Annotated in this window: 44 protein-coding genes and 2 tRNA genes (2 of these 46 running past the window's edge); 23 read left to right on the forward strand and 23 right to left on the reverse strand. The window is 37.0% G+C overall.

The window, feature by feature from the left end; translation table 11 throughout:
- From htpG to LC419_RS05540, 6 genes are all read left to right on the forward strand, one after another.
- A protein-coding gene (htpG, locus tag LC419_RS05515; RefSeq protein ID WP_223606415.1) for a molecular chaperone HtpG crosses the window boundary here: on the forward strand, positions 1–301 show its final stretch. Its footprint begins 1,592 nt before the window's first position; only the last 301 of its 1,893 coding nucleotides appear in the window; its start codon lies beyond the left edge, outside the window; it ends in the stop codon at positions 299–301.
- Between the two features lie 220 nt (positions 302–521).
- Complete coding sequence (locus LC419_RS05520; RefSeq protein ID WP_223606416.1) at positions 522–1,607, forward strand: E3 ubiquitin ligase family protein; 1,086 nt, start codon at positions 522–524, stop codon at positions 1,605–1,607.
- Positions 1,608–1,620: 13 nt separating this feature from the next.
- On the forward strand, positions 1,621–2,172 hold the full coding sequence (locus LC419_RS05525) for a LemA family protein (protein ID WP_223606417.1): 552 nt from the start codon (positions 1,621–1,623) through the stop codon (positions 2,170–2,172).
- Between the two features lie 2 nt (positions 2,173–2,174).
- Positions 2,175–2,531, forward strand: a complete 357-nt coding sequence (locus tag LC419_RS05530) for a hypothetical protein (protein ID WP_223606418.1) — start codon at positions 2,175–2,177, stop codon at positions 2,529–2,531.
- A 9-nt stretch (positions 2,532–2,540) separates the two neighbouring features.
- Positions 2,541–3,326 carry a hypothetical protein gene (locus tag LC419_RS05535; RefSeq protein ID WP_223606419.1) on the forward strand — a complete coding sequence of 262 codons (786 nt, stop codon included), beginning with the start codon at positions 2,541–2,543 and terminating at the stop codon, positions 3,324–3,326.
- A gap of 146 nt (positions 3,327–3,472) precedes the next feature.
- Positions 3,473–3,853: a helix-turn-helix transcriptional regulator gene (locus tag LC419_RS05540; RefSeq protein WP_223606420.1), complete on the forward strand. Its 381-nt coding sequence runs from the start codon at positions 3,473–3,475 to the stop codon at positions 3,851–3,853.
- A 232-nt stretch (positions 3,854–4,085) separates the two neighbouring features.
- Here LC419_RS05540 and LC419_RS05545 read toward each other — a convergent pair whose 3' ends face one another.
- Both LC419_RS05545 and LC419_RS05550 read right to left on the reverse strand, forming a co-directional pair.
- Positions 4,086–4,880, reverse strand: a complete 795-nt coding sequence (locus LC419_RS05545; RefSeq protein ID WP_223606421.1) for an alpha/beta hydrolase — start codon at positions 4,878–4,880, stop codon at positions 4,086–4,088.
- A gap of 106 nt (positions 4,881–4,986) precedes the next feature.
- Positions 4,987–5,283, reverse strand: a complete 297-nt coding sequence (locus LC419_RS05550; RefSeq protein ID WP_072922467.1) for an MGMT family protein — start codon at positions 5,281–5,283, stop codon at positions 4,987–4,989.
- A 115-nt stretch (positions 5,284–5,398) separates the two neighbouring features.
- Between LC419_RS05550 and LC419_RS05555 the strand changes: the two genes are divergently transcribed.
- Entirely contained in the window at positions 5,399–5,545 is a 147-nt protein-coding gene (locus tag LC419_RS05555; RefSeq protein ID WP_165571856.1) for a hypothetical protein, read from the forward strand.
- A 232-nt stretch (positions 5,546–5,777) separates the two neighbouring features.
- Here LC419_RS05555 and LC419_RS05560 read toward each other — a convergent pair whose 3' ends face one another.
- The 4 genes from LC419_RS05560 to LC419_RS05575 all read right to left on the reverse strand — a co-directional run bounded on the left by LC419_RS05560 (position 5,778) and on the right by LC419_RS05575 (position 9,150).
- Positions 5,778–6,752 (reverse strand): deoxyhypusine synthase family protein, encoded by a 975-nt coding sequence (locus tag LC419_RS05560; RefSeq protein WP_034723588.1) that lies wholly within the window; start codon positions 6,750–6,752, stop codon positions 5,778–5,780.
- A gap of 177 nt (positions 6,753–6,929) precedes the next feature.
- Positions 6,930–7,310 carry a GreA/GreB family elongation factor gene (locus LC419_RS05565; protein ID WP_223606422.1) on the reverse strand — a complete coding sequence of 127 codons (381 nt, stop codon included), beginning with the start codon at positions 7,308–7,310 and terminating at the stop codon, positions 6,930–6,932.
- Between the two features lie 373 nt (positions 7,311–7,683).
- Positions 7,684–8,076 carry an alternative ribosome rescue aminoacyl-tRNA hydrolase ArfB gene (gene arfB / locus LC419_RS05570; protein ID WP_223606423.1) on the reverse strand — a complete coding sequence of 131 codons (393 nt, stop codon included), beginning with the start codon at positions 8,074–8,076 and terminating at the stop codon, positions 7,684–7,686.
- Positions 8,077–8,115: 39 nt separating this feature from the next.
- Entirely contained in the window at positions 8,116–9,150 is a 1,035-nt protein-coding gene (locus tag LC419_RS05575) for an AMP-binding protein (RefSeq protein ID WP_223606424.1), read from the reverse strand.
- 100 nt (positions 9,151–9,250) lie between these two features.
- Here LC419_RS05575 and LC419_RS05580 point away from each other — a divergent pair.
- A tRNA-Gln gene (locus LC419_RS05580) sits at positions 9,251–9,321 on the forward strand.
- 236 nt (positions 9,322–9,557) lie between these two features.
- Positions 9,558–9,628, forward strand: a tRNA-Gln gene (locus LC419_RS05585).
- Positions 9,629–9,782: 154 nt separating this feature from the next.
- On the opposite strand, the gene LC419_RS05590 is transcribed toward LC419_RS05585, so the two are convergent.
- The 5 genes from LC419_RS05590 to LC419_RS05610 all read right to left on the reverse strand — a co-directional run bounded on the left by LC419_RS05590 (position 9,783) and on the right by LC419_RS05610 (position 14,634).
- The gene (locus LC419_RS05590) at positions 9,783–10,886 is read right to left on the reverse strand and encodes an agmatine/peptidylarginine deiminase (RefSeq protein WP_223606425.1); all 1,104 of its coding nucleotides are present in this window, start codon (positions 10,884–10,886) and stop codon (positions 9,783–9,785) included.
- Between the two features lie 4 nt (positions 10,887–10,890).
- Positions 10,891–11,085, reverse strand: coding sequence for a hypothetical protein (locus LC419_RS05595; protein WP_223606426.1), 195 nt, complete (start codon positions 11,083–11,085; stop codon positions 10,891–10,893).
- A 69-nt stretch (positions 11,086–11,154) separates the two neighbouring features.
- On the reverse strand, positions 11,155–11,958 hold the full coding sequence (locus tag LC419_RS05600; protein WP_223606427.1) for an AraC family transcriptional regulator: 804 nt from the start codon (positions 11,956–11,958) through the stop codon (positions 11,155–11,157).
- A 127-nt stretch (positions 11,959–12,085) separates the two neighbouring features.
- Positions 12,086–12,886, reverse strand: coding sequence for a GLPGLI family protein (locus LC419_RS05605; RefSeq protein WP_223606428.1), 801 nt, complete (start codon positions 12,884–12,886; stop codon positions 12,086–12,088).
- Between the two features lie 320 nt (positions 12,887–13,206).
- Positions 13,207–14,634 carry an amino acid permease gene (locus LC419_RS05610; RefSeq protein ID WP_223606429.1) on the reverse strand — a complete coding sequence of 476 codons (1,428 nt, stop codon included), beginning with the start codon at positions 14,632–14,634 and terminating at the stop codon, positions 13,207–13,209.
- A gap of 178 nt (positions 14,635–14,812) precedes the next feature.
- Here LC419_RS05610 and LC419_RS05615 point away from each other — a divergent pair, with 178 nt between their 5' ends.
- Complete coding sequence (locus LC419_RS05615) at positions 14,813–15,619, forward strand: hypothetical protein (RefSeq protein ID WP_223606430.1); 807 nt, start codon at positions 14,813–14,815, stop codon at positions 15,617–15,619.
- Here the strand turns inward: LC419_RS05615 and LC419_RS05620 are convergent.
- Positions 15,614–15,907 (reverse strand): helix-turn-helix domain-containing protein, encoded by a 294-nt coding sequence (locus tag LC419_RS05620; protein WP_223606431.1) that lies wholly within the window; start codon positions 15,905–15,907, stop codon positions 15,614–15,616. The two genes, LC419_RS05615 and LC419_RS05620, sit on opposite strands and share 6 nt — an antisense overlap.
- Positions 15,908–16,092: 185 nt before the next feature.
- On the opposite strand from LC419_RS05620, the gene ccoN reads away from it, so the two are divergent.
- From ccoN to LC419_RS05645, 5 genes are all read left to right on the forward strand, one after another.
- Entirely contained in the window at positions 16,093–18,372 is a 2,280-nt protein-coding gene (ccoN, locus tag LC419_RS05625) for a cytochrome-c oxidase, cbb3-type subunit I (RefSeq protein ID WP_223606432.1), read from the forward strand.
- A 19-nt stretch (positions 18,373–18,391) separates the two neighbouring features.
- Complete coding sequence (locus LC419_RS05630) at positions 18,392–19,279, forward strand: cbb3-type cytochrome c oxidase N-terminal domain-containing protein (protein ID WP_223606433.1); 888 nt, start codon at positions 18,392–18,394, stop codon at positions 19,277–19,279.
- 474 nt (positions 19,280–19,753) lie between these two features.
- Positions 19,754–24,784, forward strand: a complete 5,031-nt coding sequence (locus LC419_RS05635) for a translocation/assembly module TamB (RefSeq protein ID WP_223606434.1) — start codon at positions 19,754–19,756, stop codon at positions 24,782–24,784.
- Complete coding sequence (locus LC419_RS05640; RefSeq protein WP_223606435.1) at positions 24,784–27,111, forward strand: BamA/TamA family outer membrane protein; 2,328 nt, start codon at positions 24,784–24,786, stop codon at positions 27,109–27,111. Before LC419_RS05635 ends, LC419_RS05640 begins: the two co-directional genes overlap by 1 nt.
- Before the next feature lies 1 nt (position 27,112).
- Entirely contained in the window at positions 27,113–28,045 is a 933-nt protein-coding gene (locus LC419_RS05645) for a YihY/virulence factor BrkB family protein (protein ID WP_223606436.1), read from the forward strand.
- A gap of 124 nt (positions 28,046–28,169) precedes the next feature.
- Here the strand turns inward: LC419_RS05645 and argS are convergent, their stop codons facing one another.
- The 7 genes from argS to LC419_RS05680 form a co-directional block, all read right to left on the reverse strand.
- On the reverse strand, positions 28,170–29,936 hold the full coding sequence (gene argS, locus LC419_RS05650; RefSeq protein WP_223606437.1) for an arginine--tRNA ligase: 1,767 nt from the start codon (positions 29,934–29,936) through the stop codon (positions 28,170–28,172).
- Between the two features lie 124 nt (positions 29,937–30,060).
- A complete protein-coding gene (locus LC419_RS05655) occupies positions 30,061–31,494 on the reverse strand; it encodes a SusD/RagB family nutrient-binding outer membrane lipoprotein (RefSeq protein WP_223606438.1) in 1,434 nt (477 codons plus the stop codon).
- Between the two features lie 6 nt (positions 31,495–31,500).
- Positions 31,501–34,527 carry a SusC/RagA family TonB-linked outer membrane protein gene (locus LC419_RS05660; protein WP_223606439.1) on the reverse strand — a complete coding sequence of 1,009 codons (3,027 nt, stop codon included), beginning with the start codon at positions 34,525–34,527 and terminating at the stop codon, positions 31,501–31,503.
- Between the two features lie 532 nt (positions 34,528–35,059).
- Positions 35,060–36,505, reverse strand: a complete 1,446-nt coding sequence (locus LC419_RS05665; RefSeq protein WP_223606440.1) for a SusD/RagB family nutrient-binding outer membrane lipoprotein — start codon at positions 36,503–36,505, stop codon at positions 35,060–35,062.
- Between the two features lie 11 nt (positions 36,506–36,516).
- Positions 36,517–39,513, reverse strand: a complete 2,997-nt coding sequence (locus tag LC419_RS05670) for a SusC/RagA family TonB-linked outer membrane protein (RefSeq protein WP_223606441.1) — start codon at positions 39,511–39,513, stop codon at positions 36,517–36,519.
- 378 nt (positions 39,514–39,891) lie between these two features.
- On the reverse strand, positions 39,892–41,520 hold the full coding sequence (locus tag LC419_RS05675; RefSeq protein WP_223606442.1) for a SusD/RagB family nutrient-binding outer membrane lipoprotein: 1,629 nt from the start codon (positions 41,518–41,520) through the stop codon (positions 39,892–39,894).
- A 10-nt stretch (positions 41,521–41,530) separates the two neighbouring features.
- Positions 41,531–44,494 (reverse strand): SusC/RagA family TonB-linked outer membrane protein, encoded by a 2,964-nt coding sequence (locus LC419_RS05680; RefSeq protein ID WP_223606443.1) that lies wholly within the window; start codon positions 44,492–44,494, stop codon positions 41,531–41,533.
- A gap of 368 nt (positions 44,495–44,862) precedes the next feature.
- On the opposite strand from LC419_RS05680, the gene LC419_RS05685 reads away from it, so the two are divergent.
- Entirely contained in the window at positions 44,863–45,447 is a 585-nt protein-coding gene (locus LC419_RS05685; RefSeq protein ID WP_223606444.1) for a ribonuclease HII, read from the forward strand.
- A 91-nt stretch (positions 45,448–45,538) separates the two neighbouring features.
- Here LC419_RS05685 and yidC read toward each other — a convergent pair whose 3' ends face one another.
- Both yidC and LC419_RS05695 read right to left on the reverse strand, forming a co-directional pair.
- A complete protein-coding gene (gene yidC / locus LC419_RS05690) occupies positions 45,539–47,335 on the reverse strand; it encodes a membrane protein insertase YidC (protein WP_223606445.1) in 1,797 nt (598 codons plus the stop codon).
- Positions 47,336–47,514: 179 nt separating this feature from the next.
- On the reverse strand, positions 47,515–49,122 hold the full coding sequence (locus LC419_RS05695; RefSeq protein ID WP_223606446.1) for a CTP synthase: 1,608 nt from the start codon (positions 49,120–49,122) through the stop codon (positions 47,515–47,517).
- Positions 49,123–49,274: 152 nt separating this feature from the next.
- Between LC419_RS05695 and LC419_RS05700 the strand changes: the two genes are divergently transcribed.
- The 6 genes from LC419_RS05700 to LC419_RS05725 all read left to right on the forward strand — a co-directional run bounded on the left by LC419_RS05700 (position 49,275) and on the right by LC419_RS05725 (position 55,703).
- Positions 49,275–49,877 (forward strand): CDP-alcohol phosphatidyltransferase family protein, encoded by a 603-nt coding sequence (locus tag LC419_RS05700; RefSeq protein ID WP_223606447.1) that lies wholly within the window; start codon positions 49,275–49,277, stop codon positions 49,875–49,877.
- Positions 49,867–50,670, forward strand: coding sequence for a phosphatidate cytidylyltransferase (locus tag LC419_RS05705; RefSeq protein WP_223606448.1), 804 nt, complete (start codon positions 49,867–49,869; stop codon positions 50,668–50,670). The genes LC419_RS05700 and LC419_RS05705 overlap by 11 nt, the downstream gene beginning before the upstream one ends.
- A 4-nt stretch (positions 50,671–50,674) precedes the next feature.
- Positions 50,675–51,712, forward strand: coding sequence for a patatin-like phospholipase family protein (locus tag LC419_RS05710; protein ID WP_223606449.1), 1,038 nt, complete (start codon positions 50,675–50,677; stop codon positions 51,710–51,712).
- A gap of 254 nt (positions 51,713–51,966) precedes the next feature.
- Positions 51,967–52,728: an SDR family oxidoreductase gene (locus LC419_RS05715; protein WP_223606450.1), complete on the forward strand. Its 762-nt coding sequence runs from the start codon at positions 51,967–51,969 to the stop codon at positions 52,726–52,728.
- Positions 52,704–54,005: a phosphatase PAP2 family protein gene (locus LC419_RS05720; RefSeq protein ID WP_223606451.1), complete on the forward strand. Its 1,302-nt coding sequence runs from the start codon at positions 52,704–52,706 to the stop codon at positions 54,003–54,005. Before LC419_RS05715 ends, LC419_RS05720 begins: the two co-directional genes overlap by 25 nt.
- A gap of 3 nt (positions 54,006–54,008) precedes the next feature.
- On the forward strand, positions 54,009–55,703 hold the full coding sequence (locus tag LC419_RS05725; protein WP_223606452.1) for a bifunctional alpha/beta hydrolase/class I SAM-dependent methyltransferase: 1,695 nt from the start codon (positions 54,009–54,011) through the stop codon (positions 55,701–55,703).
- Positions 55,704–55,843: 140 nt separating this feature from the next.
- Here LC419_RS05725 and LC419_RS05730 read toward each other — a convergent pair whose 3' ends face one another.
- Positions 55,844–56,413, reverse strand: a complete 570-nt coding sequence (locus LC419_RS05730) for a YceI family protein (protein WP_223606453.1) — start codon at positions 56,411–56,413, stop codon at positions 55,844–55,846.
- A 61-nt stretch (positions 56,414–56,474) separates the two neighbouring features.
- Positions 56,475–56,885 carry a hypothetical protein gene (locus LC419_RS05735; protein WP_223606454.1) on the reverse strand — a complete coding sequence of 137 codons (411 nt, stop codon included), beginning with the start codon at positions 56,883–56,885 and terminating at the stop codon, positions 56,475–56,477.
- Between the two features lie 55 nt (positions 56,886–56,940).
- On the opposite strand from LC419_RS05735, the gene radA reads away from it, so the two are divergent.
- Positions 56,941–57,671: the 5' portion of a DNA repair protein RadA gene (radA, locus tag LC419_RS05740; RefSeq protein ID WP_072921532.1), read on the forward strand. 619 nt of this gene lie beyond the right edge of the window; only the first 731 of its 1,350 coding nucleotides appear in the window; its start codon is at positions 56,941–56,943; its stop codon lies beyond the right edge, outside the window.

The following is a 57,671-nucleotide window of genomic DNA, read 5'->3' on the forward strand; positions in this document are numbered from 1 at the left end:
TCTTGACAGTAATGATGCTCCGTTTACCATTACGCAACCTGAATTCATGAGAAGAATGAAGGAAATGCAAGCCACAGGCGGAGGTGGAATGTTCGGAATGGGAGGTTTCCCAGAAATGTACAATCTGGTGGTGAACTCAAACAGTGAACTTTCCAGCCAGATTTTAAAGACAGAAAATCCTGAGGAAAAAGAAACGCTGATCAAATATGCTCTTGATCTTGCGAAACTTTCCCAGAATCTACTGAAAGGAAAAGACCTGACAGATTTCATCCAGAGAAGCTATAAGCAACTGGAAAAATAATATGACAAAGAAGGCCGTATCACACCCGTGACAACGGCCTTTTTTATTACTTAATCCTTGTCAAGATTTAAAACTTTGACAAGGATATCTTCCTGCCACCCTATTCCCTATTCCCTATTCCACCCGCCTAATTTAATCTTCTTAACCCAAGCTAACGTTAAATTATCCTACAGATTCTTTATTATCCTGAATATCATTACATTTGTTCAAAACGTAATCGATGTTCGAAATAACCTCTGAAATACTTCCTTTTCTTCTCCTGTTCTGTTTAGGGATTGCCTTGTTTCATACCTTTATTTTATCCGGAATTTTCAATGTCAACTTAAAACCCGGCTGGATAATGTTTGTCATAGATCCTGCTATTTTAGGAATTGCTTTTCTCTTTTTCCGAAAAGAATCAGGAATTGTTTTCATTGCGTTATTTCTTTCTGTTTTTGCCATGGCCATTATCGGGATGATCAAAAATGGTATTGAATCTACTGTCGATTCCTTTAAAGAACAGCGAAAAAATAAAACTCCAGTCTGGAAAATTATTGGCGGTGGATTGCTGGCTCTTTTAGGATATCTTGCTTTTTTCTACCTGGGCATCTATTCTTTCTTCCTCATCTTTTTTGTGATTATCTTAAGCTCCATGCTTCCGAATAATAAAAACAGGTTTTACTTCTATCAAAGAACGCTTCCTACTTCCACTATAAAAAGTGTAGCGATGGGTCTTGCAGAAATTTCGGGAAAGGCAAAAGCTATTCAGCCTGTTATTTCTCCGGATACGGATACGCCATGTGTAGGTTATATTTATACTGTTGATGAAATTCATACCACGAGAGATGATGACGGCAGAACTTCTACTTCCTATCACGAGATTTCAAGGAAAACAGATCTTAAAAACTTTTATATTGAAGATGAAACCGGAAAAATAGAAATAGTTCCTGCACAGCTTCAATGGATTAATTTTTCACCTGCCCATTCCCGGGAAGATGGCGGAAAACGGTATCAGGAATATATCCTCGATGAAAAAACTGATTTCCTTTTAATCGGACAGGCTTTTTATGAAGGGGCCAACTCTATTCTCCGTTTCGATGAAGGTAAGAAAGTATTTGGAATTGCTCCTTTGGATATCGTGAATTTTTCCAACAAATGGAGACCTTTAAAACTCAGGGCAATGACTGCATTGGCCTGCATCGCTGTATTGGCAGCCATTATTCTTTTTACACCTATTACAATTAATGGTACCAAGATCATTATTGAACAGAGAAACTGGAAAGAGGTCCTGAAGTCAAATCCTTTTGAAAGTATTTTTAACCGTTAATAACCATTAAACCATGATTTCGCTTTTACTTATCATTATTGTTGCTGTGGGTCTGATTACTTTTTTAATCAGCACCTATAACCGACTGGTGATGCTGGAAAACAATTCTCAAAAAGCTTTTGCCAACATCGATGTGGTACTGAAACAGCGGGCAGACGAAGTTCCCAATCTTGTAAGAACCGTAAAAGCAACCGCCCTGAACGAGAATACGATTCTGAAGGAACTTGTAGCCCTTCGCTCCCAATATCTTAACACCAAAGAAAACGATCAGAAAATGAAAATTGCTGACAACATCGACGGAAAGCTGAAATCATTTCTAATTACCGTGGAAAGCTATCCTGAAATAAAGGCCAGCCAGTCATTTCTTGAGCTTCAGAAACGATTGAGTGAACTGGAAGATATTATTGCTGACCGGAGAGAGTATTTCAACGATTCTATCAATCTGTACAATACCGGCATTGAAGTTTTCCCGGATTTTATTTTTGCGAAAATGATGAATTACAGAAAAAAGGAAATGCTCCAGTTTTCCGATACCGAAAAACAAAATAATCCCATAACAATTTAATAATGGAAATAGATTTAGGTACCCTTGGCAGTTTTATCAATTCTGAAAAATTTTTCGGAAGTCTGGCTATTGGTTTTCCGGTTCTTACCATCGGATTATTGATGCTGTACAGTGTTTTTAAGAAAATTTTCTTTGTCAAAAAAATTCTCAGATTCATCATTCTCACTTTCGGACTGTCCGTGATTGTATTTATCCCTTTTATTTTCTTCTCAGCTTTTATTGGTTTTGAAAAACTAAAGCTGACATTGATTTATTTGACCATTCTAATTTGCGTAACCGGTTTCACATTATTCAATACAGAGGAGACTGTTAACTTTCTCAAAGACGCGTCAAAATTGAAAAACGCACAAAAAAAATAAAACAGAACCATGGGAAAATTTATTTTATTTACACCTTTAATTTTTACGGCCTTCATTCTGCTCATGAATTACAGAAGGAAGAAATCCGGACAGGATGGTGCATCTATTTCTTTGACTTCTTTCATTTATCCGGGTCTTGTCGTTTTTGCTGTTTCCAGTTTATTTTTCGGCTTGGTCGCAATGATTTCTCACCCTGTAATTTCTCTTTTTTCATCCCCAAAGTATGAAGCCAAAGTTGTTGAATATGATCTCATGGAATCAGATACCGATGAAGCTAAAAGAGCCATAGTAGAATTCAGAGATCATAAAAATCAACTGATTAAAAAACCTTTAAACTATGGAAGCAGTCATCCCGTAGAAATAGGAAAAACAATAACCATTGGCTATGAAGACGGAGACCAAAGTGTGACCAACTTAAGTTTTGGAACACAAAAACTCATCGTTTTTATTGTTTCACTTTTCCTGTTTTTATTAGGGCTCGCGATGGCTTGGATCATCTTATATTCTTTGGGGAAAGACTACTCCATTATTTTCCGGATAGGGATTGGTTTTGTAATGTATCTGGTTTTTCCTGCAGCCATGCTGTTTTTTATCGGGGTGATGTCCTGGGTGATCTGGGAATATTTTCAAGGGAGAAGAAATGATATGCCGATTTGGGCATTAGGAATTTGCAGCCTTTTTGTAACCATTCTGATTCCAGCTTTCTTCGGATACCTAAAAATGCTTTTTACCAGAGAAAAAACAATCAAAAAAACAAGTAGATTTTCCGCCTTTAAAAACCGAATGCGTAAATAATTTTTTCTGTAATCCAGATAAAAGCTCAAATTTAACTATATTCTACGAATCCAGTATGACCGTAACATCCAATCTTATTGCACATTTTTTCTGTTTTCTATTGTACACATTGTGCTTTTTTTCCATTTTTGTATAAAATGTCGGATATGCAAAAAGAAAAATTACGCGTCATCAGAAAACAAAAAGGCTATACCCAGCAGCAGATAGCTGATATTATCGCGACTGATGTATCCAACTACAGCAGAAAAGAAAGTGGAGATGTAAGAATTGTAAAAGATGAATGGGACAAAATTGCCCGTTTTCTAGATGTGACTGTAGAAGATATTTATGAGGATGAGGAAGCTAAAGTAGTTGTTAATTATGATCATCCTGTATTTAATGACAGCTCTTCTGGAAATGGGACTATGACTCAATTTCATAACATCTCTGCATCTATTATTCAGAGTTTGCAAGATTATATTGCCTTGCTGAAAGAAGAAAATGAAAGATTGAAAGAAGAATTAAGAACTCCGAAAGGAAGAAAATAACAGTTGAATTTTAAAAATACCTGTTCATTTATAAATTTTAAAATCCCTGAATGCTTATCCGTATTCAGGGATTTTTTTCTTGTATTGTGTGTTTTTAACTACCGCGTCTTTTTGCTTCGCCAAAATCCACCCCTTCAAGGAAGGGGAATGATGCTCCTGCTTATGATTGCGAGGAATATCAGGTGATTATTTTGTGGTGTTTCCAGCGGCGAAGCCGCTGGAAACAATTCTATTATAGTTTATCAATTGCTTTCAGGATCTCTTCTTTATTATTGACCAACCCTTGCAGGTGATCCCCTTTTGATTTGATGAATACTTTTGGCCCAGAAGCATTATCAAAAACCAGTTTCCCCTGTTCGTAGGGAATGGTTTGATCTTCTCCTCCATGAATGACAAGCACAGGAAGCTTCCCTAACGCTTTTACATCTTCTTTAGCCGCATACGGTGAAACCATCGACTGCAGGATAAAATCTTTGTATTGAGGCGTAAAATGAGCAGCTATATCGGTGAAAGAGGACATTGGGCAGTCCAAAATCAGGCCTGATATTTTTGAAATATTATCTTTGGCAAGGTGAGCAGCGATCTGTGTTCCCAGGGAAGCTCCGTAGATATAGACTTTGGTACTTTTAATATCGGGTCTTTTCATCAGTTCATCAAAGAATTTCTGTCCGTCTTCCGAAACGTTTTTATGATTAGGTTTTCCTGTAGACAGTCCGTATCCTCTGAAATCAATCATCACTACCTGATAGCCTGCATCCACCAAAGGCTTGGTCATAAACTGATATGTTGTCACGTTTCCTGCTGCGCCATGAAAATAGAAAATCGTTTTTTTGATGTTTTTCGTGTTGGGTTTTACTATAAAAGCGGTGACTGTATCTTTATCAACCGACAAATTAATCTGTTCAGGTGTTTTAAATTCAAAAGGCTTCATCACTTTGCTTGGCTGATAAAATTTATCATCCATCTGCGCTTTTGAAAATACAGCGATAAAAAGGAATAATAATGAGAAGATTGAAATTGGTTTCATAAGTTTTAGTTTTATTATGAACCAAAGATATCCCGATTACCGGCAGTTAAAAAAAATAGGTGACTGAGCTGTAAATATCCTTATCTGAACGGTAAATTTTTTTAGACTAAATCTCCTCAAGTGGGTTCCAGAAAAGCTTTTTGAAATCTTTTATGCGGAGATTTTCTACGGTAATCCCTTCTGCTTCGAGTCTTTTCTGAAACTCAGGAACAGATAATACGCCTGAACTGGATATGACACGGTGCGCCGGAACATCTTCAGGACATCCACCCATCGCTTTTCCTACATGACGGGAATGATTGGGATACCCTACCGCTTTAGCTATCGCCCCATAAGAGGAAACTCTTCCTTTCGGAATAAGCCTTGTAATCTCATAAATCTGTTGTTTGAAAATTTCGTCCATAGCCAGGTGATCTGTTTATTGTATTGAAAATACAGTTAAAATGAATTTACAACCGTTTCTGCATCATTTTTGAATTCTTAATGATTCAATGATGTCTGATTTTAAATATAAAGATATGAAAAAATCATTTTTCAGGCTGCTGAATGCAGTGAATAAAAAGATGCTCCCAAAGTTGAGTAATAAAGATCCGAACCGTCTCAGTAAAATAGAGAAAGGAATTCTGGCCTACCGTTATTTTGTGCTGGTGAATTCCCTTGACTGACCTCCGCGTGAGGGATATGGAGGGCGCGAGCGCAGCGAGCGGTACAGCGTACCGGAACGAAGTGGAGCCCGGAACAGCCCGGGATTGGGGATTGGGTGGTGAGGGGCACGCTATAATGCATATTATATGTCTGAATGAGATTGCTTCGCTTTGCTCGCAATGACGGTGTGGGAACATAAAAAAACGCTTCAAAATGAATTGAAGCGTTGATATTTTTATAAGAAACTTATTCTTAAGAATTTTCTAAGATGTAAGAGAACATCAATGGTGCACAGATGGTAGCATCACTTTCAACGATGAATTTCGGTGTTGTGATATCCAGTTTACCCCAGGTGATTTTCTCATTCGGAACTGCTCCTGAGTATGAACCGTACGATGTGGTAGAATCTGAGATCTGGCAGAAATAAGACCAGAAAGGAACGTCATGCATTTCCATATCCTGATAAAGCATCGGCACTACACAGATTGGGAAATCCCCAGCGATACCTCCTCCGATCTGGAAGAAACCAACTCCTTTTCCAGCTGAATTTTTAGTGTACCAGTCTGCAAGATACATCATATACTCGATTCCTGATTTCATAGTTGTTGCGGTGAGCTCACCTTTGATACAGTAAGAAGCGAAGATATTACCCATCGTAGAATCTTCCCATCCCGGAACCACGATTGGAAGGTTTTTCTCAGCGGCAGCGATCATCCATGAGTTTTCTCTTGGAATTTCATAATACTGCTCAAGAACTCCCGAAAGGATCATTTTGTACATGAATTCGTGTGGGAAATAACGCTCGCCTTTAGCTTCTGCATCTTTCCAGATATCAACGATATGCTTTTGAAGTCTTCTGAAAGCTTCCTCTTCAGGGATACATGTATCTGTAACTCTGTTTAACCCTCTTTCTAATAAAGCCCACTCATCCTGAGCTGTAAGATCTCTGTAGTGAGGAACTCTTTCGTAGTGAGAGTGCGCTACAAGATTCATCAAATCTTCTTCAAGGTTAGCTCCTGTACAAGAAATAAAATCAACTTTCCCCTGACGGATCATTTCTGCAAGGATCTTCCCCAATTCAGCAGTAGACATAGCACCTGCCAAAGTGATCATCATTTTTCCGCCATCTTTAAGATGTGCAACATACCCCTTAGATGCATCTACCAATGCAGCCGCATTGAAGTGCAGGTAATATTTCTCTATAAATTCAGAAATCGGTTTGCTCATTTTTTTAATTTTTGCAAAGATAAAACTTAAAAACGGAATGCAACATGAGTACTGAAAGAAACTCTTCCCTGAACATCCTTTTTTAACAAATGATAAATTGACCTGCATTCATTGGGGGAATATAAAAAGTACAGCCCTGGAGCTGTACTTCTTCTAACAATATAGATTACACAGGGGTTACCCGTGCCAAGATTCTACTTTTAAGATCTCAATCTTCCTTTCCCCGTCTTTAAAAGGCCAGTCGATGATATCTCCCACTTTATATCCTACCGTTGCCAAAGCGATATCCGATAAGATGGAGTGTTTGTTTTTTGCCGGTTTAGCTTTTGCAGAAGCCACGAAAATATATTCATGTTCAAAATTCCGAGTGTGATCTTTAATTGTCACTTTTCTGTCAACCGTTACGATCTCAGCGGGAAGATCTCTTCTCAGCACCTGTTTCGCTTTTCTAAGCTCTTCAGCCAGTCTTTTTTCTTCAGGTATGCTCACTTTTTTTCTTCTGAGTGTATCTTTTATAGCATCATAAATTCCTGTGGTTACAATAATATGATTGGACATTTTTCATTTTTTTTAAATCAATGAATGCAGTTATTCCCAATGATCCAATGCAGGATTACACCTCTACTCAGTTTTTCTCCCGTAGAAAACTGCAAATTAATAGGTAAAATTTATTGGAATACTTTCCCTGTCGTGGATCCTGACAGGGCTTAATTGATAAAGTCCTTAGAACTCTTCAGAAAAGAATCTGTATGTAAATATAACAGCGACAGCAAAAGACCATTGGAATGGCAGTCTGCAGATAAAGAAATAGGTGCTGTCATAGATTAAAATTATTAATACCCCTAAGATACTCAAAAATCCAGACATATGAAAGAAAACCGCTCTTAAAACCATATCCACACACCTCAACTCGTATCCCGAATCTCCTCCCTTAAAACTTAAAATTTCTGTTCTCCTTCTTCTCGGAAATTTTCTTTTTGGTATCCAGTCTTTTCTGTTTCTGTCCTTTGGAGGGTTTTGTTGCCACTCTTTTCTTGGGCACAATTAAAGCTTTATTGACGATATCAATAATTTTTTCAATCGCTTTATTTTTGTTCATCAGCTGGGTTCTGCTTTCTGAAACTGTCAGGAACAAATAGCCTTGAGCATTGATCCTGTTTTTTAATTTAGTCTGAATGAGCTCCTTTTGGTATTCATTGAAAAATTCGGACTCAGCGACAGACCAGAGAACCGTTACAGCAGTTTCCACTTTATTGACGTTTTGGCCTCCTGCTCCACTGCTGCGGGAATTTTTAAAGCTGAGTTCTTTTGAGAAATCTTTCATAAGATAGAGACTGATAAATTAAAGAGTAAAGATAAAAGATTATAAACTTTCGCTTATTATTTTATGAAGTTCTATTCGGTTTACTTTACCATTCGACGTTCTTGGGATCTTTTCAGTGAAAATAATTTCTTTGGGTTTGTGAAAATTCTTTTCAAAAGGCATTTCAGAAATCTTTTCAATCAAACTTACGGATTCTTCTCCTTCTATGATCAATATTAATTTCTGTCCAAGACTTTCATCTTTTATTCCGATGAATACGGCTTCGTTTGGAATCTCTCTTTTGACCAAAGCTTCCAGAGCTTCCGGGAAAACTTTCGCGCCTCCGGAATTAATAACGTTATCAATTCTTCCCAAAAACCTAAACTGCTTTTCATTTTTAATTTCAACTAAATCATTAGTCTGCAGCACTTCAGCATTTACATTCGGAGCAAAGATCTTCAGGCAGCCTCTTTCATCCGTACTGATAGAAACGTTTTCAAAAGCCGTGAAATAATCTTCAGGTTCAGGCATCAGCTGTTTTAAAGCAATATGGGAAAGGGTTTCAGACATTCCGTACGTTTCAAAAATACGGTTTGACGTTTGGGAACGCTGAGCTGCTTGCTCAATTTTCTCTTTCAGGTTTTCGGAAACTGTAGCTCCGCCAATGATTAAATTTTTAATCAAATGTAATTGTTCCAGCGAGTTTTCGACCTGAAGAGGAGTCATCGCGCAGAAATCTACTTCTTCATTTAAATGCTCTACAGGCTTCAAAGATGGCTCTGAAACAATCAGTTGTATTTTTCTTTCAATGGAACGAACGACCATCATTTTACCGGAAATATATTCTATAGGAAGACATAATAAAGCTTTATCGCCTTGTTTTAATCTTAAAAAATTACAGGTCATCACCGCAGAATTGACCATTTTCTTTTTCTCGATTTCAAAAACTTTTGGTATTCCTGTGGAACCCGAGGTCTGCACTTTTACCGTATTTCCATCAGAAAACCATTCGTCCAGAAATTTTTTGGTTTTCTGTTCAAAATCGGTTTGAAATGATAAATTATTAATATTGAGATTATTGAAGTCTATCCGCATGATTGTGGTACATAAAAAGTGATGTAAATGTAAAAAAAACTTTAAAAAGTTCTTGTATCTAAAGAAAAAAGCTGTAAATTTGCCTCACCAAAATAAAAACAGACCCATGGTGTAACGGTAGCACTCTGGTTTTTGGTACCATCAGTTGGGGTTCGAATCCCTGTGGGTCTACAAACCATTCTTTTTTAAGGATGGTTTTTTTTGTTTTAAACATCTTTCGTTTCTATGATCCCTATCAATTAAAGTTATTTAAAAATAAACGGAAGGTATCATCAAGTCGGAAAAATAAAACTTAAGTTATAAAAACCCAGACTTTTATCTTTTTTCACTTAAAAATTCCCGACTTTTTACGGGAGATTCTTGCCTGTAAAGAAAAAAATTGTAAATTTGCACCACCAAAATAAAGCAGACCTATAGTGTAACGGTAGCACTCCGGTTTTTGGTACCGTCAGTCGGGGTTCGAATCCCTGTGGGTCTACAAACCATTCTTTTTTAGGATGGTTTTTTTATTTTTAATAATACCGAAATATTCTGTCTTAAAAAGTTTAAATCATTTATATTCCTGATCATGTAAAAACCCCTCCATAAAAATTTATTCATTCTTACGAAGGAGTTGTTCCAATTATAAAATTCTACTTCAACAGATTCCCTGCAGGCTGCTGCTGCGTCACACAATGGATCATTCCACCATTTTCATATAAGTTTCTCACATCTATTCCAATGACTTTTCGGTCAGGATACTGCTCCTGAATCATTGTATTGGCCACTTTATCGTTTGGATCACCATAGTTTGGAACCAAAACCACCTTATTGGCAACATAGAAATTAATATAAGAACCTTTTTCTTCCAGCTGCTTTCCATAAGCGGTTTTTGCTTTATTTTTTGTGGCCGGCAGGTATATTTTTTTGTATTCCTTTCCGGCTGCATTGGATGCTGTATAGAGGGTATTGATATCTTTATCGGTAAGTCCCATCTCAAAAAGACCGTCCTCGTCCATTGTGATCATGGTCTTATGATTGATGAATTTCATGAACCCGTCGATATGCATATCGGTAACATCTAATCCTGTAACACCGTCAAGCCAGATCACCTTGGAAACACCGTAGTATTTTTCAAACATTTCCTCCGCTTCCTGCTGTGTAATTCCTTTTGTTCGGGTAGATCCTTTTTTCTGACTGATCACAGAACTTTTACAAGCCATCAGAACACCGTTTCCGTCGGTTTCTACAGATCCGCCTTCATTCACCATTTCATCATTCAGATCAATCACTTTAATGCCCAGATCCGCTCCTATCCGCTGAGGAATTTTATTACAGTTTCCGGAGTCATACTTTCCTCCCCAGCCGTTGAACCCCCAATCTTCAATCAGTACTCGGCCGTTATTATCTTTCACGAAAATAGGCCCGTTATCTCTCACCCAGACATCATCGGTAGGATATACTTTGAAATCAACATTTTTTAAAGAGATTTTATTTTTTTCCAACAGATCAGAAATTCTTTTCTTTTCCGTGCCATCATAAGCAATGATATGAACTTTTTCCCCGGACTGAAGCTCACGTGTCATATCGATCCATGTCTGTTCTATTCTTTTCCGGTATTCTGTGCCGTGCTGATGATGGTGTGGCCATTGCAGCCAGGTTCCTTCGTTAGGTGAAGATTCTTCTGGGAAGTGATACGTCTGTGCCATACAAAATGTTACATTAAATAAAAGAGTGAGTGCGAATAATTGATTCATATCATTAAAACTTTTTTCCAATAAATAGTCCGAAATTGATATCGGTTTCGAAAGTACTTCCGGTCTGGGAAATATTACGTCCTATTCCGAACTGTGCTTTTTTGCTGTTCTCCAACCCCAACCGGATGATCTGACTGCTGGCCTGATGTTCCTGAAAACTGAAATCGGATTCCACCATCAGCATACTGTAGAATTCCAACAGTTGGAGTATTTATCCAGGACAAAATTAGATCATCAGAAAAACAAAACTTGTCCTAAAAGGACATCCTTACAAATGCAGCGGAAAATAAATATGAGTAATCATTTCTCCCTTTTCATACTTAAGGTGTTCTTCTATCACATCCGAGTTGTCAAGCAGGAGCTCTGGCCGAGTGAGCCAGAAACGGTAAAAGTTCCGGTAGGTTTCTAAAATATTTTCAAAAGATCCGTAATGAGTAAACCGGATGTATTTTCCTCCAAAAATTTCTGTTTTCTGAAGTCCGGAGGCTCCCGGCGCAGTCTGTAGTATCGCCGCCCCATATCTGCAGTGGGAACGGTTGGTGATCAACGGTTGATCGCGTATAATTCCATAAGCAGGAAATGAATCTCCGTTTTCCTGTTCAATGGTAGCCCACAAATCATTAATCTCCTGATTATTGTAATCTTTAGCTTTAATGAATGTACAGTACACAGAAACAGCATCCTTGTACTTGATTTCATACTGCAGGTCAACAGCTTCATTGTCGAGAAATTCTTTAAAAATCTCCTGCTTCTGACTTCTGGCTTCAGCAGGTGAAATATGATACTGTTTTTTAAAGGCTTTTGAAAAAGACTGGATATTGAAATAACCGACTTCCCGGGCAATATCAGAGATTTTATCAGTGGTATAGATCAGTTTTTTGTACGATTTTTCCAGGCGGAGACGCTTTTGAAATCCGGAGATGTTTTCTTTAAAAATCTTAAAAAAAATCCTTTGAAAATTACGGTACGAATACTGAGACAGATATTCTATTTCATCGGCTGTGATCTCCCGGTCAAAGTTTTCTTCGATATGATCAACGATCTTCTGTATTTCGTTAAAACTGATCTGCACGGCTTTATATTTTGCCAATGGATTGGCTTACGTACTCTAAAGATAAATATTTTCAGTTGAGTATTCAACTAATTAATGAACCAAATAGCAGTTCTAAAGTAACGTTGGTACAGATCGTCAAAAGCTTCTATTTATAATTGATTTTATGATTCAGTTCTAAAGGATTATCATCTTCAAGAATAGATTTTTGCCCTCTTTTGATCATTTCGTTCATATCCTGTTCTTTTCCCTGAGGATCATAAAATGTAACTTTCCCTGCGGTTTTAGAGTTCCACGGATCATTATAATATGATTTCCCCAGATGATCATATTTTGCCCAATCGATGGTAATGGTTTTCTTCCTTGCATCAAACCAATCGCCCCCTTTTTTTATCTGCACTAAATTGAATGCGTAATCATGTTCAGTATCTTCAATGGAAATAATTAAACCAGGCAATCCATTGAAAACATATGGACCGTCATTGAAAGGCAATTCCGACGTAAACCAGGCAATCCATTTTCTGCCGCCATAATTAACTTCTGCTTTTTGTGATTTATATTTTCCTATTGTTTTTTGTTCTGATAAAATTTTCCAGTTTAATGGTTCATCCATAGGAAGAAGGTAATTCGCCCGTAAATAAGTAATAATTTTCTCTACTTTATTATTATTCAAATCTTTTTTAATGTAAAACTGATTTTCAACCCCCAGTTTGTATCCTCCATTTTTATTAATGAACTTCAGGGAATCAGCATTTTTAGCCATTGATTCCCGAAAAATAGAAATATTATTCTCAAAATCCAGCACCATATGATCTTTATAAATATCATCAGGTTTTCCTTTAGCTGACAGGAATTTAGTTTCATAAATAAAACTGAACTTCTGTGAAAAACAAAATGTTGATACTAAGGAAAAAAATAAAATAAGTTTTAATGGGTGTGTTGTTTTCATAAAATCCGTGTTAAGTTATGGAACTTATTATTCTAATCGGAAACATCTATTCGACAAAGTCAAATTTAAGCTCAAAAAACTTAAATAACTTACATAATTTCAATGAAAAGGACAAATTTATAAATCTATTTAAACGCAAATAAGGACAGATCAAAATCTATCCTTATTGTTATTTAGGTCAGAAGCCTGAAGCTGGAAGAGTTCTTAAATCCGAAAGCATAACTTTAAGACTACTTCATTACATTTTAAGGTTACTGTTAAATATTAATGTCAGACAGTTACCTCCAGCTTCCTTCTCCTATCTTCCAGCTTTCTATTGACTACTTGATTTTAGGTTTATATAATTTAAACATCAGGAATAAGAAAGCCAGCCATATTGGAATTAAAATAACCTGAATTTCCATTCCGGTAATACTCATCAATACCAGAATTGCGACTAAAAACAGAATACAGATATAGTTCGAAACCGGATAAAATATGGACGGAAATAACGTCTTCACCCCCGATTGATCTTTCTCTTTTCTAAATTTCAGATGGGTGTAACAGATCATCAGCCAATTGATAATTAACGTAGAAACCACAAGAGCCATTAGATATTCAAATGCTTTTTCAGGTACCAGTTTATTGATGATAATACAGATTCCCGCGAAACAGGAAGAGATCAGAATCGCATTGGTAGGAACACTGTTTTTGTTCAGTTTCTTTAAAAATTTCGGTGCATTTCCCTGCTGAGCCAACCCGAAAAGCATTCTGCTGTTGCTGTAAACACTGCTGTTGTACACTGATAAAGCTGCGGTCAAAACGATCAGATTAAGGATATTGGCAATTAAAACATTGAACTGAATCACCTTTCCGAATATTTTGAATTCAAATCCGTTTAAATTCTGGAATACCATCACAAACGGGCTTGTCCCTTCTGTAATTTCTCTCCACGGACTCAATGCAAATAAAATAACCAAAGCTCCCACATAGAAAATCAAAATCCTGTAAATAACCTGATTGGTCGCTTTTGGAATCGTCTTTTCAGGATTTTTAGCTTCAGCAGCCGTGATTCCTATTAATTCCAATCCTCCAAAAGAGAACATAATCATCGCCATGGCGGCAAATAGTCCTGAGAAACCACCTTCCCCTTTATTAAAGAAACCTTTGGGGAAAAATCCGCCGTCGTTCCAAAGATTGGAAATGCTTGCCTTATCTCCTCCTGTACCACTCAATAACAAATAAATCCCGAAAACAATCATCCCAATGATAGCCACCACTTTGATGATGGAAAACCAGAATTCAGTTTCGCCGTATACTTTTACAGATGCCAGATTTAAGGCCGTAATCATGATAAAAAAGAATAGACTGGAAACCCAGAGCGGGATTTCGGGCCACCAGAAATGAATATAATGCCCGATGGCCGTGAGTTCAGCCATACTTACAAGGATATAGAGAATCCAATAATTCCAGCCGGAAGCAAAACCGGGGAAATTTCCCCAATATTTATAGGCAAAATGACTGAAACTTCCGGAAACAGGTTCCTGAACCACCATTTCACCAAGCTGACGCATAATAAAGAACGCGATAATTCCAGCCAAAGCATACCCGAGAATAACGGAAGGACCCGCTAAAACTGCTGCCGGACCGATCCCGAGAAACAGTCCCGTTCCTATGGCTCCTCCAAGGGCAATTAATTGAATATGTCTGTTGGTTAATCCTCTGACAAGAGCCCCATCATTGGACTCCGTTTTCTGTTCGCTGCTCATAAAATCAATTATGCCCTAAATATATAAAAACTTTTCAGAGAAATTAACATTCCATAGGTGGTGTAAATTGGGTAAATCGGATAACTTATTTTATTTTCTAAATCCAAAAATTTTCTTTGGAAAAATTTCAATCTCTCAATATTATTAAAAATATTAAATTAGTGAACAAAATAAAACCATGAAGAACATTATCGAAGAAGAAACTGATTTTTTTAGCGGAAAAAATCTAACAAGATTTTTTGTATTGCTAACAATATTTTTGATATTATTTTTCTCTTATATTTATATAGCATCACACCTAAATTGGGGCTTCAATATGAGTGATAAAAATATGATCGGAGATGCAATCGGAGGCATTTCAGCTCCTTTTATTGGTATATCCACATGTATCTTAACATTTATTGCCTTTTATGTGCAATATGATTTTAATAAAAAACAATCAATATTTATAAAAAAACAGCATGTAAATGAATTCGTAACAGAATTTAATCAAACCTTCAACCTAATTAAAATTAATGACAATTTATCTGATACTTTAAAAGTTGCAAAGATAAATAATGTCATAAATGAGTTTACAGAGAACTTTACTGCTGACGATATTCCATCTATCCAAAAAAATGGAGAGCTCGATATCAATATTGTACTAGATATGTTGAATGCAAAGCAATTTTATGACGTAACTAGTATTTTTTTTAACTATTACAATCCTGCCAGAAAATTCATTATTTTTTTGGATATAGTTATACGCGAATTTTCTCATATTGATATAAACGAAAAAGAAAAATTTAATATTGTAAATAATTTTATAATAAAATTTGAGATAGTAACGACACCTGAAATTGTCAATTTTTTAGTTTTCAATTTAATGGCAACTCCAAAAACTGTTATTAAAAATAAAGATTTTATGATTAAATGTTTTAAAAATCATTACGGAACAAATAAATCCATCTTTGGCATTTATCAACAAATTCAAGACTCATTATAAATATTCCTCCGGAATCGAAATATTATTCTTTTTCATGTACTCCAAAAGCGACTGGTATCGGTCATCATTCCCGTCCATCCCACATTTGTGCGAAATACTGCAGATATCGGAAGGCTTGATTTCCAGAATATCTGAGATCTTCGTGAGGATATCGAGATTGATTTTCACTTTAGCGTTTTCAATATCGGAATAGGCCTTTTGGGAAATTCCCATTTCAAAAGCCATGTACTCCTGCGTAAAGTCTTTACTTCTACGGATTTTCCTGATATTTTGGCCACATACTTTCATCGTTTTTGTTTTAGTAGTTTTCGGTATAGTTTAGAAGGATACCTACTAGACTTACACAAAGTTAATAAATACCTTTGGCAAAACATTATACACGTTACATGATATTTATTTTTTCATCCAAATCAAGGTCACTACCTTCTGATTTCAGAGGATAAATATCACTTCGGTACAACACAATTGGAATTATGGAGACGCAAAAATTCAATTATGACAATAATATTGTCAGAGCATTCTTGTATGCTACTATCGTATTCGGGCTGGTCGGCTTTCTGCTGGGACTTTCGGCCGCGCTGATGCTTTTCTACCCTGAGTTGCCTGAGTTTTTATTCGGGACAGATGATACCACGATTCAGAGTCTGAGAAGCGGAAATATCCAGGGACTGATCAACACGCAGGGTGCAATGGGATTCGGAAGGATCAGAATGCTGCATACGAGTGCCGTTATTTTTGCTTTTGTGTGTAATTCCTTCTTCTGCGGTGCCTATTACAGCATGCAGAGACTTTTAAAAACAAGAATGTACAGTGATACGCTTTCATGGATTCATTTCTGGAGCTGGCAGCTGATGATCGTTGCCGTAGTGATCACATTCTTAATGGGAATCAATACGTCCAAAGAATATGCAGAACACGAATGGCCGATAGATATCCTGATCACTTTCTCATGGATCATTTTCGGAATCAATATGTTCGGAACCATTGCGAAAAGAAGGGTGAGACACCTTTACGTAGCCATCTGGTTCTATATTGCAACCTGGATTGCTGTTGCCATGCTACATATCTTTAATAACCTTGAAGTTCCCCTATCATTCACGAGTTGGAAATCCTATTCTGTATATGCCGGTGTAAAAGATGCACTTGTACAGTGGTGGTACGGTCACAATGCCGTAGCATTCGTACTCACAACACCGGTACTGGGTCTGATGTATTATTTCATGCCGAAAGCAGCACAGCGTCCTGTATTCTCCTATAAATTATCCATTATTCACTTTTGGTCGCTGATATTCGTATACCTTTGGGCTGGTCCTCACCACCTTCAGTATACGGCGCTTCCGGCATGGGCTCAGGCCGTAGGTACGGGATTCTCTATTATGCTGATCGCTCCGTCCTGGGGAGGAATGCTGAACGGACTTCTTACCTTACGAGGAGCCTGGGATAAAGTGAGAGAAAATCCCATCCTTAAATTCTTTGTGGTGGCAATCACCTGTTATGGGATGGCTACTTTCGAGGGACCTTTATTAGCTACAAAATCTTTAAATAAAATCGGGCATTACACCGACTGGGTCATCGGACACGTACATTTGGGCGCGCTTGGATGGAATGGTTTCATGGCCTTCGGGGTAGTCTATTATCTGATCCCGATCATGTGGAGAACGCCGTTATGGTCTAAAAAATTAGCCAACTGGCACTTCTGGCTTGGAACACTGGGAATTATCTTTTATGCAGTTCCGATGTATATCTCAGGATTCACTCAGGGATTGATGTGGAAACAGTTCAATCCGGACGGAACCCTGTTATGGAAAAACTGGCTGGATACGGTAACCGCGATCATTCCTTACTTTAAAATGAGATTCTTAGGAGGTCTTCTTTACCTTTCAGGAGCTATTTTAATGGTGATCAATGTGATTAAAACCGTAAGATCAGGCTCATTCCAGAAAAATGTTCCGGCAGAAGCACCGGCACTCGCAGATATCGGCACTGCAAGAAAAGAAGGCGAAGGCGTACACCTTTGGCTGGAAAGAACTCCAAAACTATTATCTATCCTGGCTTTCATTACCGTAGCAATAGGCGGATTAATAGAAATCGTTCCAACATTATCATTAAAACAAAGTGTTCCGACGATAACGGCTGTAAAACCATACACACCGCTTGAACTAGAAGGAAGAGATTTATATGTCCGTGAAGGGTGTAACTCCTGCCATTCCCAGATGATCAGACCTTTCCGTGATGAAATCGTGAGGTTTGAAGGTAAAAACGGACAATACTCAAAAGCGGGAGAATTTATTTATGACAGACCGTTCTTATGGGGATCCAAGAGAACCGGTCCGGATCTTCACAGAGAAGGAGGCCGAAACCCTGATTCATGGCACTTTAAACATATGTATAACCCAAGAATTACGTCTGCAGGTTCCATTATGCCGCGTTTCCCATGGCTGATCACGAATAAACTGGACCGTACTCAAATGGTGGCCAAGATGAGGTTAATGAAAAATGCTTTCGATGTACCTTATTCAAAAGCGGAAATAGATTCTGCGGGACAATGGGCCGACAACCAGTCCAAAGCGATTGTACAGAGAATTTATTCTGAAGCTACAGATGTGAAAAGCCAGATGGAAAAAGAAAAAATGGCAAAAGGTGCTGCTTATATACCGCTTGAGCAGAGAGAAATTGTAGCGATGATCGCTTATCTTCAAAGATTAGGTACCGATATTAAAACTACACAGATCCAGACCGCAAGTGCTGAATAACCTGTAAAATTGTACTGCAATGAAAAAGAGAACCCCTATTTCAATATATATCGCAACAACGATAGGCTTAACGATCATGGCGTTTGAAATGTTCGCCGGAGACTCAGGTTATTTTTCCTCCCCTTTTTTCTGGGTCCTTATTGTGATCGCTGTCATCCTTCTTCTGATCATGAACTCAATTGGAGATCTGGTGGAAAACGAAAGTTTCAACAGGCTGACCGATGAGGAAAAGAAAGAATATTTAGCAGAAAAAAATATTCCGTATTATCAGAAACTTTGGAATTCTGCATTCAAAAAGCAGTCTGCCACGGAAGAAAAAGACATCCTTATCGATCATGGTTTTGACGGAATCACAGAGCTTGACAACTCACTACCCAAATGGTGGATAGGTCTGTTCTGGTTCGGATGTATATTCTGCGTAGTGTATCTGATGGCCTTTGCTTTCACTGAATACGCCCATCCGGAAGCTGAATATGACAAGGAAGTGAAAACCATGCTTGCTTCCATCCAGGAATATGAAAAAAATGCTCCTCAAATCAATCTGGAAAATGCAAAATACAGTGCGGATCATATCGCTGAAGGTCAGGAATTATTTAAAACCAATTGCGTAACCTGCCATGGTGACGGTGGAAAAGGAGGTATCGGGCCTAACCTTACGGATACCCACTGGATCAATATCAAAGAAAAAAGTCTGTTTAAAAACGTATTCTGGATGCTTGAAAACGGTTCACCAAACAATCCTACGATGCGTCCATTTATTAAAGACGGAACCATTACAGGAAGAGACGCAGAAAAGATTGCAGCCTACATCTACCACATCAACCAGGAAACTTCTCCCATCACTCCGGCTCAAGGCGGTGCTGCTGCTCAAGGTGAAGAAGTGAAATGGGAAAATGGTAACAATTAATTTTAAGAATGTCAGGAAGTTTGAAGCTGGAAGAGGGAAGTTATGTAGTCTAAAAGAAGACTTACAGAACCATTTTATTATTTTTTTAAAGCTAGTTTAAGATCACTTTTAAAAATGAATGTCCAATATAACTTCCAGCCTCCCTCTTCCAGCTTCCAACCCTTTAAAACTTAGATCACATAACTTAACAAAAATTTATTATCTCCATATATTCCTTGCCCCCTTTGAAAACCTATCTAACATTTGAATTTTCATTTTTGCTAAACCTTTTCAACGTTAAAAAATGATATAAAGGGGGCTTTTAAACAAAAAAATCCAGACCTTGGTTGTCTTTATCAACATATTCACTTGACAACTATTCAACTAAATTCCATATCAGGACAGCCAAGGCAGGATTTTTGTACTTATGCTAGGATACCACAACAAAGAGCTAATAAAATAGTATTCTTATATTTGTTAAAAACCTAGTCACATTTGAAACTGAAAATCAACAAAAGAAAACTTTTAAAGCGTATTGCAATAACCTTTATTTCAATATTGGTTTTTCTTACCCTTCTGATCCTTAGCTTAAGGCTTCCTGCCGTTCAAAATTTTATCAAAGACAAACTGGTCGTGTATCTTGAGAAAAAAATCAAGACCAAAGTAAGCCTGGAAAGAGTTTACATTGGATTTCCAAACAGCCTTGTGATGGAAAATCTTTACCTTAAAGGACAGGATGTAGACACGCTTCTTGCGGTTAAAAAACTGGATGTAGGCCTGAATATGATGAAGCTTATCAGTTCAACGGCCGATATTACTTCGGTGGATCTTGAGGGAGCCCGCGCCAATGTGGTACGGAAACCGAACGGAACATTCAATTTCGATTATATCATCAATGCTTTTGCGACCAGCGATAAGGAGGAAAGTTCTTCCAAGCCTTTTATTATTTCTCTTGATAAGATTAATTTAAAGGATATTGGCGTGACCTTTAGTGATCAGCAGTCTAGGAACGATATTAAATTATATTTCAAATCATTTGATACCAGGGTTAAAACTTTTGATCTCAATAAAAATACGTATGCCGTTAATGACATTAATCTTGACGGACTGAAGTTAAAACTAAAACAGGATCTTATTGAAGAGGTTTCTAAAAAAGTAGAGAAAAAGGTAGATTCACTCAATGATAAAAAGCCGATGAATATTGGCCTGAGAGGCATAAAACTGACCAATTTCGATATTGATTACGGCGATGACAATACCAAAACGTTTGCTAAAGTTCTGTTCAAAGAATTAAGTACGAAGGTGAACAAATTGGATCTTGAGAACAATTCCTACAATATTTCCAATGTTTTCCTGTCCGGAGCAGACATTAACGCCAACCTTTATCTTCCTGCCCAAAACGCCAATCCGAAGGAAACAAAAGAACCTGAAGTTTCTAAAGTTTCGGATAAGGATAAAGCGATGAAAGTTCTTCTCGGAAAACTGGTGCTGAATGATGTAAAAGCAATCTACAACAACACCGCGATTGCTCCTACCAAACAGGGAATGGATTTCAACCACATGAATTTTTCTAAAATGAATGTGGAAGTAAGAAGCTTCAAAATGGAGAACAATACGTTTGCAGGAACCGTGAATTCCGCAGAAATTCAGGAAGGAAGAGGTCTGGATATCCAGAAATTCAATACAGATTTTGTGTATGCAGAAAAACAGGCTTACCTGAAAGATCTTTATCTGCAAACCCCGAAAACGCTGATCCGTGATGAGGTCATTTTAAATTATGATTCGCTTGATCAGCTGACTTCAAATCCGGGAGCTGTAAAAATTTCAGCCAATATCAAGGATTCCAAAATAGGTTTCGCAGATATCCTGAATATTGTTCCTACTTTGCGAAATACCGCTCCATTCAATAAATATCCGAATGCTATACTGAATGTCAATGCTAACGTTCAGGGAATCGTCAATGATTTACTCATCAAAGATCTTAAAGTTTCAGGTCTGGATCAGTTGAGAGTGGCGGCATCAGGAAGAATCAAAAATGCAATGAAACCTGAAAATCTGTACTATGATCTTAGGATTGCAGAATTTTCAGCAGAAGCTAAAACAGTTTACAATCTGGTTCCGAAAAATACCATTCCATCCAATATCTCCCTCCCTTCCCATTTCAGTATTAAAGGAAGTGCAAAAGGAACAACGAAGGTGGTAAAAGCAGACCTGAACCTCTACTCTACCCTTGGAAACGCTGCTATTGTGGCAGATGTGGATATGAGCAGAAAAAACCGCGAACTGTACGATATAAAAGCTAATCTTCAGGCTATTCAGGTTGGAAAGATTATTAAGAATAAAGATGTCGGAGCCGTTACCGCTCAGATTTCCGCAAAAGGTGAAAGCTTTGACTTTAAAAATGCAAAAGCAGATCTTAAAGGACATGTAGCATCAGCTGTTTACAAAGGATACCGTTATCAGAATATGGATCTGACGGGTAAAATTAACAGAGGTGTTTACAATATCGTTTTAAACTCAAAAGATCCGAATGCGAATCTGAATTTAATAGCTTCCGGAGTTTACAGTGAAAAAAATCCTACGGTAAAAATCAATGGTGAAGTGATCAAGCTTGATGTGAATAAACTTGGATTCTATGAGAAACCCATGATTATCGCAGGAAAGATCGACGGGGATTTTTCAAGCCTTGATCCGGACGCGCTGAACGGTTATCTAAACTTAAAAGATTTCGCATTTTCAGATACCAAAGAAGTCTATCCGGTACAGGAAGTTAATCTGAAAGCATCCTCCACACAGGATTCCACGCAGATCATTTTCAATTCTCAGATCGCAGATGTTTCTTTAAAAGGAAAATATAAACTGACCCAGATTTTTGGTGCTTTAACGCAGACGATCAATCAGTATTATCAGTTCCAGAAGCCTGCTAAAGGACCGAAAATTGATCCGGGGCAGTTTTTCACCTTCAATGCCAAGATTAAAAATGATGATCTGATCAGGAAATTCGTTCCGGAACTCAAAACTTTTGAAACGATCAATTTAGCAGGAAATTATGATGCAGATTCTCAAAAAATTGAAATAGACGGACAGATTCCGCAATTATTATATGGTGAAAATTCACTGGAAAATGTAGCCTTAAAAGTGACCAATGAAAATCAGGCGTTACAGTACAGTCTCAATGCCGGATCTTTAAAAAGTTCCAGTTTTACATTGAAAAAAATTGCCGTGAGTGGAGATGTGGCGAACAATACCATCAATTATAATATTACCACCAAAGACGACAAAGATGCGACGCAGTTCCTCATTGCAGGAAATGCAAAATCACTGAATGATATTACAGAAATTTCCCTGAACCCGAATGGTTTAAAACTTAATTATTCGGACTGGAATGTTGCTGAAAACAATAAGATCCAGATCAGCAGTAAAGGGATTTTAGCCGATAATTTTGTCCTTTCGAATGGAGGAAGTCAGATTTCACTTCAGTCTGAAACTGAAAGTCCAGCCAGCCCCTTGAATGTGGCATTGAAAGATTTTAAAATAGAAACCATTACCGAACTGATCAAAAAAGATACGGTTCTGGCCAAAGGAACCATTAACGGAACTGCTCAGCTTCGTAATGTAACGAAAAATATGACCTTCACTTCAGATCTTAATATCACCGATCTGATTGTGTACGGAAATGCGGTTGGAAATCTGGCCGTAAAAGTGAATAATTCTTCACCGAATATTTTAAATGCCGATGTTGCCTTATCAGGCAATGATAACGACGTGAAAATTCTTGGAGATTATAATACTTCTTCAAGTACTTTTGATCTGAATATGGCGATCAACAAGCTTCAGATGAAGAGTGTTCAGGGATTCTCCATGAATGCGATAACGAATACGGAAGGCTATATTTCAGGAAATTTAAAGATCACAGGAAATACAGAAAAACCGAATATTTTAGGTAAAGTGAAATTCAATGATGCAGGACTGGAAATTGCCAAAACCGGCAGTGATTTCAGAAAACTGAATGATGAAATTGACTTCACGAACCGCGGTATTGAGTTTAATAAATTTAAAATCAACGATAAAGACGGAAACTCTCTTGTGATCAACGGGCAGGTTCTTACGCAGACGTACAGGGATTTTGCCTTTAATCTTGATGTAAATGCCAAAGATTTCAAAGTCGTGAATTCAGAAAAATCCAATGACGCAATGATGTACGGAATTCTTGCCATTGATGCAGGACTTCACATCCGCGGAAACTTAGATCTTCCGAAAGTGGACGGCAGGCTGGCTGTTTCTGATGATACCGACTTTACTTTTGTACTTCCACAATCAAGCCCTTCTGTGCAGGAAAGAGATGGGATTGTGGAATTCATCGATCAGGATCAGGTTGTGTTGAATAAAACCGTTAAAGCTGATTCTCTGAAAGCCCAGAGCCGCATCAAAGGAATGGATGTGAGTGTGAATATTGAAGTGAGTAAGGAAGCTAAAATGTCCATTGTAATTGATAAAGCTAACGGAGATTTTGTAAAACTTCAAGGTGAAGCAGAACTGACAGGAGGAATTGATCCTTCAGGAAAAACAACGCTTGTAGGGGTTTATGAAGTGGAAAAAGGTTCCTATGAGCTTTCCGTAAGTCTTCTGAAACGTAAATTTGATATCCAGAAAGGAAGTACCATTACCTGGACCGGTGAACCGACTGCTGCCATTATGGACATCACCGCTGTATATAAAACGGAAGCTCCACCTATTGATCTCGTTGAACAACAAGTGAGCGGTGAAGATGCTTCCATACTGAATCAGTTTAAACAAAGAATCCCTTTCAATACTTTATTAAAAATGAAAGGTGAGCTTCTGAAACCCCAGATCAGTTTTGATATCACGACAGACGAAAAAAATAACGCCATCTCCTCTACGGTAAAGGATATTGTAGATCAAAAACTTACTCAACTCAGAACGCAGGAATCTGAAATGAATAAACAGGTTTTTGCCCTTCTACTCCTTAACCGCTTCATTGGGGAAAATCCTTTTGAATCCGGTGCGGGAATGTCTGGTGAAATGCTGGCCAGACAAAGTGTGAGTAAAATTCTTTCCCAACAATTGAACAATCTTGCCTCAGGCTTAATCAAAGGAGTGGATATAGATTTAGGTCTTGATTCTTCTGAAGATTATTCAAGCGGGAAGAAAAATACAAGAACGGATCTGAATGTAGGAGTAAGTAAAAAATTACTGAATGACCGTCTGAAAGTTTCCGTGGGAAGTAATTTTGCACTGGAAGGTGAAGCCCGACAAAACGAAAGTACAACGAACATCGCAGGAAACGTCACTGTTGACTACAGCCTTTCAAAAGACGGAAGATATATGCTTCGTGCCTATCGTAAAGATGAATATCAGGTGGCTCTTCAGGGACAGATCATAGAAACGGGGGTAGGTTTTATCATTACTTTAGACTATGATAAATTCCGTGAGATCTTCCAAAAAACAAAGAAAGAGAGACGCAAAAAAGAAAACAAAAATAACCAAGTGGTAGAATTTAAATAATGAAAAGCAGACTTAATATATATTGTAAATATCTGTTCGCTTCGGGCATTACCGCAGCTACTCTTTCCTGCAGCAATACCAAATATCTGAAGCAGGGACAGATGCTTTATACCGGCGGAGAAGTAAAAATAGAAAATGATAGCCTTTCAAAGAAGGAAAAAAAGGAACTAAAGACAGCCCTGGAAGAGAATCTGGTTCCTAAACCCAATTCGACCTTATTGGGCATCCGTCCGAAATTATATTTCTACAATATCGCCAAAGAACCTAAAAAAGATAAAGGTTTTAATTACTGGTTAAAATATAAAGTAGGTGAAAAACCTGTATTGCTGGGAGATGTAGACCGTGAATTTAACAGAAAGATCATTGAAAATTATTCTGAAAATAAAGGATATTTTAATGCAAAAGCTACCTATGATACGGTTTCCAAAAATAAAAAAGCACAGGTTATTTACACCTTAAGACCCGGTGCAAGATATCTGGTGAGCAATGTTAAATTTAAGCAGGATTCTTCACTGGTCAATAAGGAAATCCAAAGTCTGGCGGATAAAACGCTGCTTAAATCCGGAAAGCCTTTCGATCTTGATGTGATTAAAAATGAAAGAGAAAGGATCGATAATGGGTTAAAAGAAAGAGGATTCTATTATTTCAGTCCGGATAATATTATTGTTCAGGCAGACAGTACTGTGAGCAAAAATCATAAGGTAGAGCTTAACGTAAAATTAAAAGAAGACACTCCGGATCTGTCCACGGAGCAGTTTAGCATCGATAAAGTGATTGTTTTCCCGAATTACAATATTCAGGATGTAAAAAGAGGCAAGTACAGCGTTCCGATGAATGCTGATTCGCTTTCCAAATATGCTTATGATGATATTTATGTGATTGATCCGCAACATAAATTTAAACCAAAGATCTTCGACAGAGCTTTGTATTTTAAAAAAGGAGATCTGTACAACCGCTCCAATCATAATCTAACCCTTAACCGTCTGATCAGTCTGGGCGTTTTCAAATTTGTAAAAAATGAATTCATTGTTTCGGATTCATTAAAACATCAGTTTGATGCCTATTATTTACTGACCCCAAGACAAATTCAATCATTGAGACTGGAAGCTTTGGGAAGAACCAATTCTGCGAATTATGCCGGTAGTGAATTGAACTTAAACTGGACCCACAGAAATTTTTTCAGAGGAGCTGAACAGTTTAAAGCCGCTGTTTACGGTGCATTTGATTTCCAGATGGGAGGTCAGGAAAATGCCAAGAATCTCTTCCGTGCAGGATCAACTGTACAGCTTTCCATTCCAAGGATCGTAGCCCCTTTCCGTTTCAATTCTTCAAGTGCATTTGTTCCGAGAACGAATATCAATTTAGGATTTGAATTCCAGAACCGTACCGAGTATTATACGCTTAATACGTTCAGTGCATCATTTGGGTATTTATGGAAGGAAAATGTAAGAAAGGAGCATGATCTGAAGGTATTGGACGTTACATTGGTTTCACCTGCCAAGGTTACCGCTCTATATGACTCCATATCAGCAAACAGTGATGCCATGCAAAGGGTTGTTCAAAAGCAGCTTATTTTTGGCCCTACTTATTCTTATACCTATACCAATACAATGCTGTCCAAGCCTACTACCATTTATTATAAAGGTACGTTGGATTTAGCAGGAAATCTTACTGGTTTGGTAACCGGTGCTAATGTTGAAAAAGGAAAAGAAAAAAAGATTTTCGGAATCCCCTTCAGTCAATATGCCAAAATGGAAAATGACTTCAGGCTGTATCATAAGTTTACAGAAAAAACTTCTTTAGCCACAAGATTTATTGGAGGGATAGCTTATCCGTACGGGAATTCGGAGAATATTCCTTTCTCCAAACAGTTTTTTTCCGGAGGAAGTAACAGTATCAGAGCATTCCGAGCCAGAACATTAGGTCCGGGAAGTTTTGACCCGAGAACGATTAAATCAGGATATTATTTTGACCAGTCCGGAGATATCAAGTTGGAACTGAATGCAGAATACCGTGCTAATCTTTATAAGTTTTTAAATGTTGCGGTCTTCGCAGATGCAGGAAACGTATGGTTAATTAATGAAGACACCCAAAGACCGGGCGCTAAATTTTCCAAAGAATTTTTAAGTGAAGTTGCAGTCGGAGCCGGAGTTGGTCTGAGACTTGATTTCTCTATCTTAATTTTAAGGCTGGATCTTGCGATGCCATTACGTGTTCCCTATTATGAGAAAGGAGACCGATGGGCATTTAACCGGATTAACTTCGGAGATTCACAATGGAGAAAAGACAATTTAGTATTAAATATAGCTATCGGATATCCTTTCTAATATGATCAACAATTTCAAATTTTTCTGGGAGGTACTTAAAGAAACCTTTACTGAATGGAATGATTCTTCCGCATCAAAAGATTCGGCAAGTTTAGCGTATTATGCAATCTTTTCAATCCCGGGATTATTGATTATCATTATCTGGATTGCCGGAAATTTCTTTGGCGAGGAAGCTATCCGCGGCGAAATCAGCAACCAGATCAGCGGATTGATGGGAGCTGATGTAGCCAAAAGTATTGAAGGAATGATTGCGGGCGCCCTCATCGACAAACAGAATATTTTCATGAAAATAGTAGGGATCGGGTCTTTAGTATTTGGTTCTACTACTCTGTTTTTTCAGTTGCAGCATACTTTAAATACGCTTTGGGATGTAGAAGCTGCTCCTAAAAAAGCATTAATTAAATTTCTTCTGGACAGAGCCAACTCATTGGGAATGATCCTTATTTTAGGGTTCTTACTGATGATCACAATGATTTTATCTTCCATGATCAGTCTGTTCAACAACTGGATCACCAATTATTTTGGCCTTGAAACCTATATGCTGGTAGAGCTCGTGAATTTTGCCATTGGTTTTGGTCTGGTTATGCTCTTATTTGCACTCATGTTCAAAGTGCTTCCTGACGTAAAAATCAGCTGGAAACCTGTATGGAAAGGCGCTTTATTGACTACCATTTTATTTACGCTGGGTAAATTTTTACTGAGTCTGTATTTTGGTAATTTCAAACCTACCTCTACTTTCGGAGCGGCGGGAACCGTTATTTTAATTATGATGTGGATTAATTATTCCTGTATGCTGATCTTTTTCGGAGCCGAATTTACGAAAGTGTACAATTATAAAAAAGGCTACAAAGTCATTCTTTCCAAGCATGCAAAATGGAGTGCTGCGAAGATGTACAGAGATAGTGCAAAGAACAATGAGTTGGGAGAGAGTTGAGAGTTTCGGGGTACGCGTTGCGTGGTTTGAGTTGTGAGATTCTGTAGTATTAACAGTTGTTTATCATTTATACATTTTACGTTATAAAAAAAATAGCCTCCCAAAATTTCAGGAGGCTTTATTTTTACATTCTGTTCACTGTTGCTATTCCCAGTAATCTTAATGATTTTTGTATTGTTTTAGCCGTTATATCTGATAAATTTAAACGGAATTGTTTTAAATTTTCATCCTCAAGTTTCACCATTGGAGTGCTTTGATTCTGATAGAATGAGTTGTAAGATTTAACCAGGTCATAAACATAGTTGGCTACGAGTGCCGGGCTTAATGCTTCTGCTGCTTTTTCCACCACATTTTTATAATTGGCCAATAACATGATCAGTTCTTTTTCAAATTGATTGGCATCAACAGTAGAAACTTCTTTATACTGATAATTGGCTTTTGCCAACAACGATTGAATACGTGCATAAGTATATTGAATAAACGGACCTGTATTTCCATTGAATTCAATGCTTTCGTCCGGATTGAACAGCATTTTTTTCTTAGGATCCACTTTCAGCATGAAGTATTTCAAAGCTCCCATACCGATTATTTCATAAGAAGCTACTTTTTCCTCTTCTGAAAGACCTTCCAATCTTCCCTGTTCTGTCGCTTTTAGTTTTGCCGTCTCATGCATTTCCTGCATCAGATCATCAGCATCCACAACAGTTCCTTCACGGGATTTCATTTTCCCGTTTGGAAGTTCTACCATTCCATAAGAAAGGTGGAACAACTGGTCTGCCCATGTATATCCCAGTTTTTTCAGAATTTTAAATAAAACCTGGAAATGATAATCCTGTTCGTTTCCTACTGTGTAAATCAATTTCTGAATATTATTTTGTTTAAAACGCTCGACAGCTGTTCCCAAATCCTGAGTCATATACACAGAAGTTCCGTCTGAACGAAGCAAAAGTTTCTGATCAAGTCCTTCATCTGTAAGATCACACCATACGGAACCATCTTCTTTCTGATAAAGAATACCTTTATCCAGACCTTCCTGAATAAGATCTTTTCCTAATATATATGTATTGCTTTCATATTGTATCTGATCAAAATCAACCCCTAATCTTTTATAAGTTTCACTAAAGCCTTTATAGACCCAGGAGTTCATTTCTTTCCACAGATTTCTTACTGTTTCGTCGCCACTCTCCCAATCCAAAAGCATTTTTTGAGCCTCAATAATTGATGGAGCTTCTTTTTTTGCCTGATCTTCTGTTGAACCCTGTGCTACAAGTTCTGTAATTTCTGTTTTGTAGCTTTTATCAAATTCTACATAATAGTTTCCTACAAATTTATCTCCTTTTGTATTCGTTGATTCCGGAGTTTCGCCTTTCCCAAATTTTTTCCAAGCCAACATTGACTTACAGATATGAATCCCTCTGTCATTGATGATCTGAGACTTGATCACATCATATCCCGCTTCTTTAAGAATCTGGGCTACAGAAAATCCTAATAAGTTATTTCTAATGTGTCCAAGGTGAAGCGGTTTGTTGGTGTTTGGGGAAGAATATTCCACCATTACGGTAGAATTTTTCTTTTCTATGGTATCAAAATCGTTGCTCACAGATTTGAAGTTATCCACAAACAATTGGTTTTTTACCTTAATGTTAAGGAAACCTTTTACTACATTGAAACTTTCGAAGAAATCAGAGTACTCGGTTAGAGCTCCTCCCAGTTCAACACCAATATTTTCGGGATTCTTTTTCAGCTGCTTTACCAATGGAAATGTAACAATGGTAAAGTCCCCTTCAAATTCCGTTTTATTTTCCTGAACTTCCAGATTGATGTCTTTCAATTGAAAAACATTTAAAATAACCTCCGAAAGTTTTTTCTCTATGATATCTTTAATATTCATGTGTATCTATTGCTTTTTTAAAGACTGTGGGAAATAGTCTTTTCTTCTTAAAATTTTAAAGTACAAATATACGGAAATAAAAAAACCGCCCGAAGGCGGTTATTTGAATATGAATAACTATTTTTTAGTTGATATCCCAGAATATTTTTGTGGTCAGCTTATCACCGCCAATTGCAGCACTTGCAGCAGCACTATTAGTACCGTTAGTTGTAGCTTCTGCAGGAGGATACTGAAGTCTTACCGGAACTTTTCCACCGGCATTCGGAATCGCAGTAACAGGAGCAACTAATTGAGGGTAGTCTAATCTTCTGTAGAAATTCCAGGAAGTTACCGCTTGGTTATACATTGCTACCCAAGCCTGCTCTCCGATTGACTTTTTCCAATTTGACGGATCATATGGATGGGCTATTAAATAGGCTGGAGCATCTGAAGCTTTCCCCCAGTCCGTAAAAGAAGAGGTAACTGCATTGTTGTATAGGGTAGCAGGAGCACCTCCAATTCCCCATCTTGCAGCTGCTTCAGCAAGATAAAATTTCACTTCCGTGGAGCTTAAAAGAGTTCCCGCTGTAGTAGCTTCTCTGGTGAAAGTTCCAGGTTTTGAAAAGCTGGCGAAAGCTCCAGGAGCACCAATCACTTGTCCAATATATTGACCTCCGATTGGTCCTCTGTAATAAACACTAATTCTTGTATCAGCTGTGTTTTTCATGTAATCAACTAATGTCTTTCCAGCAATAAAGTCATTTCTGGAAGTCACTTCCTGATAGACCGGATTTTCATTTGGTGAAGAATTCAAATACTTAAATGTACAATCATCATCTGGTGAAGACATTACACCACCAGCGATCGCCTGGTTTACTGTAGTCTGTGCTAAACTTGGATTAACATCTGCCAAAGCTATTCCTAATTTAAGCAGTAGTGAATTCCCAAATTTTTTCCATTGTACAATATCTCCTTTGTAAAATACATCTCCATTTCCAAAAGAGTCTGAAGCTGTAGACAAGTTATTTATATCGGTGTTTAATCTTGAAATGAGTGATGTATAAACATCCGCCGCTTTATCATATTTAGGAAGTGGGTAAGACTCTATATCTAAAGCCTGTGTGTAAGGAATGTCTCCATAAGTATCCACCAGAACCTGGAATGTATACACCTGCATTATATCAATCATTGCCAATTGATTTTTCTTTATACCAGGCCAGGTTGCAGTTTCCTGAAGAGTGGGAACGTATGCTTCAATAATTCTTCTCGCCTGATCTAAATTCTTTAATGTATTTACATAGGTATCCGTCCAAACATTATTAGATACATTTCTATTTGTAAAATCGTAATTACTTTCATTTACATAAATAGTCTCTTGCCAGTACTGCATGGTCAGCCTAAAGTTGTTTTCATTAACACTAGGCGTTGTCATATAATCACTTAATTCTTTCTGAGCGAATGTTATTAATCCCTCAGGAGTTGTATTATATGATGCGTGTGGGTCTGTATTTACATCATCACTTGTCGAACATCCAACGAACAACATAGCGACTAACGATGTTACTATATATTTTTTCATATTTTCTTAAAAATTAATTTTTACATTAAACGATATGTTTCTTGTAGTCGGAAGCGGACCTGATTGATACCCTTGAATATTTCCCGCTGAAAGACCTGCTTCAGGATCTGAATAAGGAAGGTTTTTATGAATGATCCAAAGATTATTACCGATTAAGCTCATAGACATTCCCTGTATAAATTTAGAATTAAAGAAATCCTTATCAAATCTATAAGTGATTGCTACCTCTCTAAGTTTTACAAAACTTGCATCATAAATATATGCAGCTCCAGGAAGGTCTGTTCCCAAAACCTGGCTGGATCTTGATTTGTCTAATCTTATTGTATTTGTAATAAATTGCCCTGGATTATTTGGGTCAGCCATTACACCTGGTAAAATGGTACCACCACCGTTAGCTAATGTATTTCTTATCGGATTACCCAAATCATTCATTCCTACTGAATCAGGATAAATACCGGTTCCATAACCATAGAACTGGTCTAGTGAATATACATGTCCACCTTGTCTCCAGTCAATTAAGAAGTTTAATGAAAGGTTTTTGTAGTTTATCGTATTATTTAGCCCCGCGCTCCATCTGGCCTGAAAACTTCCCTGATTGAATACTGCTTTATCTGTTACCAAATAAGCTCCGTTAGCTCCTACGATTTTCTGACCATTAGAGTCATATACGTAATCAGAGGTCCAGATTGAGCCATAATCTCCATTTAAAGGAGCGTTCACACTTGCTCCACCTTGAAGTCTACCGATTGATATATTCTCAATACCCGGGCTAAGTGCGGTAACTTTAGTCCAAGGGTTAGACCAGTTTAAATTAAGATCCCAAGAGAAATTAGTTGTTTTAATTGGTGTTACACTAAGAGCTACTTCAAATCCTTCTGTTGTCAGCTCACCGGCATTCTGAGTTTTAGCAGCTGCCCCTGTAGCAAAAGAAACCGGCAATGCTAAGATTTGGTCAAACGCTTTATTCTGGAACCAGGAAACATCAAAACCTACACGGTTATTAAACAGCTTTGCCTCAATACCGACTTCCACATTTTTAAGTCCCTGAGATCTAAGTTCAAAGTTTCTCAATACAGCGTTGTAAGCATATACAGGAACATCTCCATAAGATGGCTGTGCAAAATATCTGTTTAGTAGTTGGTCTGCATTAGTATCCGATCCTACTTCAGCATAGGCAGCCCGTACTTTTCCGAAGTTCAGCCAGCTGGCCTTTATTAAATTTGAGAACACCACACTTGCAGACAATGAAGGATACCAATAAACAGCATCATTCTCCGGTAAAGCGGTAGATTGATCTCTTCTAAAAGTTCCCTCTAAGTAATAGGTATTTTTATATCCCAATGATACCTGAGCAAAAGCTCCATAAACATATTTTGAAACATCAGAAATCAAAGGTCTAACCGGATTTGATCTTGAGTTCGCAATGGTATAGATTCCCGGAGTATATAAACCTCCTGATGTAGATTGCTGATTTGAAAAGGCCTTTTGTACGTTAACATTTCCTCCTATTAATGCACTGACATTAAAATCATCCGTTATGTCCTTTTTATAGGTTGCAATAAGGTCATAATTGGTTTCATTAAATTTATAATTACTTAATGCATAACCAGACGGCTGATCGACTGTACCGTTTAATCCAAAATCATTTCCGATATAGGATCCAACAGCTTTTCTGTCTTCTGTAGTCATAGTGTATCCATCTGTTCCCATTCTGAACAATAGATTAAACTCTTTGCTTACATCATAATTTAAACTGAAGTTTCCGGCAAATCTGTCTCGGGAGTCATTTTGATAATTTTCATATCTCTGGAAATATGGGTTATCCCAGAATGCAGGCGTCAAATCATCAGCTGCATTTATATTCCAGGTGTAATTCTTTTTATAGTTATCATATAAATACTGCAGATCCTTAATGTCAACGTTTGTTGCCCACCACTGTCTGAAGTTAGTCATTATATTATCATTGTACCCCGTACTGTTTCGTCCTTTGGTCTTTTGAGTAATATAATTGGCATAGAAATTTGCCGTCAACTTATCTGTTAATTTATAAGATGCATTCCCACTAAAATTATTTTTCATTAGTGAGCTATTAGGCATAATATCAGAAGCATTGGTATTGGTATAGCTTAATCGGTATGTAGCAGTTTCATTGCCACCACTAAAAGCTAAACTGTTTACATAAGTTGCTCCTGTATTAAAAAACTTTATAGGTCCATTCTTTGCTGCCTGCCAAGGTGTTCTCTGCCCTTCAGTTGTCGATCCCGGCGTAAATGCACCATATTGCCATACCATAGACCCGTCATACGGGGAGCCATATGAAGCATCATTTCCAAATCCAACAATTGGACTGCCATCCTGCTCACCCTCAAAACTTGTTCCTCTGTATCCTTGCCCATATTGGGTTTGATACTTAGGAAAAGTGGATTTGTCTATAGTGGACATTGTGATAGAGCTCGAAAACTCCATTCCGATACCCTCTTTATTTTTCTTTCCTCTTTTTGTTGTAATAATGATAACACCGTTTTGGGCTCTTGATCCGTACAGGGCAGTTGCAGCAGCTCCTTTAAGAACGTTAATGGTCTCGATGTCATTAGGGTTTATATCTGATACTGAACTACCATAGTCATACCCACCACCACCAGTATTCTGATTAGCTGTGTTGATATTTTTATTCAAAATGGGAATTCCATCTACCACAAAAAGGGCCTGGTTATCGCCTAGTAGTGATTTATATCCTCTTGTAACAACGTTGATTGATCCTCCAAAGTTGGTACTTTGTTTAATCTCTAGACCTGCTACCTTACCGGATAAGTTATTTAAGAAGTTGGTTGTAGGATTTTTATTAACAGCATCACCCTTTACTTCCTGGGTTGCATAACCAAGAGATCTCTTCTCTCTTTTAATTCCGAGTGCAGTTACTACTACTCCCTCAATTTCTTTTGTTTTTACAGTATCATTCTTCTGCTGAGCGTTAGCAATAGCAACAGATGAAGACAATACCAAAACAAGCAGACTTGTTGTTAGTTTCTTCATATCAAATTATAATTTTGTGACTGTACAAATTTGTAAAACTTTCTTAAAATCACAAAACAAAATCTTAAAAAAATATCAAATATTCATTAATTATTAAATTTAGTATAAAATAAATTATTAAATTTAGTTAAAACAAGCGCAATTAACAAAAACAAAACATTTTAGCAATATTTTTTTTCAGAAAAACACAACTGCTTCCAATTGATATTTTCTATATGACATATTACCCAAAACAACAATAACAAACTGATAGTCAAAAGGATTCAAAATAATCTTTTGATAAATAAGATCAATAGCAAAAAACAAAACTATGTTATGCATACATTATTTTTCTACTAAATAAGGGAGATCTAAGGCTACAAAATCAAAAAAAGAAAAAATGGTCATAAAAACATAACACAACTTTGGTTTATATTGGATAATTGAAGCAAGAATCTTCTCAATGAAATCTTTTCAAACCTAAAAACAAAAAAAGACCGTTTTCACAAATCGTGAAAACAGTCTATTATATAAAATATAAATCGTAATTTTTCTAGAATTTATCCCAGAATAACTTTGTTGTTGCTTTATCACCACCGATCTTGCTCGCAGCAGCATTAACGTTTGCTCCATTTAACACATACTCCTGATCAGAATAAGGCATTCTGTATGGTACCGATGATAAGTTGGATTTTGGAGGATTAACAAGAGTTGGACTATCTAAACGTCTGGTAAAGTTCCAACTGGCAAATCCTCTATTAAATAAAGCTATCCAAGCCTGAACGCCAATAGATTTCTTCCAGTTAACCGCATCATAGGGATTAGCAATCAAATAGCTCGTTGTATTAGCAACGCTTACTCCATTTTCATTCATTGAAGCGGTAACTGCTGCCGTATAAAGATTTGCAGCTGTATCACCGGCAGAATAATTTCTGGCAGCTGCTTCAGCTTTAAGAAAGGCTACCTCCGAGTAGCTCAATAGGTTTGAAGCACTAGTTGCAGATCTAAAGTAAGGACCTAATTGTGAAAAACTAGTATAAGGATCATTTAACTCTCCGAAAACGCCACCTTTATAAACTCCTGCCACTTTCGTAAACCAGATATCCATTCTTGGATCTGATAAGTTTTTCATGGTATTCACCACCAATTCACTAGGTAAAAAGTCATTTCTATTCGAGGCCACTAGATTGTCAAAAACTGGGTTTGAAAATGTGTTCCCATCATACTTAAATTTATATGCCTCGGCATCAGAAGAAATAACTCCTCCTGATATTGCTGATTCAACAGTAGCTTTTGACAACGTGGGATCAACATCAGCCAAATTCATTCCCAGTCTTAATTTTACGGAGTTGGCCAGTTTTATCCATTTTGTCATATCACCTGAATACACCAGATCTCCTGAAGATTCCCCGCCAATTGGAGCATATCCTTTAACCGATGGTTTTATGGTTGCAATAACATTATTGATCCTTTTAATTAAATCCACGTAAATAGTTTTCGCATCATCATATTTTGGGCTTAAGATCTCATCAGGTTTAAAGGCTTCAGAGTAAGGAACATCCCCATAAGTATCAACTATATTTTCCCAGATAAAAATTTCTTCAATTTCTAACGTTGCCAATTTATTTGTTCGAATATCTTCAGTTTCAACTTCATTTTTTAAATTAACCTTTGCCTGTCTAAGATTATTAATGCTGTAAACATACATTCGATTAAAATGATTTCTAGGTTGATTTCTAGTAACCAAGTTATATTGAGTTTCATCCGGATATTGAGTTTCAGCCCATTGTTGCGTAAAAAACCTGTAATTATTAAAATTTACATTCGGATTATCCATATAATATGATGACTGATATAAAGCCGTTGCCAGTAAATTTTCAGAAGGCAGAACTGATGGATGTTTAGGGTCATCATTAAGGGAGGTTAAATCACTTTGACATGAACTTAAACTCAAACCTATACATACAGACACTAAACTTATTTTTATAATATTTTTCATTTTTAACGTAATTAGAATTTAAATGTTACATTGACACCTACATCTCTTGTTGTTGGCATCGAACCAATAGACCAACCATAAGAGTTAAGTCCTCCTCCTACCACAGCTTCAGGATCAGCATATGGTAAATTTTTATGAATAATCCACAAGTTTCTTCCAACAATCGAAATTTTAGCATCGTAAATTTTCGTTCCTGCTAATAACGATTTAGGAAGCATATAGCCGATACTCGCCTCTCTTAGTTTAATATAAGAACCATCATAAACAAACTCTCTCGAAGGCTGAGTTTTATAGCCGTAACTGCTTCCATTGTCAAACTGCGACAATGCTATAGTATTTGGAGTGCCATTTGGAAGAACGCCTGGGAGAACAACATTTTGATCCCTGTAAGACCCTTCAGCAGTTTCTTTGTATAAACCTGAAGACAAGCCATAATACATATCAGTTGAGAATATATCTCCTCCTTTACGCATATCAATTAAGAAGCTTAAAGAAAATCCTTTGTAACTGATACTGTTTCTAATTCCTCCAATCCAGTCCGGAGTTGTATTACCAATAATTTGATTACCATTCTGTAAATATTTGCCCGTAGCCGGATTAATAACTTTTTCGCCATTCAAATAGGTATAATCAGCACCTACTAACGTTCCCCAAGCTTCTCCTACTCTGGCATTCAAAGATACTCCTCCGGTAAAACTGTTTAACAATAAGTTAGTGATACCCGGGTAAAGTTCTATAACTTTATTTTTATTTTTAGACCAGTTGACATCAATATTCCATGCAAAATCTTTTGATTTGATAGGTACCAAGCCTAGTTGCACTTCATATCCGGTATTATCAATTCTACCAGCATTAACAACTTTACCTAAGTAGCCTGCTCCGGGAGAAACCGGAAGAGTAATAATCTGATCAACAGTTTTTGTTTTATAATAGGCAAAATCAAGCGTTATTCTGTCCTTTAAGAAATGAACCTCAGTTCCTACTTCAAATTCTTTAGATCTTTGGGGCCTTAGACCCAGATTAGATTGATTTAAAATTGGGTTATATATCCCAACACCAGATAAAATCCCTGCAGATCTATAATTATTGACTAACTGATAAGGATCTGCTGTACCTCCTACCTCAGCATAGTTCGCTCTCAATTTCCAGAAATTCATCCAGCTTTTAGTATCTAAGATTTCGGACATTATTAATGATCCTGTTACAGAAGGATAATTATAAACATTATTTCCCGCTGGCAACGTGGAGCTTTGATCTACCCTCCATGTTCCATCTATATAGAATTTTTTAAAAAAATCAAATGAAGCAGTAACATATCCGGAATTTGTTTGCGTAGTAGATTCATTTTCATCAGATGCCAAAGGCGACTTTTTTGAATTTGATAACGCGTAGATTCCCGCAACGACAAGTCCTCCTTCCGTTGAAGCATAAACAGAATTTAAATAATTCCTGCGTATATTTCCTCCAAGGACTCCGGAAACGTTAATATCATCCGTTATATCAAATTTATAATTCACCATTAAGTCATAGTTGGTTTCTGTTCTTAAAAGATCACGTCTTGCGTAGCCTGAACCAACAGAATTATTTGATTGCCCAAAAGCTTGTGGCAAAGATCCAATGGCTAATCTATTTTCAGCCATAAGATTGGATCTGTCATAAGATATTTTCCCTGTAACAGAAATTTTATCAAATAGGTCATAAGTTACCTGCGCATACGTGAAATTTCTAAATCTTCTATCGGATGTATAGTTTTGGTATGCCTGGAAATAAGGATTATTCCAGTAAGCAGGCGCCCCGTTAGCTGCAGATTTCCTGCTCCAGGTAACATTTCCAAAATTATTGGCTGCACTGGCAACAGAAGGATCAATGTTCGCAAAATAAGCTCTTTCCAGATCATTAAGATCCACATTGGTTTGCCACCACTGTCTGAAACCTGTCGCTATATTGTTGGAATATCCTGTAATCCCTCGTCCTTTAGTTTCCTGTAAAGTCAGTGTAGAATAGAAAGAAGAGTGTAATTTAGGAGTCAGATCATAATTAACCTTTAAGGAAAAATTATTCTTATTGATGTGCGAGTTGGGTACCAAACCATCGGACATCATATTATCATACGTAAAACTTATATTTTTTCCTTTTTGTCCTTTTTCCAGAGTTATACTATTGGTATATGTTGTAGGATTATTAAAAAACTTAATAGGTCCATTTTTAGCAGCTACCCAAGGTGTCGCTTTTTTATAGTTGGGAGAAGTGGGATCAAAGGAATCCCATTGATACACCATTAAATTAGGATCAAATTTTGGACCCCACGATGCATCCGCTCCATAGTTCGCATTGTTAAGACCATCTGCATTTTGTGATCCAAATTTTTGAGAATAACCGGCACCATAACTTGTCTGATATTCAGGAAAAGTAGATTTATCAATAAAACCAACCTGCATTGAAGATGAAAATGTGACTCCCCAAGATCCATCATCTTTTCCTTTCCCATTTTTAGTGGTGATAACAATCACTCCATTTAAGCCTCTTTCTCCGTATAATGCAGATGCTGCCGCACCTTTCAAAACGTTGATCGATTCGATATCTTCCTGATTAATATCAGAAAGAGCATTTCCATAATCTACATTTTTTTCCTGAGTATAGGTATTGTTTACCGGTGATCCATCGATAACAATTAGTGGATTTCCTCCTCCTAATGATTTAACACCCCTTATCAATAGGTTTGACGAGCCTCCAAAGTTATTGTTTGTTGTCACATTAAGCCCGGCTACTTTACCTGATAACTGAGATGCAATATTACCTGTATTAGTAGTTCCATCTGAGAGTGCACTTGCTTTAATTTCTTGCGAGGCATATCCCAAAGATTTTTTCTCTCTTTTAATTCCGAGTGCGGTAACTACCACTCCCTCTATCTCCTTCGTTTTTAGCGTATCGTTCTTTTGCTGGGCATGAGCAACAGCGATAGACGAAGACAACACCAAAACAAGTAGACTTGCTGTTAATTTCTTCATATAAATTTTAATTTTTGTAGCCGTACAAATTTGTAAAACTTTCCCAAAGACGCAAGGAATTATAAAAATAAACGACTATCATTAACTAAAAAGAATAAACAATAGTAATTAATTCACTAAATAATGATTTTTAACAATTTTTAAAATAAAGAACCAAAACATTAATTATTTTTTTTCATAACACACCCAATCTACAAAAAAACTCACAACAAGTAGAAATAATTTGATTTTCAAATACATACAAAAAAAATAAATATATCCCTAACTATCCGGATAATATACAGTTATAACACATACTCAAAAAAAACCTTACAAAAAATCATAAAACAAAAAAAACCGCCCGAAGGCGGTAATAAAAATATATTAAAACTTGTCGAATTAATTTTGGTTCCAGAAAGGAGTGTACTGGTTTTTAGTAAATACAACATCACTTCCGATATTCGGTACATTCGCTGAATTGGTAGCAAACTCAGAATTAGGATAAACCAATCTGTATGGTCTTCTTGATTTCACCGCATTTACAGCAACTGGGTTGTAAGGAAGTTCAGTTCTGTTATATTCAATATACATCTCTGTCGGATTTATATTGGTAAGTGCTAGCCATTTTTGAGTCATTATAGCCTCCATTTTTTGAGCATCTGTTCCGGTCCAACCTAAACCTGGCTTTGCAGCAATAAGTGTAAGATAGTTGTTTGTATTTGCTGCTGTAACACCAAGCCAAGTTGCGGAAGCAGAAATTGCAGCATTAAAAGCAGTCTGCCCTCCAGTAAATAAAGAAGGATATCTTAACGAAGCCTCAGCCAATAAAAGCTTTATCTCTGCAAGTGACATTACTACACCTCCTCTCGCATTGGCTAAAGTCAATAACTGTCCAGCATTAGCAAAAGTTCCACTTCCTGCCAGATTTCCACCTGCTAATTTTGATACACTTTGATTATCTGTAGGAGCCCCAGGCTGCCCTGAAGTAGCACCTTGTCTAACCCCTTTTACCTTTTGTACACCATTATAGTTAACGTTAGTAAATAATCTAAATCTACGAGGATCTACAACTCCGTTGAATTTCTGATACTCTGCAGCAGTACTAGCTTCAACGTTTCCATTTAAAGCAATCGCCAAATGTTCTGAGGAAGTAATTACTATATGATTTTGAACCTCAGCAGGTGTTGTATTATAAAAATAATTGAAAGCAAATGGATTCAGTTTATCATTATCGGCGCTAGAATAACCCGGTTTTTCAATAACATCTGCTGTCATTAAACCTGTTCCCATACCAGTTGCAGTACTTAACGCTGACAACTGAGCATTACGGTACGTAGCAAGATCACCGGTAACATTTGACATTCTTAACAGGAATCTAAGTTTAACAGTATAAGCAAAGGCTTTCCATTTAGTCATATCACCGCCAAAAATGATATCCTTCCCCGCCGGATCCACCGCAGCTTCATTATCTAAATCTATTAAAGCAACTGCTTCATCCAAATTGGTAATAAGTGATTTGTAAATATCAATATCATTATCATATTTCGGAGCAAGATTGTTTTGACCTTTAAACGCCTCAGTATAAGGAGCATCTCCATATAAGTCTACAATATACTGCATGTAAAAGGCTTTCATCACTTTAGCCATAGCAACATATTTATCTTGGGCATGATTTCCGTTTGGATACTTTTCAATTACAACAAAATTGTTAACATTTTGATAGATGTTATCCCAAATTCCATCATAAAACTGGCTATTGACAGCTGAAAGTGAAAATTCATTTGGGTATAATCCACCGTAATGGTATACATCTCCAGCCCAAGAGTTCATCATTAAATTACCAAACTGCATCATATCTCCTGCCTGTGCTCTGTAAGACTGTGCCATGGCACCTGGTAATATTAGCTCAGGCGTAATATTCTCTGCATGGATAGAGTTTGGGTTTTCATTAATATCCAGGTAATCATTACAAGATGTTAATGAAGCCGCCACTATAACGGACGAAATTATATATTTTAATTTATTCATTTTTAGAATTTTAGAAAGTTATGTTAAAATTGAAACCAAAATTTCTAGCGGTAGGATACTGGCTTGTCGCTAAACTAGCTCCAGTCTGCATTTCCGGATCACCAAAATTTCTGTTATCTTTTGCATAGATTACAAAAGGATTTCTTGCATACACACCGATGCTCATACTGTTAATGAAAGTATTTGACAATACTGATTTTGGAATAGCATAACTTACAGCAATTTCTCTTACTTTTAGTGCTGTACCATCTACTACAAACTCTTCTGCAATATCACTTCCATAGTTAGTTGTAAAATAATTTACAGCCCCTGCATAAGTTGGATCATCACCTACTGTTGTTGTGTTGGTAACATATATCGGATTAGCAGCTGTACCTGTGTTTTGAACAGAGTTTGGTATAACATATCCATTAGCACGGTTAAAATCAGCTTGCTTTTCAAGTGTACCTACATATGACATTAGCGCTTTAGTTTCAGAAATAAAACTGTTTCCAGTTCTATAATCTGCAACAGCACTAACCGTAAAGCCTTTCACTCTGATAGATGTACTGAACGCTAAAATATAGTCTGGATCCAATTTCCCTAAAAGCTTATACTGGCTACTTACCAACGGGATACCTAAATCGTCTACGATGATTCTACCTTCAGGATCTCTTTGATACGCTGTACCCATTAAAGAGTTTGCACTTTCACCTAAGACTGCATAAAATCCAGCTGGAATACCTTGTCCTGCAGCTCCTCTAGGCACAGATAAAGCTCCGTTATCCAAACTTGTAACGACAGATTTATATGTTGCATAAGATCCTTTTAGGTTCCATTCGAAGTCCTTAGACTTAAAAGGAGTTACTCCTAATTCTAATTCGAAACCTCTGTTTCTCATAGATCCTGCATTATCTAATACAGTACTGAAACCTGTAGCATTAGATACACCACTTCTGGTAATCAAACCATCAGTTTTAACCTGATAAACTGATCCATCAAAAGTAATTCTATCTTTTAAGAATCCTAAACTTAAGTTGGCTTCTAATGTATTGTTAAATTCAGGTTTGATGTCCTGAGAAACCGGAGTTGTATTAATGATATAAGATGAAAGCGTTCCGAACGGGAAACCTGTTGGGAAAACACCTACTTCATCCACTGCATAAGCATCCAATACAGAGTTACCTGTTCTTGTAAACCCTCCACTTACTTTTGCATAAGTAAGAATATCTCCATTGGTGATATTCTTAAAAGCCTTTGTAGGGATAAATGAAGCCCCAACTGAATAGTAAGAATAACCTTCATTTCTTAATGGTCTGTCTCCTTCTCCTACTAGCGGCGTTTCACGAATACTTAAAGCAGATGACTGCTCGTATCTGTAGGTTGCATTTAAGAAAAGGTAATCTTTATACCCTAAATCCAAGTTAGAAAACCAAGCAACGTTTCTTTTTCTAAGTTTTCCATTGTTAAGATTATACCAAGGTGTAGAATTCAGTACATTCTGAACATTATACCATCCCGGAATCTGTAAATTGGTTCCTCCAACTTGTGAATAATCCTCTTTTGTATCCTGAATGTTATTACCTAAATTAAGCTTAAAGTTAATATCGTCAGTTAAATCATAATCGAAATTTAACATTAAATCTCCATAATATCTCCAGATTTTATTTACAGATTTATTATAAGCAGATACAATAGCCGTACCTCCGTAATCTAAATATGTAGTCCCATCATAAGGTGTACCAGTACCAGAATACGTCCCAGCTTCTTTTGCTCCATATGCATCTGTATGAGTCTCAATTACACTAGAGATTGTGGACATATTTCCGGTATATGTCAAACTAATGTTTTTGTTGAACTCATACCCTAATGAAATAATACCATTGAATGTAGTTGTATTATTATCATTACGCTGATGATCTCTTAACCAATACGGGCTACGGGCAAATGCAGTCCAGTGTCCATCCATACCAGAGTTAGCATATCTTCTAACATCAATATTGGTAGGAGTCTGAATAAGCTGTCCAAACAGGTTGGCTCCAGACTGGGAAGTATTCTGATCAATAAAATTGAACGTAGCATCAATTCTAAGCTTTCCTAGTTGCTTACCCCCTTTATAGAATATTGTATTTCTTTTTAATTTATCTCCTTCAACCATGAAATCATTTTCCACTCTGTTGAATGACAAGAATGAATAAGAGTCTTTACCTCCTACATTCATTGAGATTCCATTCTGCATTAAAACTCCATTTTTGAAGAATTTATCTGCATTATCTTTTCTTGCAGCAAAAGGGCTGTAGATCAGACTTCCGTCCGCTTGTGGCATACCCGCGATTAGCAATTGTCCTCCAATCTGAGGGTCATTATAGGCAGGTCCCCAGCTACCATTCTCATAAGGCACCCAGTTTGCTCCACCATATTCAATACTACTGAAATCTGTAGGCTCACCTGTCCAACCTTGACCATATAATTGTTGACGAATCGGTGTTTTATAAATAGAAGATACATCTATAGAAGATGTTAAGCTAAATTGTATTTTTTCAGATTTAGTTCCTTTTTTAGTAGTAACTACAATAACACCATTACTTCCTCTTTCACCATATAGTGCAGAACCTTGTTGTCCTTTAATAACGTTTACACTTTCAACTACTTCAGGAGGTAATTGTTGAAAGATACTTAGAGTAGATATAGCTCCATCAATTACAATTAGTGCCTGGTTGTTACCTGAGATAGATCTTGCCCCTCTAATTGTTACCGTTGCCTGGCTATTAACAGAGTTACTGGTTGTGTTAATTTGTAAACCTGCTACCTTACCAGTTAATGCTTGCGCTGCATTTGGGTTTACGGCCTGATTAAGTTCTTTGTTATCAATAACCTTGTTACTGGTAATAACAGCATCCTGTCTCTTTTTAAGACCAAGTGCACCTGTAACAACGATCTCACGGATGTCATTAACCTGTAAAGTATCACCTGGTGTATTTTGCGCGCTTACCATCCCAAAGGAAGCGGTAAGAACAATCGCTAAAACACTTGTAGTTAATTTCTTCATATTTAAATTGATTATTTTTTTTATGATTGCAAATATGTGAAACTTTCTTAAAATCACCAAATATTTCGTTAAAAATATTTAATTTAACAAACAACATAACATCAAGAGGGACAATACTTAGAAATATTTCAACAAAATATCCATATCATTTAAAAACACACAAAACACAGTAATTAAAAACAATACATTCATTGCGTCAAATGGAAGCAATATGTTTACTAAAATAATGATATATCTAAAAAAAATACACATCAGCTTAAAATGCAATTTTTACTAATTTTACACCTCATTTATAAAATGATATAAATAATTATATGGATTTATTGCAAAAGTGGACAGATCTGTACATTGAAGCCGGATGTGACGAAGTAGGAAGAGGATGCCTGAGCGGACCCGTGGTTGCAGCAGCTGTTATTCTGGATGATAGTTTTGAGCAAAACCTGGTTAATGACTCAAAGAAACTGACATTCAAAACAAGGATGGAACTGGACAGCTATATTAAGGACAATGTAAAAAACTACGCCATTGCTGAGCTGCCTCCGGAGTTTATAGATGAGCACAATATTCTTAATGCGAGTATTCACGCTATGCACCGTGCGCTGGATCAATTAACAATAAGACCTGAACTTATATTAGTAGACGGAAATAAATTTCATCCTTACAATTTCATTCCTCACCAATGCATTATAAAAGGAGATTCAAAAGTTCTTTCTATTGCAGCAGCTTCAATTCTTGCTAAAAACTACAGGGATAAACTAATGATCGAACTTCACGAAGAACATCCTGAATATAGCTGGAATACCAACTTCGGCTATGCCACAAAAGCGCATCAACAAGCCCTCATAAAACACGGACCAACAAAACATCACAGACAGTCGTTCAGACTGAAATATGATTGATTAGAGACAATATCTTCCGATCAGAATTCAATATAAACAAAAAAAAAGAGAAGCAAATTTTGCTTCTCTTTTCTATTATAAACTATTTATCTTATTTCTTTTTTTTCTGCTGATCCTGTATCTTCTGTTGATCCTGAGCTTTCTCCATCATCTCTCTCATTTTCTTCTGGAACTTACCTTCAGATTTTGGCTTTTCTTTATTCGCCTGGATCTGCGCGTGGATTTTCTTTTCATCCAGTATCACGTATTTAATAACAAGGATAATTAAAATGTTAATCGCGTTAGATACAAAATAATACCAAGAAAGACCAGATGCTGATGTGTTCAGGAAGAAAAGGAATGTGATCGGGAATATATACATCAACACTTTCATATTTGGCATTCCCTCCTGCTGAGGCTGCTGCATATTTCCTGAAGTCATTACGGTATAGATTAAAATCACAATCGTACATGCTATTGCAAAAACACTTAAATGATCTCCCAAGAAAGGAATCTTAAATGGTAATTTAATCAAATCATCATAAGCTGTCAAATCTTTTGCAAACCAGAACCCCTGTCCTCTAAGATCAATAAAGTTCGGGAAGAAACGGAATAACGCATAGAATATCGGAATCTGTACCAGTGCCGGAAGACATCCTGCCATTTGGTTCACACCAGCCTTTCGGTAGATTTCCATGGTAGCCTGTTGCTTCTTCATTGGGTCTGCATCCTTCAGCTTCGCGTTTACTTCGTCAATTTCAGGACGAATCACTTTCATCATCGCACTCAGTTTATGCTGCTTGTACATAATTGGTGATAAGATCAACTTCACAATGATGGTCATGGCAAAAATAACCCAACCTGCAGATAATCCCCAACCCGCAATAAGACTGTACAGCCACATAAAGAAGTAACGATTCATCCACCCGATAAACGACCATCCTAATGGTAGAATTTCGTCAAAGTTCTTGTCATAAGATTTTAACAGAGGTAAATCAAGTGGCATAAAATACCAGGTAAAATCCTGATTAAGCTCACTTCCTGTCATCTGTACGAATCCTTCAAAATTAAGTTTTTTCAGATACTCTCCTTCTTCGATCGCTTCCTGATTTCCTTTACTCTGCGTAAAACCGTTTTTAGCTTCGATCACGGAAGTGAAGAACTGCTGTTTTACACCGATCCAGTTAAGCGTTTCTTTTTCCTCACTCATTTCTGTTCTGCCATCATAATCATAATCTTTATAATTATTGAAAGCATATGAGAATTCAGAGTGAGACTGCTCCTGAGCTCTACCTTTTTCTAAGTTTCTTACATTATAATCCCAGATAAAGTCTGCTTTGTTATCAGAAGTAACGGCAGCAAGCCCTTTTGTTCTTACTTTAAAATCTAGTGTATATTTTGGAAGTAATGTATAAATAAACTGAATAACCGCACCATTGTAGTTCGCTGTCATCGTTACAACATTTCCATTGACAGCCGATGCGAAAACTAAGTCTTTAGTATTAATCACTTTTCCGGTTTTGTCTTTAAACTGAAAGCCGTAGTTGGAATTCTTTTTATCGATCAGATAAAGAGGAAGATCTGCCTTATCTGTTTTATGATCATATGCTTTGTACTCCGAAAGCTGTACTTTAGAAACCTGCCCTCCTAAGCTTGAGAATTCCACATTCAGCTCTTTGTTGTTCAAACTGGCCGTCTGAATGGCACCAGGAGTTACATTTGGATTGATATTATTGGCCTGAGTCTGTTTTACAGCATTTTTTACCTGCTCGATTTTCTGCTCCTGAGCTTTTACCTGCTCTTCTTTCGACTGCTTGTTCTGGAAATAGAACATGAATCCGAAAAGAACCAGACATAAAACCGCAAAACTGATCATCTGACTTTTATCGATTCCTTTGTTTTCTTGCATTTTATTTTATATTAAAATTTTAAATTTAACCCAAGTATCATAATATGCTACTTTTTGAGCTGACAAAAATACTGTTTTTTTATCAAAACTCTATGCATTACCGTGTTACTATATAATAAACTCAAGCTGAGAATAATCAGCCTGAGTTTATGATAAGACGTTTATGGTATACGATTACCTTATTTCTTTTCGCAAGCCTTCACAAAAGCTCTGAACAGAGGATGCGGCGTTGCTACTGTACTTTTATATTCTGGGTGATACTGCACACCTACATAGAACGGGTGATCAGGAAGCTCAAGAGCCTCTACCAGACCTGTTTCAGGGTTGATACCCGTTGCAAGGAAACCGTTCTTTTCAAACTCCTGAAGATAATCACTGTTGAATTCATAACGGTGACGGTGTCTTTCAGAAATATTTTTAGCGCCGTAGATATCATATAGCTTAGACCCATTCTTCAATGAACATTTCCATGCTCCAAGACGCATTGTCCCTCCTTTATCCACTACATTTTTCTGTTCTTCCATGATAGAAATTACAGGATCCGGTGTAGAAGTGTCAAATTCCATGGAGTTGGCTTTTGAATGGCCAAGAACATTTCTTGCAAACTCAACAGTCATGATCTGCATTCCTAAACAGATTCCCAACATCGGAACTTTATTCTCTCTTGCATATTGGGCAGTAAGTACTTTTCCTTCGATTCCTCTATCGCCAAAACCTGGAGCAATAAGAATTCCGTCTACACCATTTAAAGTTTCTTTAATATTTTCAGCGGTGATATCTCCACTGTATACCCATCTTACTTTCACTTCAGTTTCAAGACTTGCACCGGCATGTTTGAAAGCTTCAGCAATAGAAATATAAGAATCCTGCAGAGAAATATATTTTCCTACTAAGGCAATTTCTACAGTTCTTTTAGGGTTTTTGAATTTTTTAAGGAAAGTTTTCCAGTCTTTCAGATCAGCTTCTTTATCATTTTTAAGATCCAGTTCTTTTAAAACTACATCATCAAAATTCTGTTTCTGAAGATACATCGGAACTTCATAGATCGTTTCAAGATCTTTACATTCAATGACATTATCCAGAGAAACATTACAGAATTGAGCCAATTTCGCTCTCTGGTCTTTTGGAATATTGTGTTCTGTTCTGCAAACCAAAACATCTGCCATGATTCCGCTTTCCATCAACTGACGAACGGAATGTTGAGAAGGTTTTGTTTTTAGTTCACCGCTTGAAGCCAGGTAGGGCAACAGCGTAAGGTGAATCACCATAGAATTTTTCTCACCAAGTTCCCATTTCAACTGACGTACAGTTTCAATGTATGGAAGAGATTCAATGTCTCCTACAGTTCCTCCGATCTCAGTAATGATGATATCGTAGTTCTGCTTGGAAAGCATTTTGATTCTTCTTTTGATCTCGTTGGTGATATGAGGAATTACCTGAACCGTTTTTCCCAAGAAATCTCCTTTTCTTTCTTTTTCGATAACCGTTTGGTAGATTTTCCCTGTAGTAACGTTGTTGTTTTGGGAAGTAGGAGCATCAAGATAACGCTCGTAGTGGCCTAAATCCAGATCCGTTTCTGCGCCATCTTCGGTTACATAGCATTCTCCGTGTTCATATGGATTCAGTGTTCCCGGGTCGATGTTGATATAAGGATCCAGTTTTTGGATCGTTACGTTAAAACCGCGTGATTTTAACAAAAGTCCCAGAGAAGCAGACACGATTCCTTTTCCCAAAGATGAAGTTACACCTCCTGTCACAAAGATGTACTTTGTATTCTTTTTACTCATTAGATTAGGTTTGTGCAAAGTTATGGGAAAAAGAAACACAAAGCAATTTTTTAAATTTTGAAAATGGAAAAACCCTGCTCTATCAATTATAAATTCCGGTGAAAAAATTTATCTATATTTGATAAACACAAAGACAAAAAGCGATAACCATCATGATTTCCGTATATAAATTAAAACCAAAATTCCAGCAACTGCTCACTCCTGTTTTATTATTTCTGCATAAGCACAATATTACAGCCAATCAGATCACAGTAAGTTCCATATTACTGTCGGTAATGATTGGAGTATTATTCTGGAATGCAGATCTGTCGAAATGGTTCTTCCTGAGTCTTCCCATCGGCCTGCTTTTAAGAATGGCTTTGAATGCTCTGGATGGCATGATGGCAAGAAAATTCAACCAGACCAGCAGATTGGGTGAAGTTTTAAACGAAGTGGGTGATATCGTTTCTGATGTGATCATCTTTTTTCCTTTATTAAAGTTCCAGCCTGAAAGTGTATACCTTATCGTTATCTTTATTGTATTAGGTATTATTAACGAATTTGCCGGTTTGATAGGAAAAGTTATTGGAAAGCAACGCCGTTACGATGGCCCAATGGGGAAAAGCGACCGCGCGTTAATTCTCGGAATCTATGGTCTAGCTGTATTTTTCGGGGCAGATATTTCAGGGATTTCAACATACATTTTCGGCCTTATCATTGTTCTGCTGATGGTCAGCACGTATATCAGATTAAAGAAATCACTGCATGAATCCTGAAGAAAATAAATTTGCAGATGTTCCTTTAAGGGTAAAAACATGGATCTACATTATCATCGTTTTTGCACTGGGCATCTCACATCCTCTCGCTATGAAGCTTTTTGTTTCATGGATAAGTTTTCAGTGTTTCTTTGAATTTTTAAGACTTTTTAAGATCAATTCGAACCGTATTATTCCATCGTTATTTATTGGAACCGCATTGTTTTTTCTGTTGCATTTTTTCACCATTGACAACTATTTTATCTACGGTTCTGCTTTGACCATTATCGTTTTGCTCTATTTTCTCCTTTTAAAAATAGCAATGAAACAGCTTTACGGCATCTTCACCGCTTTATTGATCTGTCTGTTTTCTTTTCCGCATTTGTCATTCATTAGAGAATCGGCTTCCGGATTAAATTCAATTATATTCGTGGTCGTTGTGACTGAGCTTAATGATGTTTTTCAATATCTGATGGGTAAGTTTTTCGGTAAGCATAAAATCACCCCTAAAATAAGTCCTAATAAAACTTTAGAAGGATTCATTGGCGGTGTTTTTCTCACGGTGATATTAAGCAACATCTTAGGATTTTTCTTACTAAAGACAGACGTTTTCGTTAATACAATTATAGGAGTTATCCTTGGAGTTTCAGGATTTTTCGGTGATGTATTGATGTCTTATTTAAAAAGAAAAGCAGAAATAAAAGATACAGGAACCCTGCTTCCCGGACATGGCGGTCTCCTCGACAGGATGGACAGTTTGATTTTCAATGCTCCCATTTTCTTCTGGATCCTTTCTCTTCTTGTAAAAAATTAAAATCATGAGTGAAAAATTTAAAAGAGCTGTTCTATTTTCAGGAGGCGGAACCAGACTTATGATTTACCTCGGAATGTATGCTGCCCTGGAAGAAATGGATATGAAGCCTGATTTGTTGATCGCTTCCTGTGGCGGAGCATTTGCGGCAACGGTGATCAACGCTTTTTCAGACACTATTTCCCGAAAGGAATATTTAAAGTCGGAAGAATATTTCAGGTTTGTATCCGGTACGGTTTTAACAAAGCATAAAAAACTTTCTCAGATAGGACTTTTTTCATTACAAAAAATACTTGACAAGAGAAATGCCCCATATATTGAAGATGTTTTCAGCAGATATCTGGTTGAAATGCCTCAGGATTTAACCGAAGTCTTTCCTTCCTTAAAAAATGTTCGGTTTTCAAAAGAAATACCTACCGTCATCATCGGTTCAGAAATTATTTTTGATCCAAAAGAAGCAGGACAGGAAAGAAACAGAAGGAAGCTTTATAGGAAAATCATTTTGACGGATCAAAAGACGGCAGTAAAAATTAATCCTGAACAAATCATCATTCCTTCTGAAAATATGATGAACAGTGCTGTAGAAAGACTTCCTGTTGTAAAAACCGATCTTTCTCTGCTTGAAAGCACCCGCATTTCCGTTTCCGATATGTTTTATGTGGAACCTTTTTTTCTTCATGGAAAATATTTTGCAGGCGGAGCGATTGATCTTATTCCTGCTGAGCTTGCTCACCATCTTGCAGACAAGATCATTATTGAAAAAAAGCAGACATACAGTTCTGTTGAAGAAGCTTTCGTACGAGCTGTCCTTGGTTTCAGTGGTAATGAAAGACTTTCGGAGATTGAAAAATTTCCTGTGAATTTCAAAATTGACACTACACATATTAAACAGGATTTAAAAGGACATTATCTCAAAAAAGGAATCAATTGGGGAAAATTGGAGATTGATTTTTCTTTTCCAAAAACCTATGAGCAATTTGCAGAAGATATGGAAATGCAGTGGCAATATGGTTTTGATCAGATCATGAAATCAATTTGTAGGTAATTTTTATGATGAAATATATTTTGGCTAAAGCCAAATGGTACAATTTCAATTTTCAGTAAACAGGCTAAAGCCCGTTCCTATTGAATATTTAAAATCTTTGATTTTCAAAAAACTTATGTGAACTTCTAGCCACCAATTTTCATACTTAAAATTACTAAAGTGTTTAATAAACTTTTGAACCTTTTGTGGTTGATAAAAATCCAACTTTCAGTTTTAAAATCTATTTTTACATAAAATTCAAATCACAACCTCTCATGATTATTTTTATCGCAGGCGGAACTTCCGGTATCGGCTATGCTCTTGCCCGGCATTATCTTGAAAAAGGATATGATGTAGGAATCTGCGGACGAAATCCTGGAAAGGTTCCTCAAAACACCTTTGAAAATCTAAGAATATTTCAGGCAGACGTTTGTCATATGGATTCAATTGCTGCTGCAGTCCACTCTTTTCAATCCGGAGGAAAGACCCTTGATATTTTCGTCAATTGTGCAGGAAGTTATGCCGAAGATGTAGCCGGAAAAATTTCCTACGAAGAAGCTGAAGAAATGCTGCAAACCAATATTTTAGGCACAGCCAACTGCTTTGAGACCGCCCGGAAAGCAATGAAAGGACAAAAAAAAGGCAGCATCGTGGTCATCGCTTCTGTTTCAGGAATTTTGGATTACGAAAATTCCAGTCTTTATACCAAAACAAAACGGTCTGTGATCAAGATTTCGGATGCTTACCGTCGTGCGTTAAAACCGTTCGGGATTTCTGTAACAGCTATTGCTCCCGGATATGTAGACACCGAAAAACTCAGACAGCTTAACAATCATGATCTTCACAAAAAACCATTTCTTACTGATGAAGAAACAGCCGTAAATATTATTGTAAAAGCTATTGAAAACAAGGAAAAACTGGTAATTTTCCCGACAAAAATGAAATGGATGATGAAATCATTATCCATACTTCCTTCTTTTTTATTAAACATAATCATGTTCAGGAAAGCCCAATGGATGAAAGACGACCGACCTTAAAACAGCAAATTTTCGCTTTTGCGCTCTGTGCTATTGTATTCACGACTGTTTACAACTTTGCTGCGTGGTATACTTCAAGAGCTGAAAAAGTTCCGTCTTTTGTATTTGATTTTGAAAAATACATTCCGTTTCTGTCGTGGAGCATTATTCCGTATATGACCAGCGTTATTTTTTTCTGTTGCGTATTTTTTTTCTGCAGAGATAGAGAGCAGCTTAGCGTTTTGACCAAAAGAATGCTTTTCACGACGGTTACAGCGGGATTGTGTTTTATTCTATTCCCATTGCAGTTTTCCTTCGCAAAACCATTGACAAACGGCTCTGTTCTGGACTATTCTTTTCAGTTTTTAAAACTATTTGATTCCCCTTTTAATCAATCTCCTTCCCTTCATATTGCGTATGCTTTTATTTTCTGGAGCATTTTCAGAAACTTAAAAAAATTCCGGACCTTTTTAATGCTCTGGTTTATTATGCTGGGAATTTCTACCCTTACAACTTATCAGCATCATTTCATTGATATTCTTTCGGGAACTGTTCTCGCTCATCTCAGCTTTATGATTTTCCCTTATCGTAAAAATGATTTTCAGTACAGAAATTTCCAGGTGGCCAATTTCTATTTCCTGTTTGGATGGATTTCGGTTTCTGCGTCAGTTCTTATGAACCAGTTTTATGGACACTTGTGGCTTATTGTATTGTGGCCGGCTGCGATGACCATTATTATCGGATATCAGTATCAAAAGAATAATATTTATTTTTTAAAAGACAAAAACGGAAACATTCCATGGTGGAAAAAGATCTTTTATGCGCCTTATCTTATGATTTATTGGATATTCTGGAAGTTTTTGAGGAAGAATAAAAAGCCGTTGGAAATCGCCCCCCATATTTATATTTCATCAAGACCCGGCCGTGCAAATCTGCATTATTTCGAGATCAATAGGAATACTTTAGTCTATGATCTTTCAGCAGAAATGGAGGAAATATCTGAATTAAAAAATAAATCCTCCTATCATTCTGTTCCTTTTCTGGATATCGGAGCGTTAGATATTAATCAAACCCAAAAACTGATTACAGAAATCACCGAAAACTATCGAAAACTTCCGGCAGATGGAAAAATATTCATCCATTGTACGATGGGCTTTACAAGAAGCTCTGTCATAGGCATTTTAGTAATGAAAAATATTCTATCTTTACCCATAGATGAAGCAGTAAACACCATGAAAGGCATTCACAAAAATGCATTAATTCATCCTTATCTGAAGGATTTTTTGAAAAAAATTTAAACTATGAACAGCGGACATTTTAAGAGTTTTGACGGCAACAGTATGTTCTACCGCGAGTGGAATTATCAGCCTCAACAGAAAAGCATCATCATAATCCACCGTGGTCATGAGCATTCGGAAAGACTGAATGACATCGCCCAGTCACCCCAGTTTTCGAAGTACAGTATTTTCGCTTTTGATCTTCGCGGACATGGGCATACAGAGACCAAAACCTCTTCTGTTTTCATGGATTATGTAAGAGATCTTGATTCTTTTTCCAAATTTCTGGGATCAAAATACAGTGTGAATATTTCAGATATTTTTGTTTTAGCGAACAGTATCGGAGGGGTTGTAGCTTCGGCATGGGCCCACGATTTTGCGCCTGATATCGCAGGAATGGCACTTCTCGCGCCTGCTTTTAAAATTAATCTTATCGTTCCATTGGCCAATGAAATGATCACACTGGGAACCAAGCTTAAAAAAGGACTGATTATCAAAAGCTATGTAAAATCCAAAATGCTGACCCACGATCCGGAACAGCAAAAAGCTTATGATACAGATCCTCTGATCACCAGATCTATCGACGCAGAACTTCTTATTGACCTTGCCAAAGCCGGAAAACGTCTCGTAGAAGATGCAGAAGCTATCGATACACCTGCCTTGATTCTGGCAGCAGAAAAGGATCATGTGGTTTTTAATAAAGAGCAAAAAACATTTTATGACAAACTTGATACGGATTTAAAGAAATATGAAGTATTATCCGGCTTTTTCCATGGAATTCTGTTTGACACCGGAAAAGAGAAAGTCTACGATAAAGTGGCCGATTTTGCAGAAAAATGTTTCAACAGAACGCATAAAACAGCTTCTCTTCATCCTGACCGTTTCTCGTTAAAGGAATATGAAGATCTTCAGAATAATGTGGGGAACAACCTGAATTTTAAATTTCAGAAATTCTCCCTTAATAATATCGGAAAAATAAGCAATGGAATGGCTATCGGCCTAAAACATGGTTTTGATTCGGGAGCTTCGTTACATTATGTCTATCAGAACCAACCGAAAGGAAAGTTAGGTTTTGGAAAAATGATGGATAAAAATTATCTCAACGCGATCGGCTGGAAAGGTATCCGTATCCGTAAAGAACATCTGATTCAGCTTTTGGAACAAAATATTCAAAGTCTTAAAAAGGAAGGCAGAAAGATTAAAATTCTTGATATTGCCGGAGGAACGGGAAATTATTTATTCGATATTAAAGAAAAATATCCTGAAGCAGACATCGTTATCAATGAATTTGTCAAGGCTAACATTGAGATCGGGGAACAGGTGATCAGGGAAAAAAATTACCAGAATATCCGTTTTACCAACTTTGACTGCTTTGATCCTGAAACCTATAAAAAGATCAACTTCGAACCGAATATCATCATTATTTCAGGAATTCTGGAACTGTTCGGAGACAACGAAATGGCAGCTAAAGCGATTAAAGGAGCGGCTTCTGTTTCTGAAAAAAATTCTTTTGTTGTTTATACGGGACAGCCGTGGCATCCGCAACTGAAAATGATCGCTTATGTTTTGAATAATCATCAGAACAAAGACTGGGTCATGAGAAGACGTTCGCAGAAGGAACTTGACAGAGTCATGAAGCACAGCGGTGTTCATAAAAATGATATGCTGATCGATGATTATGGTATTTTCACCGTTTCTTCGGGGAAAATTAATTCTTAAACTAAAAAATAATCTCGCGCAGATTGAACAGATGTTTGCGTTAAATCGGCGTAATCAGCTGAATCTGCGAGAGCTCAATTCTAATAAAAAAGGTTTTTCAAGTGATTGAAAAACCTTTTTTACCAAAATTATCTATAAAATTACTGTTTTACCAGTTCAAAATATAAGCTTACGTCTACATCTTTAGCTACACCTGCACCGGTTGGATCGTATTTAATTCCGTAGTCCAGACGGTTAACCGTGAATTTCGCCTGGAAACCCATTACTTCCTTTCCCTGCTGGTTTTTTGTCACTCCTCCGAATGTTACCGGAATGCTCACATCTTTAACTGTCTCCTTAATTTTCAGAGCACCTTTCAGAATGTATGTATTATTTTTATCCTTAGTGATTGATTTGCTGTGAAAGCTCATGGCAGGATATTTTTCAACATCAAAAAAATCTGCGCTTTTAAGATGCTTGTCTCTCATATCCGTTCCTGTATTGATAGAGTTCACGTCTACTTCGAATGCAAAAACGGCATTATCTAAATTGGCCGCGTTGGCTGTTATTTTCCCTTCAAATTTATCAAATCTACCCTGTACAAAGTTGATTCCCATGTGCTTAATATTGAAATTTACCGAAGAATGCATCGGGTCTACAGTCCATTCAGTCTGTGCAAAACTCAAAACGCTTAGCAGCGTGAATACGAAAGATAAAAGTACTTTTTTCATTATAACTTATTTTTAGTTGAGTAAAGGTATGATATATCAGTGATTTTGTTCTTGATGTATGTTAGTTTTTAATTTTAGATGCAATTATTCTTGAATAAATTACATCAAAAAGACAGATTATAAGAAAAACACCTACTGAATTTACAAACACCAGCAAATTTGTAAGATGAACATCTGATGTTTCCACAAAATAGGCAAAAGGATTAGTTCCGGACAGCAAGAGCATCAACAGATAAAGGACTTCAAATAAAACAGCAATTTTCCATATCGAATCATAACTCTTCCTGAATAGTAATATCGTTACCCAGGCAATCACAGTAATGATTAAAGACGCTACAATAATAGAAGCTGAAAGCATTCCAAATTGAGCTCCAGACTGTGTAAAGAATCTGCCGGTCCAATCTGCAAGCTGAGCATTGAGAAGACTCATTACAACCAATACAGCCAGACTTTTTAGAATAATATTTTTCATGCCTGAAAATTAATTAAAATTCCAAAAGGACATTCATTTTTTTTAACTTCGCAGTATGGCAAAACTGAAAACAGCATATTTCTGTCAAAACTGCGGAACCCAATATTCCCAATGGATGGGGCAATGCAAAAACTGCGGAGAATGGAACACCCTTGTGGAGGAAGTTGTTGAGAAAACCTCATCCAAAACTCCACCCTTTTCAAAATCAAAACAGCATGTCATCAACATTATTGAAGTGGTGACCAGCGAAGAACCTAGAATAAAAACTCCTTCCGAAGAACTGAACCGTGTTCTGGGAGGCGGTATTGTATTGGGTTCGGTAACGTTAATTGGTGGAGAGCCGGGGATCGGAAAATCTACGCTTCTGCTTCAGCTGGCTCTAAAGATGAAGAAAAAAGTATTCTATGTATCCGGTGAGGAAAGTGCTTCACAGATCAAGATGAGAGCGGACAGGCTGACGGATGTTCAAAACCCAAACTGTTTTCTTTTTACGGAAACTTCACTGGAAAAAATCCTCCATGAAGCCAAAAAACTGGAACCGGATTTCATGATCATCGATTCCATTCAGACTTTACAGTCTCAGTTAATTGAAAGCTCACCCGGAACCGTTTCCCAGATCAGGGAATGTTCCAATGAGATCATTAAATATGCAAAAGAAAATAATACCCCGGTTTTCCTGGTAGGTCACATCACGAAAGACGGCCAGATTGCCGGACCCAAGGTGCTGGAACATATGGTAGACGTAGTTTTAAATTTCGATGGCGACAGAAATCACCTTTTCAGACT

The organism is Chryseobacterium sp. OSA05B (assembly GCF_019970065.1).
Taxonomy (GTDB): Bacteria; Bacteroidota; Bacteroidia; order Flavobacteriales; family Weeksellaceae; genus Chryseobacterium.

Coding starts and splice junctions, on each gene's coding strand:
- LC419_RS05520 (WP_223606416.1), top strand. CDS start 522: ATGTTCGAAATAACCTCTGAAATACTTCCTTTTCTTCTCCTGTTCTGT.
- LC419_RS05525 (WP_223606417.1), top strand. CDS start 1,621: ATGATTTCGCTTTTACTTATCATTATTGTTGCTGTGGGTCTGATTACT.
- LC419_RS05530 (WP_223606418.1), top strand. CDS start 2,175: ATGGAAATAGATTTAGGTACCCTTGGCAGTTTTATCAATTCTGAAAAA.
- LC419_RS05535 (WP_223606419.1), top strand. CDS start 2,541: ATGGGAAAATTTATTTTATTTACACCTTTAATTTTTACGGCCTTCATT.
- LC419_RS05540 (WP_223606420.1), top strand. CDS start 3,473: ATGCAAAAAGAAAAATTACGCGTCATCAGAAAACAAAAAGGCTATACC.
- LC419_RS05545 (WP_223606421.1), bottom strand. CDS start 4,880: ATGAAACCAATTTCAATCTTCTCATTATTATTCCTTTTTATCGCTGTA.
- LC419_RS05550 (WP_072922467.1), bottom strand. CDS start 5,283: ATGGACGAAATTTTCAAACAACAGATTTATGAGATTACAAGGCTTATT.
- LC419_RS05555 (WP_165571856.1), top strand. CDS start 5,399: ATGAAAAAATCATTTTTCAGGCTGCTGAATGCAGTGAATAAAAAGATG.
- LC419_RS05560 (WP_034723588.1), bottom strand. CDS start 6,752: ATGAGCAAACCGATTTCTGAATTTATAGAGAAATATTACCTGCACTTC.
- LC419_RS05565 (WP_223606422.1), bottom strand. CDS start 7,310: ATGTCCAATCATATTATTGTAACCACAGGAATTTATGATGCTATAAAA.
- arfB (WP_223606423.1), bottom strand. CDS start 8,076: ATGAAAGATTTCTCAAAAGAACTCAGCTTTAAAAATTCCCGCAGCAGT.
- LC419_RS05575 (WP_223606424.1), bottom strand. CDS start 9,150: ATGCGGATAGACTTCAATAATCTCAATATTAATAATTTATCATTTCAA.
- LC419_RS05590 (WP_223606425.1), bottom strand. CDS start 10,886: ATGAATCAATTATTCGCACTCACTCTTTTATTTAATGTAACATTTTGT.
- LC419_RS05605 (WP_223606428.1), bottom strand. CDS start 12,886: ATGAAAACAACACACCCATTAAAACTTATTTTATTTTTTTCCTTAGTA.
- LC419_RS05610 (WP_223606429.1), bottom strand. CDS start 14,634: ATGAGCAGCGAACAGAAAACGGAGTCCAATGATGGGGCTCTTGTCAGA.
- LC419_RS05615 (WP_223606430.1), top strand. CDS start 14,813: ATGAAGAACATTATCGAAGAAGAAACTGATTTTTTTAGCGGAAAAAAT.
- LC419_RS05620 (WP_223606431.1), bottom strand. CDS start 15,907: ATGAAAGTATGTGGCCAAAATATCAGGAAAATCCGTAGAAGTAAAGAC.
- ccoN (WP_223606432.1), top strand. CDS start 16,093: ATGGAGACGCAAAAATTCAATTATGACAATAATATTGTCAGAGCATTC.
- LC419_RS05630 (WP_223606433.1), top strand. CDS start 18,392: ATGAAAAAGAGAACCCCTATTTCAATATATATCGCAACAACGATAGGC.
- LC419_RS05640 (WP_223606435.1), top strand. CDS start 24,784: ATGAAAAGCAGACTTAATATATATTGTAAATATCTGTTCGCTTCGGGC.
- LC419_RS05645 (WP_223606436.1), top strand. CDS start 27,113: ATGATCAACAATTTCAAATTTTTCTGGGAGGTACTTAAAGAAACCTTT.
- argS (WP_223606437.1), bottom strand. CDS start 29,936: ATGAATATTAAAGATATCATAGAGAAAAAACTTTCGGAGGTTATTTTA.
- LC419_RS05655 (WP_223606438.1), bottom strand. CDS start 31,494: ATGAAAAAATATATAGTAACATCGTTAGTCGCTATGTTGTTCGTTGGA.
- LC419_RS05660 (WP_223606439.1), bottom strand. CDS start 34,527: ATGAAGAAACTAACAACAAGTCTGCTTGTTTTGGTATTGTCTTCATCT.
- LC419_RS05665 (WP_223606440.1), bottom strand. CDS start 36,505: ATGAAAAATATTATAAAAATAAGTTTAGTGTCTGTATGTATAGGTTTG.
- LC419_RS05670 (WP_223606441.1), bottom strand. CDS start 39,513: ATGAAGAAATTAACAGCAAGTCTACTTGTTTTGGTGTTGTCTTCGTCT.
- LC419_RS05675 (WP_223606442.1), bottom strand. CDS start 41,520: ATGAATAAATTAAAATATATAATTTCGTCCGTTATAGTGGCGGCTTCA.
- LC419_RS05680 (WP_223606443.1), bottom strand. CDS start 44,494: ATGGTAAGCGCGCAAAATACACCAGGTGATACTTTACAGGTTAATGAC.
- LC419_RS05685 (WP_223606444.1), top strand. CDS start 44,863: ATGGATTTATTGCAAAAGTGGACAGATCTGTACATTGAAGCCGGATGT.
- yidC (WP_223606445.1), bottom strand. CDS start 47,335: ATGCAAGAAAACAAAGGAATCGATAAAAGTCAGATGATCAGTTTTGCG.
- LC419_RS05695 (WP_223606446.1), bottom strand. CDS start 49,122: ATGAGTAAAAAGAATACAAAGTACATCTTTGTGACAGGAGGTGTAACT.
- LC419_RS05700 (WP_223606447.1), top strand. CDS start 49,275: ATGATTTCCGTATATAAATTAAAACCAAAATTCCAGCAACTGCTCACT.
- LC419_RS05705 (WP_223606448.1), top strand. CDS start 49,867: ATGAATCCTGAAGAAAATAAATTTGCAGATGTTCCTTTAAGGGTAAAA.
- LC419_RS05710 (WP_223606449.1), top strand. CDS start 50,675: ATGAGTGAAAAATTTAAAAGAGCTGTTCTATTTTCAGGAGGCGGAACC.
- LC419_RS05715 (WP_223606450.1), top strand. CDS start 51,967: ATGATTATTTTTATCGCAGGCGGAACTTCCGGTATCGGCTATGCTCTT.
- LC419_RS05720 (WP_223606451.1), top strand. CDS start 52,704: ATGGATGAAAGACGACCGACCTTAAAACAGCAAATTTTCGCTTTTGCG.
- LC419_RS05725 (WP_223606452.1), top strand. CDS start 54,009: ATGAACAGCGGACATTTTAAGAGTTTTGACGGCAACAGTATGTTCTAC.
- LC419_RS05730 (WP_223606453.1), bottom strand. CDS start 56,413: ATGAAAAAAGTACTTTTATCTTTCGTATTCACGCTGCTAAGCGTTTTG.
- LC419_RS05735 (WP_223606454.1), bottom strand. CDS start 56,885: ATGAAAAATATTATTCTAAAAAGTCTGGCTGTATTGGTTGTAATGAGT.